Annotated in this window: 52 protein-coding genes, 5 pseudogenes and 1 other annotated feature (1 of these 58 running past the window's edge); of the genes and pseudogenes, 40 read left to right on the top strand and 17 right to left on the bottom strand. The window is 43.2% G+C overall.

The genetic code is table 11. The features are described 5' to 3' along the window. The 5 genes in view from larC to D1151_RS13345 are tightly spaced (at most 15 nt apart) and all read left to right on the top strand, a layout consistent with a single transcriptional unit that may run on beyond the window. Positions 1–100 carry the 3' end of a nickel pincer cofactor biosynthesis protein LarC gene (gene larC / locus D1151_RS13365; protein ID WP_161909226.1) on the top strand. 1,106 nt of this gene lie to the left of the window's left edge, so only the last 100 of its 1,206 coding nucleotides appear in the window; its start codon lies off the left edge, out of view; it ends in the stop codon at positions 98–100. Next, positions 100–1,080, top strand: coding sequence for an ABC transporter permease (locus D1151_RS13360; RefSeq protein WP_161909225.1), 981 nt, complete (start codon positions 100–102; stop codon positions 1,078–1,080). The genes larC and D1151_RS13360 overlap by 1 nt, the downstream gene beginning before the upstream one ends. Continuing rightward, complete coding sequence (locus D1151_RS13355; RefSeq protein ID WP_161909224.1) at positions 1,077–1,898, top strand: ABC transporter permease; 822 nt, start codon at positions 1,077–1,079, stop codon at positions 1,896–1,898. Before D1151_RS13360 ends, D1151_RS13355 begins: the two co-directional genes overlap by 4 nt. A gap of 15 nt (positions 1,899–1,913) precedes the next feature. After that, the gene (locus tag D1151_RS13350; protein ID WP_306770904.1) at positions 1,914–3,488 is read left to right on the top strand and encodes an ABC transporter substrate-binding protein; all 1,575 of its coding nucleotides are present in this window, start codon (positions 1,914–1,916) and stop codon (positions 3,486–3,488) included. 4 nt (positions 3,489–3,492) lie between these two features. Beyond that, positions 3,493–4,980 carry an ABC transporter ATP-binding protein gene (locus D1151_RS13345; protein ID WP_161909223.1) on the top strand — a complete coding sequence of 496 codons (1,488 nt, stop codon included), beginning with the start codon at positions 3,493–3,495 and terminating at the stop codon, positions 4,978–4,980. Between the two features lie 422 nt (positions 4,981–5,402). On the opposite strand, the pseudogene D1151_RS17380 reads toward D1151_RS13345, so the two are convergent. The 7 genes and pseudogenes from D1151_RS17380 to D1151_RS13310 form a co-directional block, all read right to left on the bottom strand. Next, a pseudogene (locus D1151_RS17380) lies at positions 5,403–6,005 on the bottom strand (transposase). Beyond that, complete coding sequence (locus D1151_RS16900) at positions 6,002–6,289, bottom strand: hypothetical protein (protein WP_243150975.1); 288 nt, start codon at positions 6,287–6,289, stop codon at positions 6,002–6,004. Before D1151_RS16900 ends, D1151_RS17380 begins: the two are co-directional and overlap by 4 nt. An 87-nt stretch (positions 6,290–6,376) precedes the next feature. Further along, positions 6,377–6,520: pseudogene (locus D1151_RS17375) on the bottom strand (transposase family protein); the annotation flags it as partial. A 213-nt stretch (positions 6,521–6,733) separates the two neighbouring features. Next, positions 6,734–6,880: pseudogene (locus D1151_RS17370) on the bottom strand (IS3 family transposase); the annotation flags it as partial. 106 nt (positions 6,881–6,986) lie between these two features. Further along, positions 6,987–7,142, bottom strand: coding sequence for a hypothetical protein (locus D1151_RS13320; RefSeq protein WP_161909221.1), 156 nt, complete (start codon positions 7,140–7,142; stop codon positions 6,987–6,989). 4 nt (positions 7,143–7,146) lie between these two features. Further along, a complete protein-coding gene (locus D1151_RS13315) occupies positions 7,147–7,404 on the bottom strand; it encodes a helix-turn-helix domain-containing protein (protein ID WP_160200622.1) in 258 nt (85 codons plus the stop codon). Positions 7,405–7,683: 279 nt separating this feature from the next. After that, a complete protein-coding gene (locus tag D1151_RS13310; RefSeq protein ID WP_161909220.1) occupies positions 7,684–9,846 on the bottom strand; it encodes a GH25 family lysozyme in 2,163 nt (720 codons plus the stop codon). A 115-nt stretch (positions 9,847–9,961) separates the two neighbouring features. Between D1151_RS13310 and D1151_RS13305 the strand changes: the two genes are divergently transcribed. Further along, a complete protein-coding gene (locus tag D1151_RS13305) occupies positions 9,962–10,846 on the top strand; it encodes a DUF5685 family protein (protein ID WP_161909219.1) in 885 nt (294 codons plus the stop codon). Next, the gene (locus D1151_RS13300; RefSeq protein WP_160200619.1) at positions 10,830–11,450 is read left to right on the top strand and encodes a J domain-containing protein; all 621 of its coding nucleotides are present in this window, start codon (positions 10,830–10,832) and stop codon (positions 11,448–11,450) included. The genes D1151_RS13305 and D1151_RS13300 overlap by 17 nt, the downstream gene beginning before the upstream one ends. A 312-nt stretch (positions 11,451–11,762) precedes the next feature. Here the strand turns inward: D1151_RS13300 and D1151_RS13295 are convergent, their stop codons facing one another. Then, positions 11,763–12,788, bottom strand: coding sequence for a 1-aminocyclopropane-1-carboxylate deaminase/D-cysteine desulfhydrase (locus D1151_RS13295; RefSeq protein WP_160200618.1), 1,026 nt, complete (start codon positions 12,786–12,788; stop codon positions 11,763–11,765). A 149-nt stretch (positions 12,789–12,937) separates the two neighbouring features. On the opposite strand from D1151_RS13295, the gene argH reads away from it, so the two are divergent. Beyond that, positions 12,938–14,320: an argininosuccinate lyase gene (gene argH / locus D1151_RS13290; protein ID WP_161909218.1), complete on the top strand. Its 1,383-nt coding sequence runs from the start codon at positions 12,938–12,940 to the stop codon at positions 14,318–14,320. Positions 14,321–14,396: 76 nt separating this feature from the next. Here the strand turns inward: argH and D1151_RS13285 are convergent, their stop codons facing one another. From D1151_RS13285 to D1151_RS13265, 5 genes are all read right to left on the bottom strand, one after another. Further along, positions 14,397–15,119 carry a hypothetical protein gene (locus tag D1151_RS13285; RefSeq protein WP_161909217.1) on the bottom strand — a complete coding sequence of 241 codons (723 nt, stop codon included), beginning with the start codon at positions 15,117–15,119 and terminating at the stop codon, positions 14,397–14,399. Between the two features lie 268 nt (positions 15,120–15,387). Beyond that, positions 15,388–16,170 carry a CorA family divalent cation transporter gene (locus D1151_RS13280; RefSeq protein ID WP_160200615.1) on the bottom strand — a complete coding sequence of 261 codons (783 nt, stop codon included), beginning with the start codon at positions 16,168–16,170 and terminating at the stop codon, positions 15,388–15,390. Positions 16,171–16,240: 70 nt separating this feature from the next. Beyond that, complete coding sequence (gene alr, locus D1151_RS13275) at positions 16,241–17,374, bottom strand: alanine racemase (protein WP_161909216.1); 1,134 nt, start codon at positions 17,372–17,374, stop codon at positions 16,241–16,243. 12 nt (positions 17,375–17,386) lie between these two features. After that, positions 17,387–18,229 (bottom strand): uroporphyrinogen decarboxylase family protein, encoded by an 843-nt coding sequence (locus tag D1151_RS13270; RefSeq protein ID WP_161909215.1) that lies wholly within the window; start codon positions 18,227–18,229, stop codon positions 17,387–17,389. A gap of 84 nt (positions 18,230–18,313) precedes the next feature. Beyond that, complete coding sequence (locus D1151_RS13265; RefSeq protein ID WP_161909214.1) at positions 18,314–19,405, bottom strand: alanine/ornithine racemase family PLP-dependent enzyme; 1,092 nt, start codon at positions 19,403–19,405, stop codon at positions 18,314–18,316. 343 nt (positions 19,406–19,748) lie between these two features. Between D1151_RS13265 and D1151_RS13260 the strand changes: the two genes are divergently transcribed. From D1151_RS13260 to D1151_RS13230, 7 genes are all read left to right on the top strand, one after another. Beyond that, positions 19,749–21,248, top strand: a complete 1,500-nt coding sequence (locus D1151_RS13260; protein WP_160200611.1) for a trimethylamine methyltransferase family protein — start codon at positions 19,749–19,751, stop codon at positions 21,246–21,248. A 121-nt stretch (positions 21,249–21,369) separates the two neighbouring features. After that, a complete protein-coding gene (gene nhaC / locus D1151_RS13255; protein WP_161909213.1) occupies positions 21,370–22,833 on the top strand; it encodes a Na+/H+ antiporter NhaC in 1,464 nt (487 codons plus the stop codon). A gap of 258 nt (positions 22,834–23,091) precedes the next feature. Beyond that, the gene (locus D1151_RS13250; RefSeq protein ID WP_161909212.1) at positions 23,092–23,457 is read left to right on the top strand and encodes a hypothetical protein; all 366 of its coding nucleotides are present in this window, start codon (positions 23,092–23,094) and stop codon (positions 23,455–23,457) included. A gap of 77 nt (positions 23,458–23,534) precedes the next feature. Beyond that, entirely contained in the window at positions 23,535–23,894 is a 360-nt protein-coding gene (locus tag D1151_RS13245; protein WP_161909211.1) for a hypothetical protein, read from the top strand. A 251-nt stretch (positions 23,895–24,145) separates the two neighbouring features. Continuing rightward, a complete protein-coding gene (locus D1151_RS13240) occupies positions 24,146–24,940 on the top strand; it encodes a transporter substrate-binding domain-containing protein (RefSeq protein WP_161909210.1) in 795 nt (264 codons plus the stop codon). A gap of 18 nt (positions 24,941–24,958) precedes the next feature. Further along, on the top strand, positions 24,959–25,618 hold the full coding sequence (locus tag D1151_RS13235) for an amino acid ABC transporter permease (protein WP_161909209.1): 660 nt from the start codon (positions 24,959–24,961) through the stop codon (positions 25,616–25,618). 12 nt (positions 25,619–25,630) lie between these two features. Further along, entirely contained in the window at positions 25,631–26,389 is a 759-nt protein-coding gene (locus D1151_RS13230) for an amino acid ABC transporter ATP-binding protein (RefSeq protein ID WP_161909208.1), read from the top strand. 390 nt (positions 26,390–26,779) lie between these two features. Here D1151_RS13230 and D1151_RS13225 read toward each other — a convergent pair whose 3' ends face one another. Continuing rightward, complete coding sequence (locus D1151_RS13225; protein WP_161909207.1) at positions 26,780–28,069, bottom strand: AraC family transcriptional regulator; 1,290 nt, start codon at positions 28,067–28,069, stop codon at positions 26,780–26,782. Positions 28,070–28,355: 286 nt separating this feature from the next. Here D1151_RS13225 and D1151_RS13220 point away from each other — a divergent pair, with 286 nt between their 5' ends. From D1151_RS13220 to D1151_RS13125, 18 genes and pseudogenes are all read left to right on the top strand, one after another. Continuing rightward, positions 28,356–29,003: a B12-binding domain-containing protein gene (locus D1151_RS13220; protein WP_160200605.1), complete on the top strand. Its 648-nt coding sequence runs from the start codon at positions 28,356–28,358 to the stop codon at positions 29,001–29,003. Positions 29,004–29,054: 51 nt separating this feature from the next. Next, a pseudogene (locus tag D1151_RS13215) lies at positions 29,055–30,539 on the top strand (trimethylamine methyltransferase family protein). Between the two features lie 23 nt (positions 30,540–30,562). Beyond that, a pseudogene (mtbB, locus tag D1151_RS13205) lies at positions 30,563–31,999 on the top strand ([dimethylamine--corrinoid protein] Co-methyltransferase). Positions 32,000–32,355: 356 nt separating this feature from the next. Next, on the top strand, positions 32,356–33,033 hold the full coding sequence (locus D1151_RS13195) for a B12-binding domain-containing protein (RefSeq protein ID WP_160200601.1): 678 nt from the start codon (positions 32,356–32,358) through the stop codon (positions 33,031–33,033). Between the two features lie 17 nt (positions 33,034–33,050). Then, complete coding sequence (locus D1151_RS13190; protein WP_160200600.1) at positions 33,051–34,418, top strand: uroporphyrinogen decarboxylase family protein; 1,368 nt, start codon at positions 33,051–33,053, stop codon at positions 34,416–34,418. A gap of 73 nt (positions 34,419–34,491) precedes the next feature. After that, on the top strand, positions 34,492–35,202 hold the full coding sequence (locus D1151_RS13185) for a hypothetical protein (protein WP_160200599.1): 711 nt from the start codon (positions 34,492–34,494) through the stop codon (positions 35,200–35,202). A gap of 12 nt (positions 35,203–35,214) precedes the next feature. Beyond that, the gene (locus D1151_RS13180) at positions 35,215–37,032 is read left to right on the top strand and encodes an ASKHA domain-containing protein (protein WP_161909205.1); all 1,818 of its coding nucleotides are present in this window, start codon (positions 35,215–35,217) and stop codon (positions 37,030–37,032) included. Positions 37,033–37,081: 49 nt separating this feature from the next. Beyond that, positions 37,082–38,104 carry a methylornithine synthase PylB gene (gene pylB / locus D1151_RS13175; protein ID WP_161909204.1) on the top strand — a complete coding sequence of 341 codons (1,023 nt, stop codon included), beginning with the start codon at positions 37,082–37,084 and terminating at the stop codon, positions 38,102–38,104. After that, a complete protein-coding gene (gene pylC, locus D1151_RS13170) occupies positions 38,101–39,219 on the top strand; it encodes a 3-methylornithine--L-lysine ligase PylC (RefSeq protein WP_161909203.1) in 1,119 nt (372 codons plus the stop codon). The genes pylB and pylC overlap by 4 nt, the downstream gene beginning before the upstream one ends. Before the next feature lie 88 nt (positions 39,220–39,307). Beyond that, entirely contained in the window at positions 39,308–40,150 is an 843-nt protein-coding gene (gene pylSc, locus D1151_RS13165; RefSeq protein WP_161909202.1) for a pyrrolysine--tRNA(Pyl) ligase large subunit, read from the top strand. A 27-nt stretch (positions 40,151–40,177) separates the two neighbouring features. Continuing rightward, positions 40,178–40,993 carry a 3-methylornithyl-N6-L-lysine dehydrogenase PylD gene (gene pylD / locus D1151_RS13160; RefSeq protein ID WP_161909201.1) on the top strand — a complete coding sequence of 272 codons (816 nt, stop codon included), beginning with the start codon at positions 40,178–40,180 and terminating at the stop codon, positions 40,991–40,993. Between the two features lie 611 nt (positions 40,994–41,604). Further along, entirely contained in the window at positions 41,605–42,522 is a 918-nt protein-coding gene (locus D1151_RS13155; RefSeq protein ID WP_161909200.1) for a GTP-binding protein, read from the top strand. Next, the gene (gene pylSn, locus D1151_RS13150; protein WP_160200592.1) at positions 42,522–42,848 is read left to right on the top strand and encodes a pyrrolysine--tRNA(Pyl) ligase small subunit; all 327 of its coding nucleotides are present in this window, start codon (positions 42,522–42,524) and stop codon (positions 42,846–42,848) included. Before D1151_RS13155 ends, pylSn begins: the two co-directional genes overlap by 1 nt. Before the next feature lie 9 nt (positions 42,849–42,857). Continuing rightward, positions 42,858–43,232 (top strand): PadR family transcriptional regulator, encoded by a 375-nt coding sequence (locus tag D1151_RS13145; RefSeq protein WP_160200591.1) that lies wholly within the window; start codon positions 42,858–42,860, stop codon positions 43,230–43,232. 73 nt (positions 43,233–43,305) lie between these two features. Further along, positions 43,306–44,304: a lysine exporter LysO family protein gene (locus D1151_RS13140; protein ID WP_161909199.1), complete on the top strand. Its 999-nt coding sequence runs from the start codon at positions 43,306–43,308 to the stop codon at positions 44,302–44,304. 35 nt (positions 44,305–44,339) lie between these two features. Further along, on the top strand, positions 44,340–45,164 hold the full coding sequence (locus D1151_RS13135; RefSeq protein ID WP_161909198.1) for a MoxR family ATPase: 825 nt from the start codon (positions 44,340–44,342) through the stop codon (positions 45,162–45,164). Beyond that, the gene (locus D1151_RS13130; protein ID WP_161909197.1) at positions 45,154–46,344 is read left to right on the top strand and encodes a VWA domain-containing protein; all 1,191 of its coding nucleotides are present in this window, start codon (positions 45,154–45,156) and stop codon (positions 46,342–46,344) included. The genes D1151_RS13135 and D1151_RS13130 overlap by 11 nt, the downstream gene beginning before the upstream one ends. Positions 46,345–46,427: 83 nt before the next feature. Next, positions 46,428–47,648 (top strand): ATP-binding protein, encoded by a 1,221-nt coding sequence (locus D1151_RS13125; protein ID WP_161909196.1) that lies wholly within the window; start codon positions 46,428–46,430, stop codon positions 47,646–47,648. Positions 47,649–47,717: 69 nt separating this feature from the next. Here D1151_RS13125 and D1151_RS13120 read toward each other — a convergent pair whose 3' ends face one another. Further along, a complete protein-coding gene (locus tag D1151_RS13120) occupies positions 47,718–49,091 on the bottom strand; it encodes an MFS transporter (protein ID WP_161909195.1) in 1,374 nt (457 codons plus the stop codon). A gap of 246 nt (positions 49,092–49,337) precedes the next feature. Then, positions 49,338–50,000 carry a transcriptional repressor LexA gene (gene lexA / locus D1151_RS13115; RefSeq protein WP_160200585.1) on the bottom strand — a complete coding sequence of 221 codons (663 nt, stop codon included), beginning with the start codon at positions 49,998–50,000 and terminating at the stop codon, positions 49,338–49,340. 188 nt (positions 50,001–50,188) lie between these two features. Here lexA and D1151_RS13110 point away from each other — a divergent pair, with 188 nt between their 5' ends. After that, positions 50,189–51,106 (top strand): AEC family transporter, encoded by a 918-nt coding sequence (locus tag D1151_RS13110; protein ID WP_161909194.1) that lies wholly within the window; start codon positions 50,189–50,191, stop codon positions 51,104–51,106. A gap of 3 nt (positions 51,107–51,109) precedes the next feature. On the opposite strand, the gene D1151_RS13105 is transcribed toward D1151_RS13110, so the two are convergent. Then, on the bottom strand, positions 51,110–52,474 hold the full coding sequence (locus D1151_RS13105) for a sigma-54-dependent Fis family transcriptional regulator (protein ID WP_161909193.1): 1,365 nt from the start codon (positions 52,472–52,474) through the stop codon (positions 51,110–51,112). Between the two features lie 178 nt (positions 52,475–52,652). Between D1151_RS13105 and D1151_RS13100 the strand changes: the two genes are divergently transcribed. From D1151_RS13100 to rplT, 6 genes are all read left to right on the top strand, one after another. Beyond that, positions 52,653–53,585: an MBL fold metallo-hydrolase gene (locus D1151_RS13100; RefSeq protein ID WP_161909192.1), complete on the top strand. Its 933-nt coding sequence runs from the start codon at positions 52,653–52,655 to the stop codon at positions 53,583–53,585. After that, positions 53,582–54,967, top strand: coding sequence for a YfcC family protein (locus D1151_RS13095; RefSeq protein ID WP_161909191.1), 1,386 nt, complete (start codon positions 53,582–53,584; stop codon positions 54,965–54,967). Before D1151_RS13100 ends, D1151_RS13095 begins: the two co-directional genes overlap by 4 nt. A 15-nt stretch (positions 54,968–54,982) precedes the next feature. After that, a complete protein-coding gene (locus D1151_RS13090; RefSeq protein WP_161909190.1) occupies positions 54,983–56,155 on the top strand; it encodes a M20/M25/M40 family metallo-hydrolase in 1,173 nt (390 codons plus the stop codon). Between the two features lie 76 nt (positions 56,156–56,231). Further along, positions 56,232–56,360 (top strand) — a sequence feature (ribosomal protein L20 leader region). 23 nt (positions 56,361–56,383) lie between these two features. After that, complete coding sequence (gene infC, locus D1151_RS13085) at positions 56,384–56,899, top strand: translation initiation factor IF-3 (RefSeq protein ID WP_330588343.1); 516 nt, start codon at positions 56,384–56,386, stop codon at positions 56,897–56,899. Between the two features lie 33 nt (positions 56,900–56,932). After that, on the top strand, positions 56,933–57,133 hold the full coding sequence (rpmI, locus tag D1151_RS13080) for a 50S ribosomal protein L35 (protein WP_160200578.1): 201 nt from the start codon (positions 56,933–56,935) through the stop codon (positions 57,131–57,133). Positions 57,134–57,152: 19 nt separating this feature from the next. After that, a complete protein-coding gene (gene rplT, locus D1151_RS13075; RefSeq protein ID WP_160200577.1) occupies positions 57,153–57,512 on the top strand; it encodes a 50S ribosomal protein L20 in 360 nt (119 codons plus the stop codon). Positions 57,513–57,671 lie beyond the last annotated feature (159 nt).

The raw sequence follows: 57,671 nt of genomic DNA, 5'->3' as shown, positions 1-57,671 counted from the left end.
CGGCTATGGAGTTACCAGAGAAAAGCCGGAGTTCGCACAGGTAGCGGAAATAGCGGAAGCGCAGGGTCTTTCTATCAGGGATATCAAAGAGAAAATCTAATGAGAAAAATATGTAAAAAATTAATGCAGCTTTTTATCATATTAGTGCTTCTATCTGTGGCGATCTTTGTGATTGCTCGTCTTTGTCCAGGTGATCCGCTTAAAGCCTACTACGGCGACGGGATAGAGCGTATGAGCACCATGCAGCAGGAAGCTGCCAGAGAGCGTCTGGGACTCAATGATTCCATGCTGACTCAGTATTTGCGGTGGGCTGAAAATTTTCTGGATGGTAATCTAGGGCTTTCTTATAAGTACAAACAGCCTGTGCAGGCAGTGATTGGAAATGTGTGGACAAACACCCTGATTCTTGGCGGTGTGTCTTACGGGCTAACCTTTGGATTTGCAATCTTATTGGGCATGTTCTGCGCACGCAGAGAGGGAAGTCTTTCCGACCGGCTCATCTGCAAAATTGGTGTCATTTCAGCCAATGTACCGTCCTTTTTTCTGGCGCTGGTATTGATTCTGCTCTTTGCGGTAACCTTGAAAATTCTGCCAGCAGGAGGCGCTTACTCCCTTGGAAACAGAGAAAATTTGACAGATCGCTTTTTACATCTGATTCTGCCGGTGACAGTTATGGTTTTAGAACATCTGTGGTATTATGCCTATATGGTGAGAAACAAGCTGCTCGCGGAAACCCGCAAGGACTACGTGCTCCTTTGCAAAGCCGAAGGCATTGACGCAAAGACTATTATGAGAAAACATTGCTTACGCAATATTATGCCATCTATGTTTGTCATCATGGCGATTTCCCTGCCTCATATTCTTGGGGGCACTTATGTGGTAGAAATGATTTTCGGATATCCGGGGCTTGGCATGCTCGGTTTTGAAGCTGCTATGTATCAGGATTATAATATGCTGATGGCGCTGACACTTCTGACTGGCGCTATCGTGGTCGTATTTAATATACTGGCGCAAATTCTGAGCGAATGGCTTGATCCGCGCATGGAGTACGAGAAAACATTTCGGGAGGTGAGGGCATGAGTCCTAAGAAAAAACTGCCAAAGGCAGCTTTCTGCACGCTTCTTGGGATTATTATCTGCTGCGGGTTGGCAGGCGTGCTATCGCCTTATTCCCCTGAAATGATGGACAGCAGTGCCGCAAGCGTAGCGCCGTGTATAGCCCATCCCTTTGGAACAGACCCCATGGGTAGAGACTTACTGACTCTGATTTTATACGGAGGACGAGCTTCTCTCCTAATCGGACTGATCAGTGGGTTGATTTCCACAGCTATTGCGGTGGTTTACGGGACAGTTAGCGGGCTGGCAGGTGAATGGATTAGTGATTTGCTCATGCGGTTTTCAGAACTTATCATGAGTCTGCCGCAGATTTTACTGATTCTTTTTCTGCAGGCTCTTTGGGGAAAAACCACAGTGCTTTCCCTGGCTGTTATCATCGGACTGACCGGCTGGATGCAAATCGCAAAGGTAGTTCGCAGCGAGGTCAGACAAATCCGGGGAAGTGATTATGTGCTGGCGGTCAAAACCATGGAGGGTGGATTCTGGTATATTTTATGGAGACATTTTTTACCTAATTTTATTTCTTCCATCATGTTCATGGTAGTGACCAATATCGGGCAGGCGATGATTACAGAGTCCACATTGAGCTTTCTGGGACTGGGGCTGCCGCTTACCATGGTGTCATGGGGAAGTCTTTTGTCCATGTCGCAGGAGGCGATGCTTTCCGGGAACTGGTGGATGGTGCTTCTGCCTGGCACGGTGCTCATTGTGACGCTAGTTTGTGTAACTGCGATTGGAGAATCAGTGAGAAAACAAAACAACAAACTTCACAGTAACTTATAGAAGAGGAAAATGAAGATGAAAAGAAAAATATTGACAACGATATTATGTATGATATTGGTAATTATAGTGGGAGTGGCGCTGGCAGGCTGCGGAGATAGCAGTGAAAATGGCAGCACCGCGTCTGCAATGGCGGCTGGTGAAAACACGCTGGTATATGGTAGTCAGGATTATACAGCCATCAATCCGGCACTTTATGAGCATGGCGAGATCAACCTGCTGCTGTTTGCTGGGTTAACTGCGCATGATGCGGAGAATAATGTAGTGCCTGGGCTGGCAAAGACGTGGGAGTTTGATGAGAAAACTCTTACCTATACGTTTCAACTTCGAGAAGGTCTGACCTTTCACGATGGACAGCCGCTGACTTCTGCTGATGTAAAATTTACACTAGATCTGATTCTGGATGAGAATAATCAGTCGGAAATTATTTCCAATTATACAGATATTCAGGAGATAAACTGTCCTGATGATCTGACCGTAGAAATAAAACTGAAGCAGATCAATGTGGCATTTCCTGATTACATGACTATTGGCATTCTGCCGAAGCACCTTTTGGAAGAGAGGGATCCGGCAACTGACAGTTTCAATCAGAATCCGGTGGGCGCAGGTCCTTATAAACTGGTTTCTTGGGATCAAGGACAGTCTATTACCATGGAACGGTTTGATCAGTATTACGGTGGAACACCAAAAATTGAACGGGTGATTTTCAAAATTGTTCCAGAGATTGACGCAAGAGCTATGCAGCTTCGCTCTGGAGAGATCGATATGGCAATGATTACGGCGAAGACTTCTGCCAGTGTAGCAAAGGAGAGCGGATATCGGATATATCAGATGAAAACCGCAGACTACAGAGCCATTGCATATAATTTTGCTAAGCCTGTATTTTCGGAAAATCCGGAACTTGCCGGCATTCTCAGTTATGCCATCGACAGAGACGCGATTGTTAAAAGCGTTCTTCTTGGCGAGGGGGAAGCGGCTTATTCACCGCTGCAAAAGGGCGCTTACAATAATGAAGAGATGGAGCGTTTCGACTATAATCCAAAGAAAGCAGAAACGCTTTTACAAGAAGCCGGCTGGACAAAAGGAGAAAGCGGCTATTATGAGAAAGATGGAGAAGAACTGGGATTTGTCATTTCAGCCATGGCGGATGATTCAGTGCGAGTTGATATGGCGAAAATGTGTGCAGCACAGCTTCGGTCAATCGGAATTAATGCAACAGCTGAGGCGAAAGCTTCTTTAGACTGGGCAAATCAGGACTGCTGTATCATCGGCTGGGGAAGTCCTTTTGATCCGGATGACCACACCTATAAAATCTTCTCTACCGGTGCTGGCGATAATTACACCGCTTATGGAAATACGGCAGTTGACAGGATTCTTGAAAAAGCAAGACATACAGAAGATGACAGCGCAAGAAAAGAGCTTTATATGGAATTTCAGGAGGAACTGACAAAGGCTATGCCGTACAGCTTCATCGCTTACGTGGATGCCTCCTATGCAGTACGTGAGAATGTAAAGGGAATCACAGAAAATACAGTGCTGGGTCATCACGGCGTAGGTGTGTTCTGGAATATAGCAGAGTGGGAAATTCAGTAAAACTATGGACAGTATTTTAAAAATAGAGAACTTCAAATTGTCCTTTCACGGTGCAGGCGGGAAAGTGGAGGCGGTAAAGGGGATTGATTTTGAAATTTTTCCCGGAGAAAAGGTGGCTCTGGTTGGTGAGTCGGGCTGCGGCAAAACGGCAACCTGTCGTGCAGTTATGATGCTGCATAGCCGTCATGCAGAAGTGGACAGCGGACATATTTATCTTTGCGGGCGAGATGTGACGCATATGACCGAAGCAGAATTGACAGATGTGCGCGGCCGCAGCGCCGCTATGGTCTTTCAAGATCCTATGTCTTCTCTGGATCCGGTGTTTTCCGTGGGCAGTCAGATTATGGAGCCGATTTTACGTCATGAGAAAATCAGCAAAAGCGAAGCGAAGGCGAGGGCGATTTCCCTGCTGAGGCGGGTGGGAATTGAGGATGCAGAAGTGCGTTTTCATCAGTATCCCCATCATTTTTCCGGCGGGATGCGTCAGCGAGTTGCTATTGCCATTGCCCTTGCTTGTAATCCGAAGCTGCTCATCTGTGATGAGCCGACGACGGCGCTGGATATAGATACCCAGGGGCAGATCATCAAGCTGCTGCGAGAAGTTAGCAGTGAGGCAGGCTGCAGCATACTTTTTGTGACCCATGATTTGGGACTGGCAAAGGAGATGGCGGATCGAATTATCGTCATGAAGGACGGTGTTATTGTGGAGAACTCTAAGACTGGGGCGATTTTTGAAAATCCGCAGCATGGGTATACGAAGCAGCTTCTGCACTATGCGCAGTATGGAAAGAGCGGCAGTCACTTTCATGGAAGAGTTAGAGAAGAAGCGTCTTTTGCGGCGGTGGATTCAGAGCCGCTAGTGAAAATTTGCGGACTTTCTCAATATTTTTCCCTTGGAAAAAAACGTGTACACAAGGTCTTTGAAGATTTTTCTCTTACCATTGAAAAAGGGGAAATCGTCGGCATTGTAGGACCTTCCGGCTGCGGAAAATCGACTCTTGCAAGATGTCTTGCGGGGATTCAAAAGCCGTCAGCCGGTACGATTACTTTTGCGCCGGATTGTAAAAAACAAATGATTTTTCAAGATAGTGCGTCGGCTTTTAATCCGCGTATGAGTCTTTTTCAGATTATTGCAGAGCCGCTGCAGATTTCCAGCAGAAAAAAGGAAGGGAAAGCGCTGGGCAGGGCGGAAGTGAAAGAGCAGGTAAAGGAGATGATGGAACTGGTTGGACTTTCTCCGGAACTTGCAGAAAGGCATCCCTACCATGTTTCCGGTGGACAGAGGCAGCGTGCGGCTATCGCAAGGGCACTGATTACAGATCCGGATTTTCTCATCGCAGACGAACCTATTACCTCTCTTGACGTTTCTCTGCAGGCACAGATTATTCATCTGCTCAAAGAGTTGTGCGAAAAGCGAAATCTGACGATGCTGATTATCGCCCACGATCTTCCTATGGTGGAACATATTAGCGATAGGATTGTGACCCTATAAAAGATAAAAAATATTATAAAGGTACTATTGGTTTTTATTAACAGGGTAGGCTTTGACTTTTTCATCAAAAAAAGTACAATATAACGTAAAGTAATTTTTGAAAAGGAGATTTATTACAATTGAAAAAAATTCTTTGGATACTTTATTCTACAAGTGTTATCGTTACTATTTCAATTATGTATAAAATTTTTAATCAATTATTCTTATCATTTTTACTGTTTATCTGCGCAATCATTTTAGCTTATTTTATAGAAAAAATTCAAAAAAATAAAGTAATTAACCAAAAGGGCGCTATAAACTTTTTATGGGCTTGACCTTTGTTGGAGTCTAAAATTAATGGGGGTTTTTAGAAAAAAAGCAGGTATAGAATCAAGCTGAATCATATAGGCTTGACTCTATACCTTTTCTTTTGCGGAATCATTTTAATATAGATTTAACAAATGAGCATAGAATTTAACTGTTAAGTTGGAATTCAAAGAATACAGAATTCTTCTTCTGAGTTTGTCAAAATTCTTGTATCCATTAGCATTTCTTTTAAGTAGTTTAATTCTGGAATTTACGGATTCTATCGGACCGTTTGATATGCGCCTGCCATCGTATGTGTCAAAACTGTTTATGATTTCCTGACGCCATTTTTTAATACTTCTGCCGATTGTATTAAATTCAGGAATATTGAATGTATACAAATCTTCCAGGAGACAATCCAGCTTTTATGGAGCATTTTCAGAAGTTGCATGCTGATATTTTGTATGGAGAAAAGATACATTGCGATAAACCGTAATGGTTTTCCAGGGAGGAATATCGACGTAATCTTTGTTCAGAAGCCAATGAAATTTCTTAAGAAGGTAATAATATTTGTCAGAAGAGGTAGGGTATGCTTTCATCACACGAATACGCACCTGATTGAAAGCACGAGTTACAAGATTCACCACATGGAAACTGTCTGCACAAAGTTTAGCATTTAGAGAGTAGATAGAGCATATATCTCTATCCCACATGTCCATCGATATATAGCGCACCTTCATACGAGTGTAGCGGTCAATATGAGAGAAATGTTCTGCCAGATGAAATTTTTTCTGTCCGACAGCAGGTTGTAAGTTTGTCGAGTCATAAAACCTACCAAGACACAGGCATATACTTTTTGTTGATCTTTCACGGCGTAGATTTCATCAATACAAAAAATTTGAGAAAAAGGGCTTCTCTTGATTCCAACGTGAGTATCGAAGATATGAAGCGCCATCGTAGTAGAAATCCCTGCGATTTTTGCAGTCATGTCAAAGGTAACTCTTGGTTTTTCTAAAGCTTTCATCACTCTAAGAGTGACAAGGTTTGAAAGTCTTCTTCCGGGAGCGACAAAGGGATTTGTTTCCGAAAATCCTTTTTCGCAATTAGAGCAGACATGCCTTCTTTTGTTGTATATTAAAGTGGTGTGCTTTTCCTTTAGGATAGGATGTTCGATTGTGCGTAGCTTGTAATCATGAATTCTGGAAGTAGAACTTTTGCAAGTTGGACATGAAACTTCCTTGCAGCGAAGTGTGATGAAGGTGAAAGATTCTTCGTTAACAGAGATAATTTCAATATCGGAGATATCCTTTTCTTCAAAATTGAAAAGGCTTATGATAGAATAGTCCCCTCATTAAGTTTAGAGCGTTTTTAATTTGCCCCCACCAAGCTGAAAGGCGTGTCTGCATCCCTAAAAAATTTATAGAGCTAAATTTTTTAGCTAGTCGGAAGTGTTTTCTGACTGGTGTTTTTATGCAGTCTGCAGATATAACTGATGTTTTTCCATTGGGCTTAAAACCCCCAAGTTTCTCTGCAAATACTTGTTGTTGTAATAATTAATGTAGTTTTCTATCATTCCAACCAGGCTCTCTCTATTAGTAAATCTTCTTACATAGTACCGTTCACGTTTTCAAACACCACAGAAGCCTTCCATTGGACCATTATCAATACACTTCGCTACTTTGGACTGTTTTGCTCCGTTTCTGTACGCTTTTTCTCTGTTCTTAAAAGCCGGTTTTCTGCACGTAGCTTCTCCAGTTTACGGATTTACGACGACCGCGACCATCACGAAGTCCTTCTATGCGATGCTCTTCATATTTGATGATATAGCTGTGGGCCTGCTGATAGGATAATTTTGTACTTTTCAGTGGTTTGTGCATAATTTCACTCGTGCGCAATACAATCCTGTGCGATTTCAATGCGTCCGTCAAATGTTGTTTTTGGTCCTTTTGCCATGATGGCAAAGCCTCCTGTTCCAGTTACCCTTAGAATCTCACCACCATTATACATCTTTATCCACTTTTGGAGTTTACTTTTTGAACGAATCTCATATTTTTTGCAGATTTCATCCTGTGAACCTTTCCCATCTAGATAGCACTTTACGGCTGTAATTTTCTCTTCTGCTGATATTTTTCTAGACATACTAATGCTTCTTTTCAGATAACAAGTTTTTACTTTTTTACTTGTCTACCTAGAAGGGAAGTATATCAAAGGAAATGAGACGGTCCCTTTCTCGCATTAGGAAAACCCCCATACTGTTTGTTTTTGCATGGGGGTTCGTTCCTGAACGATGGTATAAAATGTTAATTTAATGGCATTGAGATTAGGCTAGAGGGATATTCTTCCGATATCACTTTATTTGCCTTTGATGCCAACTCTTTTTTCTTTTCAGACAGAACTATAAAAAATATTTTTTTGTGCTTATTTGTAAATTCTGTTTGCCTGATTGGACCACTGGGTGTAGTATTTCTTTCCGTCAATAGTGCGGACACCGCGAATTCTGTAATAATAGCGAGTTCCTTTTTGTAGACTCTTGGTATTTTTGTAAGTACGTATTGAGCCGTTTGCAGTTTTGAAAAAAGGTGTATTGCTGTATGTATTGGATTTCGTTGCTCTATAAACCTCAAAATAGTCCACCTTATAGCCAAAAGACTTAGTCCAACTGATTCGGATAAATCCTTTGCCACGATCAGATTTTGCTGTGATAGTGGTTGCATTAACCCCTGTAATCAGTTTGGTGTTAGGGTCAACAGGCGCTTTGTAAACTCTGTTTGCCTGATTGGACCACTGGGTGTAGTATTTCTTTCCGTCAATAGTGCGGACACCGCGAATTCTGTAATAATAGCGAGTTCCGTCTTTTAAATCTTTGGTATTTTTGTAAGTTGTAATGGTTCCTGAGCTGGTTGTATAAAATGGCGTACTATCGTAGCTATTTGCAGTGGTGCTCCTGTAAACTTCATAATAGTCGATATTGCATCCAGTGGACTTTGTCCAGTTCAACCGAATGAAGCCGTCTTCTAATGTGGAGCTCACTTTGATGGTGGTATTCTCCACTTCGGAAGATGCCGCAGTTACTTTTATATTGACCTGTCTGGTTGCTTTTTTGTAGTTGTTGGTTTCCGCGCAGGTTACGGTAATGACCGCTGTACCGGTGCCTCCTTTTAGGGAAACTTTACCTGTATTGCTGACTGTAGCGATGGAAGTATCACTGGATTTGTAGGTCAGCTTTCCATCACTGTCACACTTGGTGTTGATGGTGAAGTCATCTCTGTCAGTGGTTCGGTTATAGGTGGTGTATCCGGTAAACTTTGGAGTCGCTTTTTTGATTTTAAAGGTCTTGGTTAAAGTGCCGTGATAATTTCTTTTTCCTGTAATTTTCACTGTTGCAGTACCTGCGTTCTTGTTGTTGGAATAAGAAACGGAGTAATCACAGGTTTTAAGTGTAGTGCCTTTGTACTGAACTTTTACAGTTGGCTTTTTTGCGCTTCCGTTGTAGGTTACATCGGCAATACTGCTCACAGTGCCGCCGTCTGCAATGTCGGTGGTGGTAATGGTAAACGGAACCATTTTTACGTTGGAATACTTACCGATACCTTCAATTCGCGCATAAGCAGTGCCAGCCAATACGTTTTTGATGTAATTGACTTTATAGTCGACTCCTTTCGTCAATTTTGTACCGTTATAGGTGACGGAGACTGAAGGGTATTTCCTGTATTTTGTATATTCGTAGGACGTTTTTCCGAGAGAAACGGAAGCGTTTTTTATGGATTTTGTACCGGACTTTGTTTTTTCGGCGCTATTATCATAGTACCAGAAGTTGCAGTCCACTCGGCCGCTGATACCGGTGATGCTTCCGCTGGAAGTGTACTGCCAATATTCGTAAGGTCTTTCGTAGCTATTGTCAGTGGAGTACTGTGCCAGCCATACCTTGAATTTATTGTCAATTAGATTCATGTTTATTTTGTTGCTGCTGGGACTTCCGTAGGGGGAGGTGATGGCGCGATAAGAGTAAAACATGGACTCATAGTCGGAGTTCTTTTTTATGTAGTTTAGAAAAGCAAGGGAGTTGGTCGCAGCCTTGTCCTTTCTGGTGGAAGAGGACCAGCTGTTATATGCACTGGTGAGTCTGCTGCCAGAAGGCATCTCAAAGTCATAAGCAACTGGTAAATCCAATTCTCTGCCGTCCAGCACATCCAGCACATACTTGGCTTCCTTCTGTGCTTCTGTCGGGGAAGTTGCTGTGGAATAGTAGTATACGCCGACCATGATATCGTTGGCACGGGCTTCTTTATAGTTGTATTCAAAATATGAGTCAGTGTTAGTGCGGTGAGGTGAGGCAAGATAAGAAAAGCCGACGCGAATGTAGGCGTAGTCGATACCTTGTCTTTTCACCTTGGCCCAGTCAATCTGCTGCTGATACTCGGATACATCAATGCCGTCGATGACCAGGGTGTTTCTGAATTTGGAAGCATGGGAATAACCGCCGGAATCCACTACGGCGCTGCTGGCAGAGGCGACTATGCAGGTGGCAAAGAGAGCGGCAATGGACAAAACCGCGGTTAATAGTAGTTTTTTTGTATTCATTTCATCTCTCCTAAAATTATAATTTTACTATGCCCTTCTATCTTAACAAATTTGTCCGAATTTGTCGACAGCATGAGTAGAATTTTCACATAGACTTCTTGAAAACTTCATGAAAATGGTTTATCATCAAGATATTATGTTGGGTTATGTTACCATAGAGAAAAATGAATTGAAGGTGCGGGATTATACCCTGTACCAGGGCTATTACTGCGGTATCTGTAAATCCATAGCCAGAAGAATTGGACAGATTCCAAGACTTGGGCTCAGCTATGACGCAGTATTTCTTGCACTGGTTTTGGCGGGCTTTGAAGATACAAAAGATACGCTGAAACTGGAGCATTGTATCACTCACCCCATAGAGAAAAAACCTGTGATTTACGATAATGCTGCTATTGACTATGGAGCGGACGTTATGGTAATTTTAACGTATCATAAATTTTTAGACGACTGGAAAGACGAAAAAAGTGTTGCAGGCTTTGCGGGAAAAACCGCTTTGCGCCATGCCTACAAGAAACTAGAAAAGCGTTATCAGAACCTTTGTACAAACGTTGAGAAAGCACTGACAAAGCTATCTTTGTTGGAGGAGGGAAAGTCAACCTCTGTAGACCAGACCGCGGAGGCTTTTTCTGATTTGATGGAAGTGCTGTTTACCGGATTTTTGGAGGGAAGTTCTCTATCCGCGAAAGAAGAGAAGCAGACCAGAGTGCTTGCCCAGCTGGGTCGTGCGCTGGGGCGGTGGATTTATATCATAGATGCATTGGATGACTATGAAAAGGATATGGAAAAAGGCTGCTATAATCCTCTGATTTACAGAAAAAATCACCTTGATGGCATGGACACTTTGCTATATCAATGTCTGGGGGAAATTGCGATGACATATGACTTACTGGAACTAAAGCAAAATACAGAGATTGTCGAAAATATTATTTTTATGGGACTGCGCGCACGCACAGACCAGATTCTTAGAGAAAGGATAGATACAGATGAGCAATCCATATGAAGTACTGGGCGTTTCACAGAACGCTTCAGATGAAGAAATCAAAGCGGCGTATAAAGCGCTTGTAAAAAAATATCATCCGGATAAATATCAGAACAATCCCCTTGCAGATTTAGCAGAGGAGAAGCTGCAGGAGATTAATGAGGCGTATGATGTGCTGATGAAGGGAAGAGCCGGCGGTGGCTCTGGTAGCTGGTCCGGCACATGGGCTTCAGATTCTGGCAGGGGGTATGCAGGTGGCTCAAATAGCCGTGCTTCTGGCAGCAGTGATTATTATGCAGTTCGCCAGGCCATTGACCGAGGTGATTTTATAGGAGCGGAACAAATGCTGATTCATGCACCTATGCGAGATGCTGAGTGGTTTTTCTTAAGTGGAGTGCTATCTTATCGGAAAGGCTGGATTGATGATGGAATCAGCAATCTGCGCCAGGCTATTGATATGGATCCAAATAATTTTGAATATCAGAGAGTTTATCAGCAGATGATAGCGCAGGGAAGTATGTATAAAAACCGTTCTGACGGGCAGGGATATAATCGGAGTGATGACTGCTGCGCAAATTGCTGCACATTTTATTGCCTTACGTCCTGGTGCTCACCTTGCTGGTAAAAAATGGAATTTTATTAAGCCTTAAGAGAACATTTACAGGGGTTATTTTCCAGTATTTTTAGCCATTTGTAACGGTAAGAATCTAAATTGCAGAGCTTTGAGGATCTCACCCCAAGAGACTGGTAGACAGTATATTTGTGTGCTATGATGAAGTCACCAATTTAGCAGACGAGAAATTGGCGCCAATCTATAATCGTCTCAACCGAATTGAAGAGCGTCTTGTTAGAATATAAACCTAAAAAGCTGACTTGCTGAAGAAGGCGCCTTGCGGCATACCTTTCCGGCAGATCAGCTTTTTCGTTTATTAGGCGATTAAATAATATGAATATAATCTTTCAGTTCTTTTTCCATCTCAACACGGTGGTGTGCAGTGTAAATACCAGGAATGCCACCGGTATGCAGCATGATGACATTTTCGCCATGCGCGATTGTGCCTTTTTTTATCATATCCAAAATGCCTGCAAAGGTTTTTCCTGTATAGCAAGGATCTAAGATTACGGCTTCTTTGCGCCCCATGTAATAAATGGCTTCGCGCACTTCCTTAACCGGGTTATTGTAAGCACCGCAGTCGTATTCAGTCGTGATATCAAAATCAGATTTGTTCATTTCCTTTGGCAGATTGAAAAGAGTTTTCATACGATCATAGTAATCAGCCGCCATGGCGTAGATATCTTTCTTTGGAGAAATGCTGATACCAGTTAGCCGAAGGGGCAATCCTTCGTTTTTGATGGCACAGGCAAGACCCATGTAAGTACCCATGCTACCTACAGTAGAAATCAGACGAACGTCAGAAAGCTGCATTTCTTCTACCTGTGCAGCCAGCTCTAAAGCACAGTCATAGTAACCTAACGCACCGATTTCGTTAGAGCCGCCAACCGGAATAAAGTAGACTTTTTCACCCTTTGCCTCCCACTCTTCTGTCACTTTTTTAACTGTTGCTGCCTCAAGCTCGTCTGCGGTATGTACGCCGTCGTCCTGCACCAGATAAACAGGACAGCCCATGATACCGTCAAGAAGAAGATTAGCTGATATTTCGCCTGGATAAGGGTCAACGGCTACGATGGCAGCTTTAAGACCGTATTTTGCAGCGACAGCAGCAGTTAGTCTGCCGTGATTGGTCTGTGCGCCGCCGACGGTCAGCAGCATAGTCGCATCCTGGTCCAATGCATTTTTTACCAGATATTCCAGCTTACGTAGCTTATTGCCGCCGGTACCGAAATTGGTCAAATCGTCTCTTTTCAGATAAAAATTGACGCCTAGTTCTTTTGAAATATTTTCGAGATAGGTTATCGGGGTTGGTGAATTGAGAAAATGTAATTTCTCACGTCCTAAAGTCATATAAAATCCTCCTGTTCATTTACTGAAAGATATTGTATCACATATTTGAAAGAAAAAACAGGGGGAAAAGCTTGTATATTTATGAATTATCTAGTATAATAATGAGGATTGAGCAACGATGTGTATAAGAAGTGAAGGAGGAATACAATTTGGCAAGCTTATGGTGTGGCAGATTTGAAAAGGAAATGGATGAAATTGTAAAGGTGTTCAATGCATCTATCGGATTTGATCAAAGAATGTATAACGAAGATATAGACGGCAGTATTGCGCATGTAACAATGCTTGCGGCGCAGGGGATTGTCACAAAAGAAGAGAGTGGGAAAATTATCGCAGGTCTTGAAACCATACGTGAAAAAATTAGAAGCGGTGAAATTATATTTAACGTAGAAGATGAAGATATTCATATGGGAATTGAAAGCCGGCTGATTGCTGAGATTGGCGATGTGGGTAAGAAACTGCACACAGCTAGAAGCAGAAATGACCAGTGCCAAGTCGATGGCAGAATGTATCTAAAGAAAGAAATTGGAGAGATTCTGGACAGACTCTATTATCTGGAAGAAGTAATTTTGGAAAAAGCTGAGAAATATGCGGATTGTTTGACCGTGGGATTTACCCATATTCAGCATGCGCAGCCAATTACCTTAGGATTTGTGTTCATGGCGTATTTCCAGATGTTTAAAAGAGATATCGAAAGGCTTCATGATACTTACCACAGAATGAACTTATGTCCTTTAGGAGCAGGTGCTCTTGCAGGGACGACTCTTCCCATTGACAGGCATAAAACCGCGAAGCTTTTGGGTTTTGCAGCGCCAACAGAAAATGCCATGGACAGTGTCAGCGATCGGGACTACAGTATTGAATTTTTAAGCGATGCGTCCATTTCCATGATGCATCTATCCAGATGGGCGGAAGAGTTTGTATGGTGGAACTCTCAGGAGTTCAGTTTTATTGATATCGATGACAGTTACTGTACAGGCAGCAGCATTATGCCGCAGAAAAAGAACCCGGATATGGCGGAATTGCTTCGCGGAAAAGTGGGCAGAGTCTATGGAGATTTGATGCAGCTTCTGACCGTGATGAAGGGGACACCTCTTGCCTATAACAAAGATTTTCAGGAGGATAAGGAAAGCCTCTTTGACGCGGTAGACACATGGAAGGCCAGCATTACCATCTTTGCTAATATGCTGGAAAAGACGGAGTTCAGGTTGGATCAGATTGAGGCGCAGATGGCAAAGGGGTTCCTAAACGCTACCGACATTGCGGAGCATTTTGTCAAGCAGGACATTCCGTTCAGAGAAGCCCACGAAATCGTAGGACGTATGGTGAAAGTCTGTGAGATTAATGGTTGCCAGCTTGAGGATTTAACCGATGAACAGCTCAGCGAAATCGACGGCAGAATTTCGAAGAAATCCCTTGGCGATATCAGTATTAAGGCCTGCGTCGACGCCAGAAGTTCTTTTGGTGGTACAGCGCCGTCAGAGGTCAGAAGACAGATTGCAGCGGGAAGGGCATTCCTTGAAAGTTTAAAATAAGTAGTAATAGATAAAAAAAGGTTTAAAAGAACGAGAATTTGGGAAATCTCGTTCTTTTGCACGTTTTGAGAGAGGATTACAACAGATATAGTTTTATAATGCGGTCAATATAATCGGCATTCAGACTGCCGTCAGCTTGATCAAAGGTAATAATCAGATTATCCCAAAGGTTAATGCCTGCATTGTGGTAGTCCTGCAGCTTAAAAAATATCTTGCGCACATATTCTTCATCGTCGATTTTTCCAAAATGTTCCCAGAGGAATATTTTTTTATCGTGGGGACGCTCTATGAGAAAATCAGGATAATATTTAAAACCGTTTACTGTGTATTCAACCTCATATTTGAAACGAAATTGGTAAGAGGTCAGTATGGAAGCAATAAGTGTCTCGGATTTAGAGCGGTAATAGACACCCTGATAAAGATGTTTTTTATCCTGCTTCCAGCCAGTATTCTGCTCAGCGGCAAAGTTGTGCCAGTCGTTCTCAAGAGGGATAATTGGCTGGTAAGTATTTAACAATTTTTTTAACAGGGGAATATCAATTTGTAGAGAGCGAAGTTGCTGCAGGAGTGCTTTTTTACTTTTGTATTGCTGGTATAATTCAGGGCTGTTTTTCAAACTGACAAGTGCAGTGCCGGTATCTATGTAATAGTATTCTTTTCCCTTGCTGCTTTTCTTTACTAGATTTCCCATAGGAAGGTCAGATAATTGATTTTTACAGTATTGCTGCTGCCTTTTTAGAAAATCAAGTTGTGCGGTAGCTGTATCGACGAAATTCATTTTTGAATCATCTCCTTTCATGTGCAGGTATGTCGTGTAATTGTCTTCCAGTTTTCAGCTTTTTAGAAGAAGGTTTTCAAAAGTACCCAAAAAGGTTTCTTTTTGCGAATGAAATCGGGATTTTGAAAACCGATTGGAGAAAATCTGAAAACTGGTAAAAAACGGTTTCAAACTGGAACGGACATACCGTAATTTAATCCGATTATACCATGAATAAAATGTAAAATGCAATAAAAATTTACAAAAAATAGAAATTAATATAAAAAATAGAATTAAATTGCCGGAATCATCAAAACCATTTCTTCTTTCGAAAGAAAATCAAAAGACCTACGACCAGTCCTAATGATAGAGAAACCACAAAAGGGTAGCCATAGGACCACTGATATTCGGGCAGAGAGAAGTTCATACCGTACCAAGCAGCAATCAGGGAAAGAGGAAGGAAAATTGACGTGACTACAGTGAAAACTTTCATGATGTTATTCTGCTCAATATCGATTTGGGACTGATAGGCCTCCCGCACCGATTCCAAATAAGTCTGCAGATGAAAGGTGAACTCCAAAAGACGGTCAAATTTTTTGTCAATATAGGCAAAGCTGGAATCTACCGCGCATAGCGCATCTGTGAGAAATTCCATCTGTTCATAATAGCGCTTAACCTTGATTAAATCCTTGCGGACTTTGACGATGTCGGAAATGCCATCCTTTCCTGGTGTGCTGTCCATGAGCAGCTTATCCTCAAGGGAAATGATCAGGTTTTCCAGAGATTCCAGCTTGTGTACATCGCTTGCAGTCATTTCCAGCAGAAATTCGTGAAGCTGCAAAACTCCGTCAAAAGGGGTATCTATGTTCTGTGCAAATTCACAAATTGCAGTGCTGTCGCTGGCAATGAGCAGATGATTTTTGTCCGCGAAGATGGTGACCTTCTTTCCATCCATCCAGTAGAAGGTCAGAAAATATGTCCGTTCTGAAAGTACTGTAAAAAAACTGCGGCTATCATCTAAACGGCGGATGATGTCATCATTCACATATTCTTTTAACGTTGAGACATCCTTTTCTTCTAAAATTTTAATCATCGTGCACCTCTTTCAGTATAAAAGACGGCAGAGTTTAGAATCTGCCGTCAATAGTATGTGCAACTTTTCTTTATTTATAAATCCTTGCGACTCTGTGACCCAGCGTGCCGTACAAAAACTCAAAGGTATTTTCGCAGAACTGTTCCATCTCCCACGTTGTAATCTGCTCATCGCCGTCGCGTCCCACCATGATTACTTTATCCCCGATCTCACAAGGAATACCTGTTACATCGATAAAAGCTTGATCCATACAGCAGCCAAGGAATCGTGTGCGGCGGCCATTTACCAGGACAGGTCCTTGTTTTCTCATCCAGGCAGGATAAAATCCATCGGCAAATCCTACTGAAAGTGTAGCAATTTTCATCGGTTCGCTGGCAATGAATGCACGACTGTAACCTACACTGTCGCCCGTATCAATCTGGTGTACGTTGGTAATATAAGTGCCGATTTCTACAGGTTCTGTAAGTCCCAGAGGCTCTCTGCCGTCTTCCATTGCCATGTGACCCAGAATCGAAGTGCAGGAACGGACATGGGTGCTGTAGTCTATAGCTTCCCTGTACCATGAAGTAGCAGCGGAATTGCAGCAATGCACGTACTGCAGCGAAAAGCCAGCCGCCTTTATTTGAGAAACCCCTTCCTGAAAGCGTGCAAACTGTTCCAAAGTGAAGGGATCATAATAATCGGCAGTGGAAGATACAAAGTGGGTATAAGCGCCGACTACTTCAATGTTGTCAAAAGATTTTACCAAATTCAAAAGATTTTCCAAATTTTGACCAGGTTTTACGCCGAGCCGGTTCATGCCGGTGTTAATTTTGATATGGACTTTGGTCTTTTTTCTTGCTTCGCCAGAAAGAGCATTGAGCCGGCGGGCAGTGACTTCTTCAAAGAGCGGAATCTGCAGGTCGTATTCGACTGCACCGTGGAGAAGATGCTGTGGGATGCCGCCAACGATGAGAATCTCGCAGGAAAGACCTGCATGTCTGAGCTCTACAGACTCGTGCATCGCTGAGTTTGCAATCAGTTTAGCACCGCAGCGCTCTACAAAAAGTTTTGCCATAGGTACAAGACCAAAACCGTAGCAGTTGCCTTTGACGACAGGGATAATATCCGTATCAGGACCGATATGTTTTTTTACAATCGTATAATTGTTCACAACAGTGTTCATATCTACTTTAAAGTAGGAGTTATAGTAGTTGTTTTCCATAAGGATGCCTCCTTATTCGTTCAGATGCAGATAATTGATATGGGAAACGGTAATATTGTCCGCTTTGCGGCAGCGCTGCCCCAGAATGCGAACCTTTCCCAAGGCAAATAAACATGCGTCCTTGTATGGCATCTTTTCGTCAATCTCAAACTTTCGCCACTGCGCTTTTTCAAAGCCGGTCAGAAGGAATGAAGTCTTGGGGCAGAGATGTACAACGCAGTCCGCCGGAAGGCTTTCATCCAGTTTTTTCAACAGCGGAACAGTGAAGTTTTCTGTGATTTGCTTTGCAAATTTTGGACCGAGTATATTCAGACTTCCCGGAGAATCGGTATAGTAGATGATGCGGCAGCCGGCATCGTAAGCCGCCAGCGCAAAATCTACAAGTCCATCAGAAACTTTCGTGAAGAACTGATCCATGACTTCCGGCTTTTTTCGCCAGCCCATAAGTATTTTCATTAGATCACTGACGCCGTTGATGATGGTAACTGGTCCGTGAAGCTCCACCGTTGCATTGCCGCCGGCTTCATTGATCGCTTTGACTGCTTTCAGGGTTTCGCTGATTCGTCTGCTGGTAATGTCCATAGGAGAAAGGTTTGCAAGCTCATCGATTTTTGTGACAATATCGGTGTCCTTGCGGGGGCCCAGTGGGGAATCGTCAAACTTAATTTTTGCGCCCATGCTTTCAGCCTCAAGAACTGGGTCAAAGGGCAGCACTGCATTTTCGCCTGCCAGGGTGGCGATTGCTTCTGCGCTAAAATATGCCTCAGGAAGAGAAAGTCCCTTTGCTGCAGCTTCTTCCTTTGACATGCCGCTGTACTCTGCGTATTTACAGCTGTAATCGATTAGTTTTGCCATTGCTTGTTACCTCCTTTATAAAAATCCCGGCAAACAAGGCTTTCTTGCCGGCCGGGGATTTTATGCGTCGTGGATAAGAATATTTTATACGAATACAATCTGTACGTTTTTACAGTTGGTCAGATATACGATAGAAGCGTAGTTGATGCCGAAGGATACGATATCACCAGGCTTCAGATCTCTTTCGGCATCTTCGATATCTAAGATAGTGTGGTCGGAGGAAGCGCCAATGACCTCAACACCTTTATCTTTCGGGAAGATTTCGTCGATACTGCCGTAATCAACCTTACCGATACCAAGAAGGGCTCTCTTTCTGATGCCTCTGTCAACATATTCAGGTGTGTGTCCAAAAGCATCAATAGAAATTTTGCCAACCGGGTGGGACGGTTTGTCCTTGACTTCGATGACTTCAGCTTTCAGCGTATAAGTGTCCTGGTGCATCCAGCTCATGTCATAACCGTAAAATACATCTAAATCTCTTGCGAGAAGAATACCTTCGCCGACTCTGAGCAGATTGATTCTCTTTGGCATGTCGTGATTGATAATTCTAGGCAGGCTTGTAGTAGCGCCACCGGAGATGTATTCCAGCTGTCTGCCGATTTTCGCTTCAATTCTCTCAGCGATAGCAACCAGTTCGTCCAGTTTGTCAGCTGTTGCTTCGATGGAGCCGTAGCAGCCCAGATTGGTGCCGACGCCACCTAGTTCCAGATTCTTAAGCTCATTTTCTACCATGACAGCAACATCAACCATTTCGTCCTTGTCCCAGAATCCTTCACGAAGGTCTCCAAGGTCAGCCATCAGAATGACTTTGTGTACCTTGTTCTGCTTTGCAGCTTCTTCGTTCAAAGCTTTCAGTACGGAGACCTCACTGTTTAAGCTGACATCGCAAAGTCTTACAACTTCTGGAAGTTCGCTGAGCATAGGAACACGCAGCAGCAGCATTGGAAGATCAATACCGCAGTCAATAGCGTCTTCAATCTGCTCCAGTCTGGAGGAAGCGATTAGCTTTGCACCGCCTTCAGCAAACATTTTAGCACATTCAGGAATACCTGTTGTTCCTTTGATAACGCCGGCAATGTCAATACCAAAAGGTTTGCACTTTTCAACGACTGCGGCTACATTTTCTTTTAGATACTGTAAGTTGATTTCAACTCTCGGATAAATTTGTTTTACCATGGTGTTCTCCTTTTTTATAAGCGCGTATCTTTATTTTCTACTTTAATGGACTCATTTTACCATGGGAGAAGCAGGGAAGTCCATATAGAAAGATTATTTCCTTTGGTATTTTTTTGAGGAAAAATTAAGTATAAGACAGGAAAATAGACTTTGTCTAATAATTGACAATGTGTGATAAATGTTGATAAATCAGGGAGGAAGGACATGCAGAAGCACTGTATAAAAAGGCTATATTGAAATGGCAATTTTTTTTCTAAAATATCTGAAAAAAGACCTAAAATGATATTCAGAAATTATGTATAATTTAATAGATAAACAAAGTATGAAAGGCGAAGGAAAAAGAATGAACAAATTTACATTTGACAACATGCCCCAGCTTAGAGTACTGAGCAACGAGCAGGTAAAAGAAATGCATGAAAAGGCATTATATGTGTTGGAAAATTTAGGAATCATTTTTGCTTATGACGAGGCACTTGATTTACTTGAGGGAGCAGGCTGCGAAGTAGACAGAACAACGCAGAAAGTTAAGTTCCCGAGAGAAGTAGTCGAGAATGCAATCAAATCTGCGCCGAGCACTTTTGATTTATATGACAGAAACGGCGAATTTTACTGCACATTCGGCGATGGCAAGACCCGTTTTAATCCGGGAAGCAGTGCCGGCAACGTACTGGAAAGCGACGGCGAGACTGTTAGACTATCCGGCGTAAAGGATCTGAAACTTTTGACGAAAGTTGCACAGAGCCTGCCGCACATCGACTTTGTATCTTCTTCCATCGTTTGTGAGGAGGCGCCGGGAGAGCTTGGATCTCAGTATCTGTATTACACCGAAATGCAGAATTCTATCAAACCGATTATCGGCGGTTCTACTGATGCAGAAGGCGTACCTAGAACCTTCAAGCTGTTAAAGGCTGTTTTAGGGTCGGAAGAAGCAGTTAGAACCAAACCGTATACACTTTTCGATATCTGCGTGACATCTCCGCTGAAGTGGTCCCATATCGGAGCAAGAAATATCATCGACTGTGTCAGAATGGATATCCCTATTAATCTGATTTCTGCACAGATTGCAGGCGCAACTGGTCCAATTACCCTGGCAGGCTGCATCCTGAACCACACCGTAGAAATTCTGGCAGGTCTGGTACTTGCACAGGTTACGAAACCGGGACATCCTGTTTCCTACGGCGGTGCACCTTGCATCTTCAACATGAAGACCATGTACACCCCGATGGAATCCATGGAATGCAGCATGGTAATGGCAGGCTATGCGCAGATGGGTCACTACTACGGACTTCCGGTACATACTTATGCTGCAATGTCTGACGCAAAGATTGTAGATTATCAGGCAGGCAGTGAATCTGCAAGATCCGGTCTCATGGCTATGATGGCAGGCGTATCCAACGTATCCGGTCCGGGCGGACTCAACGTAATCGCAGAAATGTCCATCGAAAAGCTGGTTATCGACAACGACTATATCGGTACATTGAAGCACTTGCAGAAAGGCATTCGCTTTGATGATGAAGCGCTGGCTGCAGATCTGCTTTTGGAAGTTGGTTCCGGCGGAAATTTCATGACTCAGAAACACACATTAAAGAATTATAAAAAGGAACAGAACTACAGCAATATCACCATGAACTATCAGGAAAGAGCTGCTTGGATCAAAGAAGGCAAGAAGTCCATCATGGACAAGGCGAGAGAGTATGTACAGGAAATCGACAAACAGACTATCTGCCCGCTGTCCGATGAACAGAGAAAAGCCCTCGATGCTGCTTTCATTGAAGTTTGTGCTGACGCTGGACTTTCCGAAGAGGTCGCAAAGGACCTGATTAAAAAGTATGATGAAGCTTAATCGCTAGTAGGGTAGACGTTTGAGTTTTTATCATAAAAGAAATTATACTTTACTTAAATTTTAAGAAAGGAAAAGCATGACTTAGAAGCCCCTATCTTCTATGTTGTGCAAAGGTGAACTTATGGGTAGACGAGTTCCTATGTGGCAAGTGTTACTTTGCGTAGTATTTACACTAGGCATCATTTGTTACTCTATCTTCTTCAGTTACGGCGAAGCGCATATGCCGATGATTCTGGCAGCTGCTTTCGTAGCGATTGTTGGCGCCCTCAATGGCTGGAAATGGAGTGTCATGGAAAAAGGTATGGTTCAGGGTATCAGCCGCTCTATGCAGGCAAACCTGATTCTGCTGACAGTAGGTATTTTGGTATCCACTTGGAAAGCAGGCGGTATCATTCCTTCCATGATTTACTATGGACTGAACATTATCAGCCCTGCAATCTTCCTAGTAACTGCAGCCCTGCTGTGTACGATTATTTCTTTCGTAATCGGATCTTCTTACACCACTGCAGGTACCATCGGTGTAGCAATGATTGGTATTGCAATCGGTCTTGGTATCAATCCGGCGCTGGCTGCAGGCGCAGTAGTATCCGGCGCATATACCGGTGACAAGATGTCTCCGATGTCCGATACTACTAACATGGCTCCGGCTGTATCCGGCTCCAACATTTTCGATCACATTAAGCACATGGTGTGGACAGTAGTTCCGTCCTATGTTATCGCTTTAGTTCTGTGGTTCATCTTAGGAAGAAGTGCAGCACCAAGTGGTGAAATCCAGATGGAAATGAAAGATATCCTCCAGGATGCAATCCAGAATGAATTTACAGTAAGTCCGTTCCTGATGCTGCCGGTTCTGTTCCTACTTGCAGCAGTAGTGCTTAAGATTCCTGCACTGCCTGCAATGTTTGTCGGCGTAGTAATGGGACTCTTCTGTATGGGAATAGTACAAGATATACCAGTTGTGGATTGGTTTAATATTATGCACTATGGTTATGAATCTATCAGTTCTGATATTCCACTAAGTGGGGAGTATACTGTTGCTAGTGTAGTTGGTGGCGGCGGATTTAACGGTATGCTGTGGACTGTATCTATCGTACTTTGCTCCATGTCCTTCGCAGGTGTACTGGAAGCAACCGGTATGCTGGGACAGCTGGTAGAGAAGATTCTGAAGGTGGCAAAGACCAACGGACTTCTGATTATGACTACCGTACTGACCTGTCTATTCATCAATATTCTTTGTGCGGATCAGTATCTGGCAATCATTCTGCCGGGCAGAATGTACAAGACTGCATTCGAAGACAGAAAACTGAAGAATAAAAACCTGTCCAGATGTCTGGAAGACTCCGGTACACTGACTTCACCGTTGATTCCTTGGAATGTATGTGGCGCAACCATGAAAGGTTTCTTAGGACAGCCGACAATCGCATATGCACCATATGCATTTGTTAACTACATCTGTCCAATCATTTCTATCATCTATGGCTTCACGGGCTTCACTATCGAAAAGATGACTGACGAAGAATACGAAAAGATGTTAGAGGCAAGAAGAGCAGAAGAAGAAGCTGCGCAGAGGGAACTAGAAGCTTAATCTTAGCTATTAGAGCTGATATAAATACTTCTTTCAAAAGAAGAGGAACCGACCAATTGGTCGGTTCCTCTTCTTTTGTTTTTTGTAACTTAAACTTACAAAAGATAATGATAAAAAGTATAATTGGATAAGAAGTAAAGTGCAAACAAATGACAAAATTTATTTAAAATATATTGACAAATAAAAAATATCATGATAATATGAAAATACAAAATATAGAGAAAATTCGGTACACGCTTAAGAAAGGAGAGCTGAACGATGAAGAAGAACAAGTTTTTAAGAACTAACCGGGTTATTGCATTGACACTAGCTCTAGTGATGGCTATGACAGTGAGTGTATTTGCGGCTATCAATGTTTCGACCGACAATGTGTCGCTTTTTATTGGAGGAGATAATCCAGCAGCATTTTCTCCAAGAAAAACTGTTACAGTGAGCGGAACCGCGTGGACGGCACATATGAAAGCTGGATATGCAGGGAAAGGCGTAACAGTGAAACAGAATCGCATGTCTAGTTTTACTATAACAGCCACATCAAGTGCTAAAGTGGGGGTTTATTATGCTGAGGTGTCTCAGAACGGCGAAAAGAAGGACATAAAAATAACTGTAAAGAATGCGCCGTATTAAAATATAAACGGATTAAAAAAGAATTTATAAGCTTTTGATTAACAAAGAAGCATGTATTTAAAGGGGAATATTAGAAAATGAAAAGAACAAGGAGAATAATAGGAATAGGACTAATCTTGTGCTTTCTGGTAGCAGTTCCGGTTATTGCAAATGCTGTGAGTATATCAGTTAGTCCAGATCGTCTAACGATAAAAGTTGACAAGTATGGTTTTGCAGAACATAAAACTGTGCGTGTTGATTGTGATGGTGCTTGGAATGTTCATTTAGATGATAAAAATGGACAACCTGTTACTGGGGTAGGTGTGACAGTGAGAAAAAGAGACGCAACGCATTTTATTATCACTGTGCAACCAACTGCAAATCGCTTTACGTACTTCGCTCATGTGACATCGGGTGGAAGTGGACCATATATTCCTATCACAATTAAGGACTATTGATAAACATTGAGAATTTTATATCATAGTGTAATCAGTAAATTTTAAAAAGAGTCATCATTGTATCTGAAGTTTTGATATGATGGTGATTCTTTAATTATTGTGAGAGTAGGGCTTGATAGATATTGACCTACGAGGATAATTACTTACAATATGAAATTTAAAAAAACGTCAAGTTTTGAAAAAAGTCCTTTACTACTTTATCAAAGTAGAGTATCATAGTAATGATACGTTTAAGAAAGGAAATTTACGACATGAAAAATTTTAAGAAAGTATTTATTTTAATGATGGCATTGGTGATGACTTTTGTCATGGCAGCATGCGGCGCAGACGATGCCCAGTCCGATATGGAGTATGTAAAGGAAAAGGGTACATTGGTTGTCGGTATTACTGAATATGAACCGATGGATTACAAAGACGAAAACGGCGACTGGATCGGCTTTGATGCAGATATGGCAAAAGCCTTTGCGGAGAGCCTGGGCGTAGATGTGGAATTCACTGTCATTGACTGGGACAACAAGATTGCTGAGATTAAAGGCAAGAGCATTGACGTGGTTTGGAACGGCATGACCCTTATAGACGAAGTAACTTCTGCCCTGGGCACTACCAATCCTTACTGCAAGAATGGTCAGGTAGTAGTTGTTAAGAAAGAGAAAGCAGATCAGATTCAGTCTGAAGAAGATTTGCAGGGTCTGACCTTTGCTGCAGAAGCAGGTTCTGCAGGAGAAAAGACGCTGAAAGGCATGGACTTTGAGGTGACTGCCGTGCAGACACAGGCTGACGCTCTCATGGAAGTATCTGCAGGCACATCTGATGCTTGCGTTATCGACCTGATTATGGCGGGCGCTATGATTGGCGAAGGCACCAGCTACGAAGATTTGACTTACACTGTACAGCTGAATAACGAAGAATATGGCGTGGCATTCCGTCCGGAATCCGACCTTGTGGAAGCTTTAAATCAGTTCTTTAAGGACAGCTATGCTGACGGCACTATGATGGAAATCGCTAAGAAGTACGGTGTACAGGAATCTATCATCGAACAGAAATAAAGGAAGTTTATAGAAATTATGATGCAGGAAGTAATGCTGGCGCTGTCCAGTGGATTTTTAGTCACAATTAAATTATTTGTGCTGACGCTGATTGGGTCGCTTCCTCTGGGACTTTTGATTGCTTTTACCTCTATGAGCAGAATCAGGGTAATCAAGGTGCTTTCCAGAACGGTTGTCTGGATTGTCAGAGGAACGCCGCTTTTGCTGCAGCTGATTGTAATTTATTACGGTCCGGGTCTGATGTTTGGAAATAACCTCTGGGGCGGCAGCAATGCAGGCAGATTCATTGCTGCGCTGGTTGCTTTCATCTTTAACTATGCCTGCTACTTTTCTGAGATTTACAGAGGCGGCATCGAAAGTATTTCCAAGGGACAGTACGAGGCAGGTCAGGTGCTTGGTCTTACCAAACGGCAGATTTTCTTCAAAATTGTGCTGCTGCAGGTAATCAAGAGAATCATACCGCCTATGGGGAACGAACTGATTAACCTTGTTAAAGATACTTCCCTGGCCCGCGTCATTGCGGTTTACGAGCTGATTTGGGCAGGACAGGCATTTATCAAGAGCAGCGGTATCATTTGGCCGCTTCTGATGACCGGTGTATTTTATCTGGTATTCAGCGGCATTCTGGTGCTGGCATTTAACGCTCTGGAAAAGAAACTGAGCTATTTTGAAAGTTAAGGAGGAAAGGATATGTCGATTTTAGAAGTCAAGAATCTGAAAAAGAGCTTTGGCAAAGTCAGTGTTCTCAAAGGCATCGATTTTTTTCTGGAAAAGGGCGAGGTTTTGGCAATTATCGGCTCTTCCGGCGGCGGAAAGACTACGCTGCTTCGCTGTTTGAACTTCCTTGAGTATGCAGATGAGGGAACTATTTCCGTTGGCGGAGAGGTGATTTATGAGGGCGGCGTGACCAATCGTTATAACGAAGCCGAAATCAGAAAGAACCGGCTTCACTTCGGTTTGGTATTTCAGTCTTTCAACCTGTTTCCGCAGTATAACGTGCTGCGCAACGTAACCTTGGCGCCGGAACTTTTGAAGATCAGCACGGCGGCAGACATTAAAGAACATGCGCTCAAAACCATTGAACGGGTCGGTTTGACCGATAAGCTGGAAAACTATCCTTGCCAGCTCTCTGGCGGACAGCAGCAGCGTGTGGCAATTGCTCGCGCTCTGGTGATGGATCCAGATATTTTGTGTTTCGACGAGCCGACGTCGGCGCTGGATCCGGAACTGACTGGCGAGGTACTGAAAGTAATCAAAGGACTCAAAGGCAGTGACAGCACTATGATTGTTGTTACCCACGAGATGGAGTTTGCCAGAAGCGTGGCGGATAAAGTCATCTTTATGGCGGATGGACTCATTGAAGAAATGGGCACGCCAGAGGAAGTCTTTGACCATCCAAAGTCTGCGCGCACCCGCGCGTTCCTGCAAAAGTCGCAGGAAAAAATTTAATACATATTTAAAATGAGCCGCCGGTGGTTATGCCGGCGGCTTTTGGACTTTTGCAGATGGGCGCCGTGGGGCGTCCGCGGAACTCTTTGTTGTGAGAGAACGTGCATATTTTTAGTGATTTTGCCGGTAATATGCACAATCGTGTGCATATTTTTGTAGGAAACACTTCTTATATGCATAATGACATCGCAAAAACGGAGAAAGCTGGCAAAGAAACAGAAAAATCGTCCTTTTCCAGCTTTAAATGTACATATTTTAAGGATTTTTTCAAAATATATGCAGAGCGCTGTGCATATTTTGGGGGATTTTTGCAAATATATGCATTTCCGCTAACTATGACCGCCCCATGCTCAGTTGCTCCGGTTGTAACTAGCTGTTAGTTGCCAGCCCTTAAATTTCTTCCACTATGCCGTGGGCGGCACGATAAGCTTTCGGTGTCATGCCCTTGGCTTTTTTAAATACTTTGGTGAAATAGCTCTGGTCATCAAAACCTGTGGACAAGGAAACATCGATAATGCTTAAATTGGTATTTGCCAAAAGATTGCATGCATGTTCTATCTTTAAGGTGTTAAGATAATCAGTAAAAGTAACCCCCATTTCTTGTTTGAACAGGGTGGAAAAGTAAGAGGAGTTGACATGGAGATTGGTCTCGATGTCCTTTAGGGAAATTTTCTCCTTGTAGTTTTTGTTGATGAACTGCAGTGCTTTGGTTACTATCTGGGAACGTCCATTATAAATAGAAGTCAGCATGTTCTTTGTAATCATCTCGATTAGAGACTCTGATACAGAAAGCAGCTCATTGTAGCTGTCAGTTTCGCTGAGTCTGTTGATGATGTCAAGGTCGGTGTCGATGACCTGATTGAGATTGCTGTCGCTTTCGCTGGCGATTCGGATAATGATGGCAAAGAGCCAGAGAACTTTTGCCTTGATTCCTTCCATATTGCCCGCTTCCAAAATGGAGAAGGTGCTGAGCAGTTTGGCTACATTTTCTTTTGCGGCAGCAACCTGTCCGTTGCTGACATTGTCGATTAGGACTTTTTCTAAGTCGTAAGGGTATTCTACAGTGAGATGCTCTTTTTTATAGTGTTGAATGTCGATATTAATCTTATTCTGCTCACTGTATTGGTTGCGCAGTGCACTGTAATCGTCGCTGCCAGATACTGATGTGATGATACAATTGTAAAACAGCAGTGCAATTTGTGAAATCTGACTAGGATGATATACTTTCATCTTGCCTGCGAACATCTTTGCCATAGCGGCAGCCTGCTCGTCCAGCGCATTGAGGTTGGCGAAGCTAGATGCAGTGCTGTTTCGGAGTTCCCCCATGATAACAGGACCTGCAACGAAATAACCGGCGAATACTTCGTCGATAATCAGTGAAATTGCGATGTTAGCAAGACCGGCTTTGCAAAGAAAGATATAGGGTTCTCCGAGACGAGAGGCAAATTGTCCGGCGGAAGCTAGGTTCTTTCGACACGGACTGTCTTCTTTTTTATAAATACTGAAGATATTACAAATTTTATCTTCAGTTTTGAATTCTTTTATAATTTGGTCGTGGTTGTTAAAATAGGTAACAGGTATGTCTGTAATATCTGAAAAAGCTTCTAAAGAAGTATTCAAGTACTCTGACAAAGTTTCTGCATTGGGTGTGTCAAGGCTTGGAATTACAAAGTTTTTCATAACAAATACACTCCCTTTCGTCGGTTTCACATTATGTAAAAAATATACAATTTTTTATAAAAATTTTCATTCACATTATAGCACAGGCAGAAAGTAAAAACAATTCCAATTTATATAAGGCGGCAAAGAAATATAAAAATATTACTTTTTTGAGGGTGACAAAAATAGTACTAAAATTTCTAAAAAGTTCTATATACCGCACTCGTTTAAAACCTGTACAATGAGAGTATAAAAAGCATAGTCTTTATTATTTTAGTTTTTAATTAATAATTTGGAGGTAACAAGAATGAGCAAAGAAGCAATCATGGAAAAAGCAAAGCAGTCAATCGTTGAAGCTGACGAAGATATCGCTATGGAAGCCCTGGCTGAAGCTGAAGCTGAAGGTGTAGATCTGGTTGAATTACTGAGCGACGGATATTCCGCAGGTATGAAGGAATTAGGCGACCTGTTCGGAATGGGAGAAATCTTCCTGCCAGAACTGATTTTTGCAACAGAAGTTATGAAGGCAGTAAGTGCTGAAATCGAAGGAAAAATGGACATGTCCGAAGTTAAATCCGCTGGTACTTTAGTAATCGGTACTGTAGAAGGAGACGTACACGACATCGGTAAAGGTATCGTTGCATCCCTGGTTAAGACCAACGGTGTAGAAGTGATTGACCTGGGAAGAGAAGTTCCTGCACAGAACTTTGTTGATGCTGCAATCGAGCACAACGCTGAATTTGTAGGAAGCTCTGCTCTTTTAACTACTACAATGACAGTACAGAAGGACATCGAAGATGCGCTGAAAGAAGCTGGCATCAGAGATAAAGTTAAGACTATGGTAGGTGGCGCTCCTGTAACCAATCGTTGGGCAGAAAAAATCGGTGCTGACGCTTATTGCGAAGACGCTTCCGATACAGTAAACTTCATCATGGACTGGATTGCAAAACTGTAAGCCGGACAACCGTAACTGATAGTAACTGAATAAATATTGGAGGTAAGTGAGATGGGTAAATTTATCCACGAAACTGACATCACAGGATATAACATTTTATCCAATGATGATTTAGACGCACTTCACGAAGCGACCCTCCAGCTGATGGAAGACTACGGCCTTCAGATGCATGGAAAAGAAGCGTTAGACATCTTAGCCGGCGCTGGCTGTGAAGTTGATTACGAAAACGACAGAGTAAAATTCCCTAGAAATCTGGTAAACGATGCAATCGAAAAGTGTCCTGCAGAGTTCACTCTTTGCGGTAGAACTCCTGACAAAGATACTTTGATCGGTGGTAAGAAAGTTGCATATAAGAACTTTGGTACAGGCGTATTCATCTTTGACCCTTACACAGGAGAACTGAGAGAATCCACCAAAGAAGACCTGGGGAATGTAGCAAGATTTATTGACGCGATTCCAGAAATCGACGTATTCTCTATCGCTGTAACCGCAGGTGATGTAAACCAGAAGGTTCGTTCCCTGCACGAAGCAGAAGTTGTATTCAACAACCTGACCAAGAACTTTGCACACGACCTTGAGGGTGTAAAGAATACACAGAGATTTATCGATATGGCTGCTGCCATTCAGGGCGGTTATGATAAGCTGAGAGAAAGACCGATCGTTGCGATGGGTGCTTGCCCAAACAGCCCGCTGGAAATCAATGAAAATGAAACCAGCATTATCATTCTGTCCGCTAGACACGGTCTGCCAATCGATATTCTGTCCATGGGACTTTGTGGTGCTACCACACCGGCAACTCTTGCAGGCACTCTGGTTTGCACCAACGCAGAAATCCTGGGAGGTATCGTACTTGCACAGATTGTAAATCCAGGAAACAAGATTCTCTACGGATCTTCTACTACAATCATGGATATGAAGACTGCACAGTCACCTGTAGGTGCACCTGAGCACGCAATGTGTTCCGCAGCTGTAGGTCAGCTGGGTCACTACTATGGAATTCCTACCAATGTAGGCGGTACATAGGCTGACGGCAAGTGCTTTGACGTACAGTTAGGACATGAAAAGACCATGACTAACATGCTGCCTGCACTGACAGGAAGTAACGTCATCTATGGTATGGGTATGATGGAAATGGGTATGACCATGAGCTATGAACAGCTGTTGACCGACGCAGAAATCGTAAGAATGACGAGAAGAATTCTGCAGGGAATTCCTGTAAACCAGGATACAATGGCGCTTGACGTAATTAAAGCAGTAGGACCTGCTAACAATTACTTAGCACATAAGCATACCAGAAAGTACATGAGACAGGAACTGTCTACGACACAGTACATCGACCGTACACAGAGAGAAACCTGGGAAAAGAAAGGCGCTATGACGATGACCGAAGCGACCAGAGCTAAGGCAATCGACATCTTAGAAAATTATAAGCCAGAACCACTTCCAGAAGATGTTAAGAAGAGGATTCATGACATCGTAGTTGAAGGGGAAGAAGAAGCTGAAGAATTAGCTAAGTTTGAAGCGAAGAAACACTAATCCCGTTTAAGATTTTTTTTCAAATGAATATCACAGGAAAGGAAGGATTCGATATGGCTGAAGAAAAGAAATACTTTACCCGTATGGGTGACGGTTCCGTCGTATATATGACAGAAGCCGAAATCCGTGCGGACATGGCTGAAGGTATTGCAGATGCTGTAAAGAGAGGCAAAATTGACCCTCTTACTGATGAAGAAGTCGAGCATCTTTACGATATCATCACAATGCCGGGCAGCATCGTTGGTGTAGAACCTGGAAAACAGATTGTATTGACCAATGACTCCGGTGCTTACAAATTGAACATCAAGAGCCAGATTCCTATCGTAAAAGATAACGAAGTTCTCATTTACGAAAGATGTCTGGGTGTTGACTCTGTAGACGTTGGTAACTCCGACTACAACTACAAGACTGCAAAAGGTGTTGCACAGCGTGAAGCTGGTGCGCTGAAGCAGGCTTTGAACATCAGTACTATGCCGTTGTTCTACGGTGCTATGACTAACCTTGGTTTCTACACGAAACCAGATGGTCCTGTAGAAAACTGGGCAGAACTGTTGCCGCTGGGACAGATCAAAGAAGCAATGGCTGCGCAGGAAGATGCAATTCCGCACGCAGTAAAAGATATCGTATACGTTGCAAAACAGATGTACGATGTTGGTGCTGATGGTATCAACTTAGATACTTCCGGAGCTGCTGGCGACGCAGACTTCTTAGCTGCTCTGCAGGCTTGCGAAGAGATTAAAAAACAGTTCCCAGATATGGGCGTTGAAATCGGTATGGCGGGCGAATTCGTACTGGGTATGCACGGCAAACTGAAATACGACGGAAAGAGACTGGCTGGTCTTTATCCGCATGACCAGGTTAAACTGGTAGAAAAAGCTGGCGCAAGCATCTTTGGTGCAGTAGTAAACACCAACTGCAACAAGACTTTCCCTTGGAACATTGCAAGAGTTTGCACATTCATCAAAGCTTGTACTGCTGTTGCAAACATTCCGGTACACGCAAACGTTGGTATGGGTGTATGCGGCGTTCCAATGGTAGAAAATATGCCTTCTGATATGATTTCCAGAGCCGACAAAGCCTTAGTAGAAATAGGCAAAGTCGACGGGTTCTAGGTAGGCGTAGGTGACCCTGTAGGAGCTGAAGCTACACACTCAATTTGTGCTGGTATGGGCGGCGTTCGTACTGCCGGAGATCTGGTATTACGTATGCAGCTTGCTGAAAAGATGAAAATCGACGAAGCCAAAGCGTATGTAGCTGAAAAACTCGGCGTATCTCTCGATGAATTACATGACATCGTGACTATGACCGATAAGAGAACTGACCTTGGTCTTGGTCTGACACACGTTGAGCCTTGCGCAGAAGAAAACAACGGTATGGCAGCTAAGTTCAGAATCGCAGAAGTTCTTGACATCAAGATCAACTCCGTTGAAAGATTCAAAGAAAGAGCCGGCATTAAATAATCAGAAGTTTCTTTGATCGAACAGTCTGCAAGGAGTAGGCTGGACGCAAAACAACAGTCTGATTGAGTGGACGACTCAAATTACAAAAAATATAAAATGGAATAGGTTTGCAAGGAGTAAGCCTATTCCATATTATTAAACTTGAAATTACTGAATTTTAGAATAGTTCAAATTCAGTAACCTGTTGCAATATGATAAGATATGTGAAGATAAAACGCAGCTGCTAAAATAATCAGCAGAAAACAGAGAATAATCTTACGAAAATTCTATAGCAAATTCTAAATTTGTGTGATAGAATAAGAAAGACTATAAATTTGTTATTTTTCTATTCACACGTATGTAAAGGAGGCGCATATTTGGATAAGCAGGATTTATTCAGAAGAGCGAAAGATGCCATTGTTGATGCTGATGAGGCAAAAGCTCTGCGTATTATCGAGGAGGCAAAGAACGCAGAATTTGATCTCCTGGATTTACTGCTGTCTGGGTTTGGTGCCGGCAATGACGAGATAGGTTCACTATTTGATAGAGGTGCTCTGTCTCTGCCTGAATTGATCTACGCGGCAGAAGTGATGAAGAGTGTGACAAACACAATTCTAAATTTATTAAATGAAAATGAAAGACCGGTTCCTGAGAAAAGAGGAAGAATCTTACTGGCTACCGTAGCGGGTGATGTACATGATATAGGCAAAGGTATCGTGGCTTCCACCTTGCGGACAGCGGGATTTGAGGTAATCGATCTTGGGTGTGAAGTTCCCGTTGAGACGATTATTGAAGAGGCCAGACGATATAAAGCAGATATTATAGGCACCAGTGCGCTGCTCACCTCTACTATGACAGAGCAGAAGAAGCTGGAGAAGCTTCTGATGGAAACCGGCGAAAAAGAAAGCTTTATTACCATGGTTGGAGGAGCGCCGTGCACACCGCGCTGGGCTAAGAAAATTGGTGCCAGCGGCTACAGTGAAGATGCCATTGAAGCGGTTAAGGTAGCACTTCAGCTTATGAAAGAAAAAGAAGAGCAAGAAAAGAATTCGTAAATGTGGAGGAAAATAAAATGGGCAAAGAACTTATTTTTCAGGCGCTGAGACATGAAGAAACCAAGGAACTTCCTTGGGTGCCTTTTGCAGGTGTGCACGTTGGTAAACTGAAGGGCTACACTGCAGAAGAAGTTTTAAGAGATGAAGACAAATTGGTAGAATGCTTGATTGAAGCAAACAAATTATATACACCGGATGGACTTCCTGTCATCTTCGATCTGCAGGTTGAAGCAGAAATTCTGGGATGTGACCTGATGTGGGCTGAGAACAATCCGCCTTCAGTAAAGAGCCATCCGCTGGCAGCAGAAAAGACTATCCCTTGCAAATGCAAGATTCCTACAGAAAATGACGGCAGACTTCCTATGATTCTGTCTGCTATGAGAAGAGTCAAAGAAGCAATTGGTGAAGATACTGCTCTGTATGGTCTGATTTGCGGACCATTCACTTTAGCATCTCACCTGCGTGGAACTGATATCTTTATGGATATGGTAGGTGACTCCAACTACGTAAAGGAACTGGTAAACTATTGTGCTGAGGTTTCCATCGCTATGGCTAAGATGTACATCGATGCTGGTATGGATGTTATCGCAGTCGTTGACCCGCTGGTATCCCAGGTATCCCCTAAGCACATCGAAAAGATGCTGTCTGATGGATTCAAAGCAGTATTTGACTATGTAAGATCCAGAGGTGCTTACTCTGCATTCTTCGTATGTGGTAATGCTACTAAGCAGATCGAAGTAATGTGCAAGATGAACCCGGATGGCGTTTCTGTTGACGAAAACGTTAACTTGGCAGAAGCTAAGAAAGTTACTGACCAGTACAACGTTACTATTGGTGGTAACATTCCTCTTACTACTACCATGCTGCACGGTAATCAGGAAGACAACATGAAGGGTGTTATTGACCTGATTGACTCCATTGATAACCATAAGAACCTGATTATTGCTCCGGGATGCGACATGCCTTATGATACACCGATTGAAAATACAATCGCTTGCGCACAGGCAGTGAAGAATCCTGACAGCACCAGAGAATTAATTAAAAACTACGAAACTGTCATCGATGATTCCAACATCGAAATTCCTGACTATGAAAACCTGGATAAGGTTCTCATCGAGTTGTTCCTGCTCGACCCTGAACAGTGCGCAGCCTGCACCTACATGCTGGCTTCCGTAGAAGATAACTGGGATGATCTGAAGGATATGGCAGAATACAGAGTATACAAATACTTCATCAAAGATGATATCGCAAGAACCAGAAAGATGGGCATTGCAAATCTGCCGACTATGTGCATTAACGGTGAGCAGAAATATATTTCCATCATCCCTTCCAAGGATGAATTAGTTGCATCTGTAAAAGAAGCACAGGCTAAATTAAAGAAATAAATCACTTTGAATGATTGGTAAGGTGGTAGGCCGGTGGTCTATCACCTTATTATTTTGTTCAGCGAGGCAAGGTATGAAAAATCAAAAAATATCTATAGAAGAGGCGAAAGCGTATCCTCTGGCAGAGAAGCGCTTTATCAGAACTTGCGGTTTTAATCTGGAAACCGAAAAGCATCAGCGCATGATGAAGATGGGCATGGATGTGAGAAACAAGGGGATAGACGGCATCAAAATCGATGCCCTGGTGTCGTATTATGGCAGTGAAGTTTATCACGACAGCAAGGTGCAAATAGGAGATACGCAAATCTACTGCAACTATTTCGAACAGATTCCCAAAGAGTGGGTAGAGGGTGTTTACTTCTATATGCTCACCGTTGGTGAATGTCTTTTTTCCAGTGAAGAAAATATAATGGATTTTTTATATGCTGATATTTGGGGAACGAATTATGTAGACGCTGGCGTTGAAATCTTGAAAACAAGACTTCTAGAGGATTTGAAGCAGAGGTTTCCAAAGCGAGATCTGTATTTATCCGATGAGTTTGGTCCGGGATATTTCGGTATGCCGGTCATAGAATCCAAGAAATTTTTTAATATATTGGACGGGGCTTCTATCGGGGTTTGGGTGAAGGACAGCGGACTGATGATTCCGCAGAAAACCTGTGCGGGCTTATATTTGGTGCTGAACAGGCAGGGCGTAAAGGCAGAACCGGAGTGTATGCAGTGTAGGGGCAATGCTTCTGGATGTCAATTTTGTGCAGTTAGAGCGGAAGCTGAGACGAATTAGAGGGAGGTAGCTATGAAAATTACTTTTTTACCACAGAACATAACTTGGGAAGCAGAAGCTGGCGAAACCATTTTGCAGGCAGCGGTGAAAGCCGGCGTAAATATAGACGGAAACTGTGCAGGTATGGGAACCTGCGGAAAGTGCAAAGTAAAGATTATTGAAGGCGATAGACAGACCGTAAATGACCATCACCACAAACTGTCTGAAAATGAAATTGAGGCAGGGTGGAGACTGGCATGCTGTCATCCCGTATCTGAGGGCATGATCATCGAAATGCCGGAGTCTGAAACTACAGCTTCCAGAAAGAAAAAGCTGATTCATCTGCCGGAAGGCTTTGAAAAAGTGCCGCAGGTAGAAAAAATCTGTGTGGAAGTGCAGGCGTCTGACATCAACGATCAGAGAAGCGATGCGGAGAGAATGATTGAAGCGCTGGGCTTTGAAAACCTCAGCTGTACTTTTTCTGTAACGAAAAAAATCCCGGAAGTGCTTAAAGCTGGCAATCTGGTTACAGCAACTCTTCGCGGCGATGAAATGATTGATTTGGAAGCTGGAGACACCACTTCTGAAAATTACGGCGTTGCAGTGGATATTGGTACGACTACAGCAGTTGTTATGCTTTGGAATGTACAGACAGGTGAGATGATGGATGTTTCTGCATCTACTAACCCGCAGGGGGCATACGGCGCTGATGTTATTTCCAGAATCACGTTTGTAATGGAAAAAGAAGGCAATCTGGATGTGATCCACGATGTTATTATCGATTGTATCAATAAGGCGGTGGAAGGCTTTGCTGCGGAGCACCACTTTAACCCTGCAAATATATATCAGTACGTGGTAGTAGGCAATACGACAATGAGCCATATTTTCCTCGGTGTAAATCCTGCCCAGCTGGCGGTATCGCCGTTTACACCAGTATTTACTGAAGGTCTCTCTGCAAGATGCGAAGAGCTGGCGCTGACAGGGCATAAAGATGCGCAGGTGCACGTGGCTGGCAATATTGCAGGTCATGTGGGCTCCGATATTACAGCGGGCATTATCACAAACGATTTGATGGACTGCGATAAAGGACACCTTTTTATCGATATCGGCACCAACGGTGAAATCGTACTGACCGGAAACGGAAGAGCGGTAGCTTGCTCCACAGCGGCAGGACCTGCTTTTGAGGGAAGTTCCATCAAACAGGGTATGCGTGCTGCAAGAGGCGCCATTGAGAGAGTGGACATTCTAAAGGATCGTGTAGAGATTGCGGTTATTGGCGATGCAGAGCCAATCGGTATTTGCGGATCCGGCATTATCGATGCTGTAGGTGAGCTGATTCGTACCGGTATCGTGGATAAATCAGGCAGACTTCTTGGAAGAGAAAAGCTGGCAAAGAAGGGCATTTCAGAAAATATCCTGAAACATATAAAAGAGGACGACAAGTCCAATGATTTTGTGTTATACTTTAGTAAAGACGGCAAAAGTGATGTAGTTATCACACAGAAGGACGTCAGAGAAGTGCAGCTTGCAAAGGCGGCTATTTCTGCTGGCATTACGATCATGATGAAAGAAATCGGGATTACCAAAGATACTCTTGAAAAAATCAGTATCGCAGGTGCTTTCGGCAACTACATCAGAAACACCAGTGCAATCAATATCGGTCTGCTACCGAAAATTGCAGAGGAAAAGATTTACTCTCTTGGAAATTCCGCAGGTATCGGCGCTTCCATGATTCTCCTTTCAGAAAGAAGCAAAGAAGAAGCAGAGGTGGCGGCAAGAAGAATCGAGCATATCGAGCTTGCGGCAAGAAGCGATTTTCAGGATCAGTATATGATGGCAATGATGTTTTAATGTCTGCTTGTGAGAAAGGATTGACAAAAAAGACGAGACGGAGGAAATCATGTTAGATTTTAGCAGAAAAGATTATTCCAAAGAAGAACTGCTGCGTATCATGGCTTCAGATGACCCTGAGATTTTACAGGCTTTATTCAGCCAGGCGCGGAAAATCCGAAAGGAAGTGCAGGGTAATAAAATCTTTGCATATGGATTTGTGTATTTTACGACCTATTGCAGAAATAACTGCAACTTCTGTTATTACAGAAATTCTAACAAAATCGAGAGATACAGAAAGAATAAAGACGAGGTTCTTGCTATTTCAAAGTCCTTGATTGACTCCGGCGTCAATCTCATTGATTTGACCATGGGAGAGGATCCGCAATATCATGCTGAGGACTTTGAAACTGTCTGTCAGATTATTAAAGAGATAAAAGAGGTTTATGATACGCCGGTGATGATTTCACCGGGTGTCGTAAATCACAATATTATTGATAAATTTGCAGAAGCAGGAGCGGATTTTTATGCGCTTTATCAGGAAACCCACAACAGAGAACTTTATGCGAAGATGAGAGTTGGACAGGATTACGATGCCCGTATGAATGCGAAACTTTACGCAAAGGAGAAGGGGATTTACATCGAAGAAGGTCTTCTTGCAGGTATTGGCGAAACGAGCGAGGATATCGTGGATTCTCTTTTGACGATGGGTGAAATCGGCGCGAGACAGGTGCGCGTCATGAGCTTTATTCCCCAAGAGGGAAGTCCGATGGAAGACTGCAAGACTCCGGATCGAATTGAGGAGCTGAAGATCATCGCTCTGATGAGACTTTTGTATCCGAGTGCCCTGATTCCGGCGTCTTTGGATGTGGATGGCATAAAAGGCTTAAAGGATCGGATCAATGCAGGTGCTAATTTGATTACTTCCATTATTCCTCCTAAATCCGGCTTTATGGGGGTTGCCCATAGTACTATGGATGTAGATGAAGGCGGTAGAACTGTGGAAGAAGCAGCTTCTATTCTGGATGAAATGGGACTGCGAATTGCAAGCAAAGAAGAATACGAAGCATTCCTTCGGCAGGTGCGCCCATGAAGGTCGCAATTATCGGAGGAAAGCTGCAGGGAACAGAGGCGGTATATCTGGCCTCTGCCTGTGGCTTTGAGAGCATTTTAATCGATAGTAATCCAAATGTTCCCGCTGCCGGTCTTGCAGACCGTTTTGTCTGTGGGGATATCACGGCCAGTGATGAGGCTGTGATTGCTGCCATGATGGAAGCGGACTTTGTGCTGCCTGCCAACGAAAACGACCGAGTTCTTGAAGCAGTTTGCAGAATTTGCGAGGAGAAGGGGCTGCCCCTTGCCTTTGACAAAGCAGCCTATGAAATTACCAAATCCAAAAAAAAGTCTGACAGGCTGTTTTTGGAAAACGGCATCCCGGCGCCTCGCTATTATCCGGACGGGAAAGCGCCATACATCATGAAGCCTTCAGGGGAAAGTGGTTCGGCAGGCGTGACTTATGCCCGCAGCAAAGAGGAGGTAGAGACGTTTTTAGCAAAATGCACGAATCCTGAAAACTGGATTGTACAGGAGTATTTGGAAGGACCGTCCTATTCTATTGAAGTCATCGGTATTCCGGGCAATTACAGAACCTATGCGGTGACGCAGATTCATATGGATCAGTTCTACGACTGTTGCAAAGTGACCTGTCCGTGTCCAATTACAAAGGAGCAGGAAGCGAAATTTTCTATACTGGGTAAAAAACTGGCGCAGCTTGTCAAGTTGCACGGCATCATGGATGTGGAAGTCATTGACGACGGCGAGGATTTTAAGGTGCTGGAGATCGATGCCAGAATTCCGAGTCAGACTCCCATTGCTGTGCTGTACGCATCGGGAATAAACGAACTATCGGAACTTGCAGACATCATCGTAAAAGGCGAATTTATGACGCCGCAGTGCGATCTGGGAAGATTCAGTGTCTATGAGCATTATCGCCGTGAGAAAGATGCAGTTGTGCAGGAAGGTGAACATATGATGAGCGATGCCGGACCGCTGGAGAAACGAATAGACTTTTGCGGCAGCAAAGTGAGCCTTCTTGACGAAAAAGAAAACGGAGATTTCTGCGGCATTTTTGTAAACTGGGCTGATTCAAAGGAGAAATTGGAAGCACAGAGAGAACAAATTTTGAGAAATCTAAAAACCTTACCATAAAATTAAAAAATATTGTTAACAAAACAATATTGGTTATGATACAATACTGGTAGAATGAATTTGAAAAAGTTGCAGAGGAGTGCTGATTATGGAGAAATTTACCGTAACACAGGCAGAAAGAATCGGAGAACTCAACGGCAGCAAAGAACTGATTGAAGCTGAGTTTGAAACAAAGGCGGAGCGTGATCAGGCTTTTCGCAAGGCTGAGAAAGAGTTGGTTCGTGAGAGTCGTGCCAAGATTAAGTCGCTCCTCGATGAGAAGCATATCACACAGAATATTCTAGTTGGCAGAAGTCTGGAAGACTGGCTGATGGGTGAAGGTTTTACCAAGGTGGTGACGCCTACCATTATCACCAGGGATATGCTTGCGAAGATGACGATTGATGAGTTTCACCATCTGTCAGAGCAGGTGTTTTGGCTGGACAAGAAGAGATGTCTCAGACCTATGCTTGCACCAAACCTGTATGTAGTGATGAGAGAACTTCATCGGATTACGGGAGAGCCTGTTAAGATTTTTGAGCGTGGCTCCTGTTTCAGAAAGGAATCTCAGGGAGCTCAGCACATGAACGAGTTTACCATGCTCAACTGTGTGGAGCTTGCCGCCATTCCAGAAGGCGGTCAGCTTGAGGAAATGAAGCGCTTGGCAAGATGTGCCATGGAAGCACTTCAGGTTCCGGAGGATGAATACGAGTTTGTTGTAGAGGAATCCACCGTTTACGGACATACTCTTGATATTGAGATTAACGGCATGGAAGTCGCTTCCGGCTCCTACGGTCCGCATTTTCTCGATGCGCAGTGGGGGGTATTCGATACTTGGGTAGGTATCGGGTTTGGAATTGAACGTCTTACCATGGCATTAAATAAGAGCAAAACCATCAAACGTTATGGCGGAAGTATCGCTTTTATCGACGGTCAGCCGCTGAATGTATAATTTTGAGATAGATAAGAGGAATTTCTGATGACAAGACTTAGAACAGAATGGATTACTTACATGCTGGATGGCATGGAGGAATATAACAGGGATTTAGCTGCTAAGACAGGCATGGATCTTGCTGCACTTATGGCGGATACTTTCTGTGTCAGCAAGTTCGATTTAGCTGCGGCACAAAAGAACATAAAAGTTGCTGTAGTTCCAATCACCCAAGGTGAAGGGATTATCGGAAGTTTCAGCGAGTCTGTGGCAGCCATTGTGAGATCCATGGGATTTTGCGCAGACGTAATGCCTAATACCGATGTAGACGGAATTTACGATGCAACTCTCGGTGGCTATGACGTACTGTTCTTTGCTGATGATATCCGATACTTAGCATTGAATATCCGTTCTGGAAAGGCGTCTGACAATAATTATGCTACAGCGCTTGGGTTTGTTAAGGCTCTGCTTGCAATGATGAAAAGACAAGGTGAGAATATTGCTGAGGCAAAGATTCTGCAGATTGGCTACGGTATCGTAGGAAGAGAATCTGCAGCAATTTTAAAAGCAATGGGCATAGATTTTGACTTATATGACAAGAATCCTGCTGCGATTACTGATTTTGAAGGAAAGACTATTTCTACAAAGGAAGAAATCAAGGATTATCAATATATTTTGGATTTTACCAATGAAGGTGAATGGCTGCACAGAGAAGATCTGCGTGCGGATGTCATTTACGCAAGTCCGGGTGTGCCATATTCCATGGATGAAGAGACAGCTGCAGCTTTTGAAGCGCAGTCTGTTCACGACAATCTGGAAATCGGCACAGCAATTATGCTCGGAGAAAGTTTGTTTGGTAAATAAAACTGATGTGGGGTGCGGATCGTATGGATCACATGGACTCTAAATCCATGCAGCCGGGTGAGACTCCCGGGCACCTCGCCATTATGACCTAACCCGGTTTGCTGTAAGGCAAACCGTTGGCAGGTCTCACATCAGGCTTTCCCAAGAGTGCGAGCACTGAAAGTGCGAAGCATGATTGGAAGAAAGCTACGGTGAAAGCCGATTTTCATAAGGTTGTGCAAAATACGCTGGAGCCATTTGAAATGCAAAACTTTGAATGTAAGGGTTGTGCAAAATGAACAAGATTAGTTTAAAATGCACAACGCAACGAATCAAGGTTGTGCCAAAATGAGTGAAAACACCTAGCAATGCAAAACTTTATACACTGGGAATGGCGTAAAACGGACTAAATGTGCCTAATTGCAAAGGCCAGCAGGGATAGGGTTGTGCAAAATGAATATAATTAATCCGAAATGCAAAACTTTGAAAGCTGGAATTGTGCAAAATGTACGAGATAAGCTGAAAATGCACAACACGGCAGCGCAGGATTGCGCAAACTAAGTGAAAATCATCAAATATGCAAAACTGTTGCCGAGGAAAAGCGGCATTCTAACATAGAAGGAGAGTAAACCATGATTCAGATTGTACTGCTCAGTGGATTTTTAGGTGCAGGCAAGACCACGCTGATGCAGCGATTGTTAGACACCTATCAGGAACATAAAATCGGCGTCATTATTAATGAATTTGGAGAAATTAACATCGACGCAAAGCTTGTAAGCAGAGATGGTATTGATATTGCGGAACTGTCAAATGGTTCTATTTTCTGTGCTTGCATTAAAGACAAGTTTGTAGATGGGTTGATTGAGATGTCGAAAACCGACATTGAATATCTTTTCATTGAGGCGTCCGGTCTTGCAGATCCTTCCAACATGGGCGACATCGTTGATGGAATTAAGAAGGATACCAACGATAATTACCTGATTAAAGGAAATATCTGTGTAGCTGACTCCTGCAACTTTTTGGAACTGGTAGAAGTGCTGCCAGCGCTGGAGAGACAGGTGAAGCATGCCAATGCAGTGATTGTCAATAAAATGGATTTGATTGATGACGAAACTTTTAAAGAAATTGCTGAAAAAATTGCTGAAATCAATGAGAGCACTAAGATTTATGCGGCAACCCACTGCGACGTAGATATTAAAGATATTGTAGATAACTTTGCGCCGAGCCTGGTGAGAAGCGAAGATACAACCAACACTTATGAGAGCAGACCGCAGACTTTTATCGTCAAGGCAGATCAGCCTGTGGAAAAAGAAAAACTCATCGCTTTTATCAAGTCTATTTCTGACAGCAGCTATAGAATCAAGGGGTTCTGTCAGACCATCGAAGAAGGCACGGTGGAAGTCAGCGGTGTGGTCAATAACTTGATTATTACACCGTGGAAGACTGAGGAAAAAACAGAAATCGTCGTAATTTCATCGGTAGGGATTAAGATGATGAGTCTGATTACAGAGAACGCAAAGAATATTCTGGAAGGAAGGTTCTATATTTAATGGCAGAGGCAAAGAAGAGGTACTATCGAAAAAACGTAGAACTCTTTGTTTTACTCAATAAGATGAAGCTATGGCCGGCGAGAAGCGGTCAGCTTCATGGAATTAGAGAGATTGATCTTGCGGGAAAGTACATTACCATTACGACCCATTGCGGAAAAAGCATGCGGCTTTACAATTCTCGTAATTCCAGGGCTGCAAGGTGGCTGAGGAATAAATGGGCACTGAAGCCGTGTAAGCAGTGTAAAGTTCCTGAGTGGAAGCTGGAAAAGTATTCTAAGACCATGTTTGATTCTCATTATGGAAGCGATTTAGTGCATAAAGAATAGGAGATTTTCATGTATATTGATATGGACTGCCCTTGTCAGGGCAAGAATTTGGATAAGTTATTACAACCATTGATCCTTTGCATTTTACTGCAGGGTGGCGATATGCACGGCTTTGCAATCCTGAAAGAAATCGGGAAGATTCCAAGGTTCGCAGACAAAGTACCTGATGCGACAGGTGTGTACAGATATTTGAAAAAAATGGAAAGCTCCGGACTTTTGACTTCCAAATGGGAGCTTGAGGATTTGGACGATGCGGGAAAACCTAAACGAATTTTCAGCATCACACCCGAGGGAAAGGGTTGTCTTGCCAACTGGGCGCAGGCGCTTTCTGATTATGAAAGCTATATTCATCAGCTGATTGAAATGATTCACCATTCGATTTAAGTGCATATAAAAAATTGAAAACGGAGCGCAATGCTCCGATTTTCGCTATATGAGTAAAAATAGGAGGCATTTTATGGCATACGTTTTACTGTATCTGGCATGTATGATTGTTTGTTATTTTGTTGCCAGCAAATTGCGCAATCACAGAGAAATCCTCAGTAAGATTATTAATGTGGTAACTTTAGCCAGCGTTTTTATGCTGGTTTTGATGATGGGGATGCGCATGGGCTCTAATGAAGAGATTATTGCCAGTCTTGGCACCATTGGACTGCAGGCTTTCATCTTTACTATTGTAGTTGTAATCGGCGGTGTTTTTTCAGTCATGGCGGCTAGAAAGCTGCTGGGAATTGATAAGTTCGGCAGATTAAAAGCGCAGGCAAAAGGTCAGACTAATGATGAAATCGCAGAGAGTGAAGCAGAAGCGGATACAGAAGAAGGCGGTGGTTCAGCGGCTTTGATGACCTGGCTGATTATCATTGCTGTGGTGCTGGGACTTTTGTTCGGTTACTTCTATCTTCGTGTCAATGTAGCAGATATTGATGGCTTTAATGATAAAGTGGGTAATGTAATGACTTTAGGGCTTTGCATTATGATAGGAAGCATTGGATTTGATATGGGGCTTTCGGGAACAGTCATTGCGCAGGTGAAGCATATTGGATTTCGGGTGCTGATATTTCCGGCGGCGGTTATCGTTGGAACGGCTGTTTCTTCTGTGATTGTAAGCTTTTTTTTGCCGCTTTCGGTTCGTGAGTGTATTGCAATCGGTTTTGGATTTGGCTGGTATACCTTTGCACCGGTGGCGATTTCCAGTGCAGGTTACGTTATGGCGGGAGCAGTGTCCTTTATGCACAATGTCTTTAGGGAAACCTTTGGCATTATTCTGCTTCCGATTCTAGCAAAGAAAATCGGCTATATTGAGGCGTGCAGTCTGCCCGGTGTGGCAGCGGGGGATATGGGCTTATCGCTGGTGGAGAAGGCCTTGCGACCTGATATCGTAGTGTATTCCTTTGCTATCGGCATGTCGGAAAGCATTTTGATTCCGCTGCTGGTTACGATGGCGATCGGTGCATAAGGTAATTTGTAAATATATGTAGGAGTAAGAAATAGATGAAAGAAAGAAAAAGATTTACGGGAAGTGAAGATTATGTCGCTTCAAAAGAGTTGATGAATGCAGTCAATGTGGCTATTGCACTGGAGAAGCCTTTGCTGATTAAGGGAGAACCGGGAACTGGAAAAACCATGTTGGCAGAAGCAATCGCAAAAGCGCTGGAAATGAAATTAATCATATGGGGTATTAAGTCCACCACCAAGGCACAGGAAGGGCTTTATGTCTACGATACTGTGCAGCGTCTATATGACAGCCAGTTTGGCGAGGGAGACGTGTCCGACATCAAACAGTATATTAAGCTGGGCAAACTAGGCGAAGCCTTTACGGCGAACGAACAAGTGGTGCTTCTCATCGATGAAATCGATAAGGCGGATTTGGAGTTTCCAAACGATTTGCTCTGGGAACTTGATAAAATGGAATTCTACATCAATGAGACAAAGGAAACGATTAAAACGAAACACCGGCCTATTGTCATTATTACCTCCAATGCGGAAAAAGAATTGCCTGACGCATTTTTGCGCCGGTGCATTTTTCATTATATCGATTTTCCAGATAGCGAAAAGATGGAAGAAATTATCAAGGTTCACTTTGGTGACATGAACAAGAAACTGGTGCATGCTGCTATGGAAGCCTTTTATGCAATTAGAGACATGCGGCAGATTCAGAAGAAGCCGAGCACATCAGAGCTGCTCGACTGGGTGCAGGCACTTTCTATCAGCGGCGCTTCTGTAGATGAAATCAGAGAACGGATTCCTTATATCGGCGTGCTTTTGAAGAAAAATCAGGACATCGATGTAGTTAAAGGATACAGACATGTTTATTAAGTTCTTTTATTTACTTCGAGACAGAGGGCTGAACGTATCCTTGGATGAATGGCTGTGTCTCGTCGAGGCTTTGGACAAGGGGCTTGCTATGAACTCTTTGCTGGAATTTTATTATCTGTGCCGCAATGTACTGATAAAAAATGAGGCAGACTACGACAAATTTGATCTGGCATTTGCAGAGTATTTCCAAGGAGTAGAGACAGTAGAGGAAATCCCGGATGAACTTTGGCAGTGGCTGCATACAGAGGAGCGGGAGCGGGATATTCTGGACAGACCTGACTGGGCAAAGGAATATGATTTCGACAAACTGATGGAAATGTTTCGGGAAAGACTGGCTGAGCAGACGGAGAAACACGATGGCGGAAATTACTGGATTGGAACCGGCGGTACCTCTGCCATGGGGCATGGCGGCTACAATCCGTCAGGCATTCGTGTAGGCGGTTACAGCCGCCATCGAACAGCGGTGCAGGTTGCTGGAGACAGAAACTTCCGCGATTTCCGGCAGGATCAGTCGCTGGATACCAGACAGTTTCAGATGGCATTTCGAAAACTGCGTCAGTTTTCAACCAGAGTGGATATGGCAAAGACGGAACTTGATGTAGAAGGAACCATTGATGCAACCTGCAATAATGCGGGGATGCTGAAATTGGTCTATGAGAAGCCTCGAAAAAATACTGTAAAACTACTGCTGCTTATGGACTCTGACGGCTCTATGTCGCCTTATACCAATCTTTGCAATCAGCTGTTTCAGGCAGTGCATCAGTCGACCCATCTGAAAGACTTGAAAATCTACTATTTTCATAACTGTATCTACGATTATCTTTATACAAGTCCAAGGTGTCAGCATGGAGAGTGGGTAGAAACTGACTGGGTTTTCAGTAATCTGGACAGTGAATATAAAGTGATTTTGGTAGGTGATGCCGCTATGTCACCTTATGAGCTCATCGCAAAGGGCGGCAATAACGACTGGAGTCTGTATAATGAAGAGCCGGGGATTCTCTGGCTGCAGAAATTTCCGAAGCGATATAAGAAGTGTATTTGGCTGAATCCAATCAAAGAACAGCGGTGGGAGCATGCTTATGGAAGTAGGACGATTCAAATGGTTCGTCAGGTTTTTCCTATGTTTGAGCTGACTTTAGATGGGCTGGATAAAGGGATACAGAGACTGCTGGTGAGATAAAAACCAAATAAAAAGATTCCCATTTGGGAATATAATTTGAAAAAAGAATAAAATATGCTATATTTAGAAAAGGAGGTGCGGCTATGGTAAAAAGAGAAGTATATTTGGAGCAGCTGTTTTCATGGAAAGATGAACAGGTTATTAAGGTAGTAACGGGCATTCACAGGTGCGGAAAATCCACACTGCTGAAGCAGTATCAGGCAGAATTGACTGCCCAGGGTGTATCGCAGGAGCAAATTGTTTCTGTGAACTTTGAAGAATTAGAATATGAGCACCTTCTTGACTATCAGGCATTATATCAATACTTGAAAGAACGTCTATGTGCTGATAAAATCACGTATATTTTTCTAGATGAAATTCAGAAAGTACCTTCTTTTGAAAAAGTGGTAGACAGCCTTTATGTAAAAGAGAACACAGATATCTATATTACTGGTTCTAACGCATATATGCTTTCTGGTGATTTGGCAACATTGCTGACCGGGCGCTATGTAGAAATATCTATGTTGCCTTTTTCTTTTCGAGAATATGTTGAGGTTACAGGGCTTTCTGATGAGCATGCTTTTTCAGAATATATGAAAACCGGAGGCTTGCCTTATGTTGTTGCCATGAATCGCACCGATGAAAAAGTAGAAACATATTTAGAAGGCATTTATAATACTGTAATTATTAGAGATATTGAAGAGCGGCAGAGCCGCAAAGAAAAGTATTGCGGCATTCGCAAAATTACTGATATCGTATTGCTGAAAAGTATTGCGCAGTATCTTGCAAGTGTAATCGGCAGTCCGCTTTCTATTAAGAAAATAACAGATTATCTGATATCTTCCGGACGCAAAGTATCGCCCAATACAGTGAGTGATTACGTGGAGGCTTTAACGGAGTCGTTTATTTTCTACCCTGCAGAACGGTTTGACATAGTAGGTAAGCAGCTTTTAAAGGTCAATAAAAAGATGTACATGGTAGATTTGGGATTGAGAAACCATATTTTACCGAGAAAAAGATATGATATAGGCTTTTCCATAGAAAATATCGTATTCTTTGAACTGCTCCGAAGAGGATATAAAGTGACCATCGGGAAGAATGGGATGATGGAAGTTGACTTTGTAGCTCAAAAACAGGGTGTCATAACGTACTATCAGGTTACAGCGGATATGACAGCGGAGGTAACTTTTGAGCGGGAAATGAGAGCACTTAGGAGTATTCCTGATCATTATGAAAAGATAGTTCTCACGCTGGATCGTTTTTCTACGGGAAATTATGAGGGGATTAAAGTCGTCAATGTGCTGGACTGGCTTTTGGAAAAATAAGAAAAAAGGCATTATGCAAAGTGAAATAGTTTTACCTGCATAGTGCCTTTTTTATGAGATTTTGCACAATTATTCTTTAGTTACGCAGACCGCCAGGATAAGTCCTACTGCAGCAAAGGCTGTAGCAAGGAAGCCCACAGCGGGGAATCCCTGTGCTTCAGAAGCAAAGAGTCCGAAAACACCTGAAAAGAGGGAGGAACCGATACAGCCCGCAATCTGAAAGCCTGTACTCATTACGGTGACACCATGAGGATTCTCCTGCGGAGAAAGTTTTGCCAGAGCAAAGGACTGTACAGGACCGATGATCAGTGCACTACCGCAGATAACAGGAATGTACAAAATTGCCAGCAGAATCGAAGATTCTGTGTGAACCAGAGAGAGTGCAGCGGTGCAAACTCCGATACAGAGGAAACCCAGCGGCAGCAGTACTTTTCCGCCTTTTTTATCATAAATCTGTCCTGCAATCGGTGCAATCACACAAGATAAACAAATAGCAGGGAACAGCACCATTGACGCATTGAACGGTGACATACCTATGCCGCTTTGCATAAACAATGGTATTACAATGTTCATTGCGAAGATAACCAGCAGGGAAATCATGTTGATGATAACGCCGATGGAGAATGCTTTGATTTTAAGCGGACTTAACTGAATAAGCGGCTCAGTCAGAGTTCCCTGTCTTTTAACAAAGAAAATCAGGAAGATAATGCCGATAATTGCAGCTAAAAGAGCGATGGTCACATTACCTGCTAAAACAGTAGAAATACCGTAAAGTATACCGATCAGTGCCAGACTGATGAAAATGACCGACAAGACGTCCAGCTTTGGATGGGTTAGTTTTGCGATATTCGGCAGAAGTACTGCGCCGCAAAGGAAGCAAAGCAGAGCTAAGCCGCCGAAGACCCATAATAGCACATGCCAGTCAAAGAATTCTAACAGTGCGCCTGCAACGATGACACTGCTGGAAGGTCCCAGTGTTGTCATGGCTCCCATAATACCCATGAAAGTACCCAGTTTTTCTTTTGGAGCGACTTCCAGCGTGATATTCATGCCGATTGGAATCAGCATACCTGTACCCAGAGCCTGGACGATACGTCCAATGAGAAGAACTGAAAAATTGCTGCTGACAGCGCCAATAACACTGCCGACAATGAGAAGACCTACGGTAAATAAGTACAGTTTTTTAGTCGGAATGCTTTTATATGCAAAAGCAGAGACCGGAACCATGATTGCAGCGCCGAGCATATATGCGGCTGCCAACCATTGTACAGTGCCGACACTGACATGAAAATCTTCCATGACAGCAGAAAATGATACATTTAAGAACGTTTCGTTAAACGTTGCGAGAAAAGCAGAAAAGGCAGCAACAAAGATAATTAGTTGATACTTGGTTGTTTTTTCTTTGGCGCCAGATTGCGTCTTTGGGTTGTGTGTTTCAACCATTTCAAAACTCCTTTCGATTTTGACAAGAATAAACACACAAAACTAAACGCTTTTCAAAACTTCGGAAAGGCGCAGCGTGAGACAATAAAAAACACACGCTTAGCCTGTACCGTAATCAGATTTACGAGCGCTTGCTCTACGTGTGTCGTTTGCCATTTATATAATTGATAATATTATTTTAACAGATTTTAAAAACCGGGTCAAGTGTGGAAAAAATTGTAAATTCTTCCTGCGATATGATTGGGTTTAACTAAAATATCGGAAGACACCTTTGACCTTGCCAAGAACCTTGACGTCCTGCACGATAATAGGACTCATAGTGTCATTCTCCGGCTGCAGTCTGATGTGACCGTTTTCTTTGTAGAAGGTTTTGACTGTGGCTTCGCTTTCGAAGCCGTCAATCATAGCGACTACGATTTCGCCGTTTCTGGCAGTGCTTTGCTGTTCAACGAGAATCAGGTCGCCATCCATAATGCCTACATTAATCATACTCTCGCCGCAAACTCTGAGCATGAAATTGGAACCGCCTGCATACTGGGCAGGAATCGGAAAGGTTTCTTCTATATTCTGTTCTGCAAGGATCGGTGTACCTGCAGCAACTCTGCCGACTACAGGAACATCGATAATATCTTCGCGATGAAAGTCCTCTGCATAAGATGGTGCAGTGGAAGTCGAAGATTCTGATACCTCTTTCTCCATGTCGACAACCATAAGCGCTCTCGGTTTGGACGGGTCCTTCTTCAGATAACCCTGCTTGACAAGGCTTGCGATGTCCTTGTGAGCGGTAGAGGTGGACTTGATATTCAGAGCACTGCAGATTTCTCTGACCGTAGGAGGGTAGCCCTTGGTTCTGATCTCATCCTTCATAAAATCTAAAATCTTCTGTTCGCGTTCTTTAAGCTGATTCATAATACCCTCCGTTTATTTGCTTAATTGAAATTCTTTGTTCGTATTATATCATAAAACGAACAAAAAGTAAACATTTGTTCACGATTATTTAAAAATGATTTTGCAATTATGCAGAATAGATGATAAAATAAAAAAGCTGGCATTTGCTGCCGATACATTTTATCAGGAAATATATAAAGGAAAATTTTATGATTATCGTTACTCTTTGCAAATTACTGCTAGCGCTTACAGTTGGCTACTATTTGAACAAGAAAGACATATTTACAAAGGACGTGAATCAGAAGCTTTGCACTTTTGTCATTGATGTCTGTCTGCCGCTGGTGATTCTTACTTCTCTCAGTGAGGCGGACGGCGCCATGGGCAAAGAACTTTTGATTCGATTTGTTCTGGTCGGCGGTGTTTTTTACTGTTTGCTTCCGTTTATTGCAAAGGGAATCAATGTGCTGACAAGAATTCCAAAGGAAGACAGACCTGTCTATGAACAGTTTTATATCTTTGGAAATACGATGTATATGGGATATCCTGTGACAGCGTCTCTTTACGGCAGTGGCTGTATTTTTCAACTGAGTATTTTTCATCTGGGATTTGACATTTTATACTATACTTATGCTAGATGGCAGATTTGCAAAGGCGCTGGTACGACAAAGGGAAAACTCTCTGTGCGGGAACTTTTGAACCCCGGTACAGTCGCTTCTCTTTTGGCGCTTGCTATGTTCTTTGGCGGTGTGAAGCTGCCCGACGGTGCAGCGGAGGTTTGCAATTTCATTGGAGAAATGGCATCTCCGCTTTCTATGGTGGTCATTGGCGCAGGCATTGGTACCTATTCTATCAAAAGTGTTTTTTCCTGTGATAGGAAGCTGTATTTGGTTGCTGCCATTCGTCTCTTACTCTTTCCCGCGGTGGTTTACGTTGTGATGACTTTCCTTGGTTTTGATGGAGTCCTTCGAGGCGCTGCGGTCATTTCTCTGGGGATGCCTGTTGCGGCTATGGTTTCTATGGGATGTACGGAACAGGGCTATAAGGAAAAATTAGCATCTGCCGGCGTAATTCTGTCGACTCTGCTCTCTCTGCCGATGATTCCGGTACTTTTGACGCTGCTGGGATAAAAGTTATTTCAATCCCAGGCTGGTTAGCTTATAGTTGAGAGCCTGTTTTGTCATTCCAAGGGCTTTGGCTGCTTCGGTTTTTGTTGTATAATTGGACAGTGTTTTTTGCAGAAGCTGACGCTCAAAGGTCGCCAGCTGTGCTTGATAAGTAGAGGAATCTTCATCGCCAGGTACAGTGTCTTTTTTTGCAAGGCGCTGTATATAGGCAGGCAGATCATCTACAGTGATGAAAGTACTGTCTGCGATGGCAAAGGCTCCCTCCAGCATATTTCGCAGTTCACGGACATTGCCGGGCCAATCGTGCAGATGGAAAAGACGTATCGCTTCTTCAGTAAGGTCGCAGATATTCCGGTTGAATTTTTTATTAAATTGATCAATATAGAATGCCGTCAGGTGGTCAACATCACCCTGACGGTCTTTTAATTGTGGAAGTTTGAAGGAGATGATGTTGAGTCTGTAGAATAGGTCGCTTCGCAGATGTCCCGCCTCAATTGCGGCAAAGGGCTCCTCGTTGATGGCAGCGATGATACGAACATCGACATGAATCGGCTGGTGACCGCCAAGGTGAAGCACCGATTTTTCTTCGATGGCTTTTAATAGTTTTGCCTGCAGCGCAATATCCAGGGAGTTGATTTCGTCGAGAAACAGCGTGCCCTGATCTGCAAGCTCGATGAGTCCTTTGCGTGTAACGGCGCCGGTATAACTGCCTTTTTCTGTACCGAACAATGTGCTTTCCAGAAGATTGGCAGGGATTGCGGAACAGTTCAGGGAGATAAAGGGCATGGGTGCACGGTTGCTGGAGTAGTGCAAAGCTTGTGCAATCAGTTCCTTGCCGGTACCGGTGCTGCCTTCAATCAGCACTGAGGAATCTATGTTGCGCACTTTTATAATCTTCTGTTTTAGTTTTTCCATATCCGGGTCGATGGTAATAATATCATCGATCGTGTAGTTTTCAGCGCCATTGCTTCGCCTGCTGGAAAAATCCTGCACGCTGATATATTCGTTCTTGTATTCGTTGCCGATAAATTTAAGCGCAAGCGCAGCGCCAATGAGTTTTTTCTTATGATATAGCGGAAATACGCTGCTATAGCCTTTTACGTGGTCGCCTTTATAGGTGATGCCGTTTTCTTCATAGCCAATGATCGGCTGACCGGTCTTTACAACACTGTATACTTCGCTATTTTCTTCGCTGGCAGATGGGAAAATTTCAAAGAGATGTTTGCCGATGATTTCGTCGGCAGTAAAACTGTAAGTATCTGGATTGGTGATTTCACAATATCTGCAGATACAATCTGTATCAAAAATGGTAAGCTCATCGAAAAAATTCTGCATTTGAAAGACAGAACGAGCGATTTCTTCATAACGCATATCAGCAACCTCCGATTCGATTAAGAGTAAAAAAATATATTACTATTATAAAGAAAATTGATACGAAAGTAAACGGATATCTCAAGATTATGGCTGAAAATACTAACTTTTTGTTTGGCACGGAATTTGCGCTATATTACAGTAACGATATCGTAAACCAGCGAAAGGAGATCATAGCATGGAGTGGAAAGATATGCCCAGAAGGACGTATTACAAGAAATACGAGAGAATGGATGTGAAAAATGATGGGGACTGGTATGAGGTTTATCGTCTTCCTAAGAATGTGTATGCGATTGCAGAACCGCGACATTTTCAGGAAGTGAATTTCTTTCTGATTGTAGGAACAGACAGGGCGGTTTTATTTGATACCGGTATGGGAATCGTCCCTGTAAAGCCGCTGATTGATGAGCTATATCAAGGGGAAATTATTGCGGTGAACAGTCATTTTCATTTCGATCATATTGGAAGCAATCATATTTTTGAACCAGTTTACAGTTATGTGGATTCCTATGTGCCTGGGATTGCCAGAGGAGGACTGACCTGCGCAGATGTAGGCGCGCAGATGGATGAAGATATGTTTAAAGGCGGCTATCCGCAAGGCTTTGCACCGGATCAATATGTCGTGCTGCCGTATCAGGTAAAAGCTGTCAGGGAGGGGCATATTTTTGATTTAGGAAATCGCAAACTGCGCGTTCTGCATACACCAGGGCACAGTTTCGACTCCCTTATGCTGTATGATGAAGATAATAAAATTCTTTTTACAGGAGATACGTTCTATATGGGTGCATTGTACGCACACTTTAATTGTGAGCAGTTTGGCTGTTCGGACATATCTATGTATTGGCAGACGATGGATAGACTCAGCAGAGAGATTCCAGAAGATGTGCAGCTTTACTGTTCCCATAACGATTTTATTGCACCGGCAGCAAAGCTCACAGAGACTGCAGAAGTGCTCCGCACGGTGATAGAAAAGGAATCTATACCGGATGGAGAAAAAGGTGTCAGCAAAGGTCATCAGTATCTGGAGGAAGAAAGCATTTTGTGTGAGAAGAAGGGCGATGGATTTTCTGTCGTATATACCAATGAAAAGGTAAAGGAGAAAAAGAAATGAACGAGAAAAAGAAATCTAAGATGCCTCACGTGTACATTTTATTGATTGGAATTGTTTTTGTTTGTGCGGTATTATCTTATATTATTCCGGCGGGTGCTTATGATATGATTACTCTTGAAAACGGAAAGGAAGTGCTGAATCCGGAAACTTATCACAGAATTGATCAGACACCTGTATCGTTAATACAGTTTCTGACTGCAATTCCAAGGGGATTACAAAGCAGCGCATCCATTATCTTTCTGATTTTTATTGTGGGCGGGAGTTTCAATGTGCTGACTGAGACCGGAGCTGTGGAGTCAGGCCTTGGCAAGCTGGCAAAAGTAGCTGCCAGAAAAGAAATTTTATTGATTCCTATCGTGATGATTGTATTTTCTCTGGGTTCTGCTTTTGTGGGAATGGCAGAAGAGTTGATTCTGTTTGTTCCAATTATGGTTGGACTGGCAAAAGCACTGGGCTTTGACTCTATTACAGGTATGGTGATGGTTATGTCGGCGACCAGCGCCGGTTTTGCAGGTGCTGTAACAAATCCTTTTACGGTCTGTGTGGCACAGGACATTGCAGGGGTTCCGCTTTTCTCCGGATCTTCGTTTAGAATCGCAGTTTTTGTTGTAATGGTTGGAATTTCAATCATTTGTACGATGCGGTATGCGATGAAAGTAAAGAAGAATCCGCAGCTGTCGTCCATGTATGAACAGGATCGTCTGGAAATGGACAATGATGCAATGGCGAAGTTAAAAGAATTTGGAGGAAAGCAAAAACTGATTTTGCTTGCGTTTATTGGGTCTCTGATTCTGCTGGTTGTTGGCGTCACCAAATGGGGCTGGTATCTGGACGAAATTTCCGGACTCTTTTTCGGCATGGGAATTGTCGTTGCTGTCATTGAAGGCATGGGTTTTAACAACTATGCAAAGGCGCTGGGGAAAGGCATGGCGGATATCGCAGCCGGCGCACTGGTTGTGGGCTTTGCCAGTGCTGTTATGGTTACACTGACCGATGGAAATATCATGCACACAATTCTATATTATGTTGCAGGCGCAATGGAAGGGCTGCCGGCGGCAGTCAGTGCAGCATGTATGTTCCTGTTCCAAACTTGTCTGAATTTCCTGATTCCATCTGGAAGCGGTCAGGCAGCCGTTTCCATTCCGATTCTGGCGCCGCTGGGTGATATGGTGGGAGTATCCAGACAGTCGGTTGTTCTTGCATATCAGATGGGCGATGGTTTATCTAACATTATTATTCCAACAGGCGGAATCATGATGGCGGCTCTGTCTCTTGCAAAAATTCCTTACGAAAAGTGGGCAAAATGGATTTTGCCGGTTTTCCTCTTGCAAGTTTTAGCGGGAGTGATTATCATGGTAATTGCAGGCGTCATCGGGTATTAAATAGGAGGAATCGATATGTGGTCAGAGAAAACACATAAAAAGCTGCTCCATGAAGGTCTTGCGGCTTTTGAAGAGGAAGCGTATGCTCTCAGTGATTGTATGGCGGCAAATCCAGAGCTTGGATCGGCGGAGTTTGAATCTTCAAAGAATATCGTAGCATTGCTTGAAAAGTATGGAATAGAGGTGGAATATCCTTTTGCCGGCATGGCGACAGCATTTAAAGCGTCTATCAATCCTGGAGGCAAGAAAAAAGCGGTCTTTCTGGCAGAGTACGATGCCTTGCCGGAAATAGGACACGGCTGCGGTCATTGTGCATCGGGAGCAGCAAGTGTTCTGGCGATTCTGGCAGTCAATGCAGTGAAGGCGCAGCTAGGGGATGTGCAAATTGATATCATCGGTACGCCGGACGAAGAATGGGGCGGCGGCAAAGTAATTATGCAAAGACAGGGCATCTTTGACCAATATGATTTTGCGGCAATGGTGCACATGATGGGCGAAAATCAGTCTGCGGTGCAGTTTTACGCCTTGGACGGCATGGAGTTTGTGTTTAAAGGTGCGCCGGCGCATGCGGCGGCATGTCCGGAGAAAGGAAGGAATGCGCTGAATGCAGTGCGTCTGTTATTTGAAAGTACAGATATGATGAGACAGCATGTCATTAAAGAGGCGATTATTTCAGGCTATATTTCCGATGGAGGAAAGGCAGCGAACATCATACCTGACGAGACCCGAGCGGTTTTTATCACTAGAGCGCCCAGAAGACATCAGCTCAACGATATTACAAGCTGGGTGAAAGATTGCGCAAAGGCGGCAGCAATGGCAACACGCACAGAAGTGGAGATTTTGCCGGCAGGCGAAGACTATGACGATTATTTTACGGGACCTCTAAAGGAAGAAGTGATGGATACCTGTTTTCATAGTTTGGGACTTGAAGTAGTCAGACCGGAAAATCAGGGCAATGGTTCTTCTGATATCGGGAATGTGGCGACCGCTTGCGCAGCATTCCACCCATGTATGGGCATTGGGAAAGGACTGGTACCACATACCTATGAATTTGCAAAAGCAATGACGACGCCAGCTGTCCATGAGGCTATTTTAAACAGTGCAAAGTTTTTGTTGGAATTGACCTATAGGCTGTTTACAGATGAGGAACTTTTGGATAAAATCAAGAAAGAGCATTTTTCGCTATAAGGAAAATTTCTTGAAAGTCGTTGGAAATTCAAAAACTTTCCTTGACACAGGAGCGGAAATATGATAACCTATTTCAGTAATGAAGAAGAAGTTATCCGCTTCTCACCTTTCAGACAGTCAGTTTGCTGGGTTAATAATTTTGAAACATGCGCGTTTTAGCGTGTTTTGAGGCGGGTACATTAAGTGCCCGCTTTCTTGTTTGTGTAGAAACCACAGGAGGTGCGAACCATTAGTAAGGAGAACAAGATCAACGAAGAAATTCGTGACAAAGAACTGCGTGTCATCGATGAAACCGGTCAGATGCTCGGTATTATGAGCAGAGACGAGGCGCTTGCTTTGGCAGATGAGAAGAAGCTTGACCTGGTCAATATTTCACCTAACGCCAAGCCGCCGGTATGTAAGATTCTCGATTATGGAAAGTACAGATACGAAATCCAGAAGAGAGAAAAAGAAGCCAAGAAAAAGCAGAAGAACATGCAGGTAAAGGAAATCAGACTGAGTACCTTTATCGAAGATCATGACATTCAGGTGAAGGCTAAGACCGCTTGCAAATTCCTGCAGGATGGGGACAAAGTCAAGGTGAGTCTCAGATTTAGAGGAAGAGAAAAAGACTATACTGCAAAAGGTCGCGAAGTTATGGATAAGTTCGCAGAATGCTGCAGCGAAGTCAGCACCATTGATAAGAAGCCGACATTTGAAGGCAGAAGCCTTACCATGTTCCTGGCACCGAAAACTGATAAGTAAAACTTTGTATTAACATAGGAGGAAAAAATCATCATGGCAAAGAATAAGATGAAGTCCCACAGAGGCGCATGCAAAAGACTGAAATTAACCGGAACCGGTAAAATCAAGAGAAACAAGGCATACAAGAGCCATATTCTTACTAAGAAGACTCCAAAGAGAAAGATGGGTCTCAGAAAATCCACAATTTTAACCAGTGCTGACACTAAGAGAATGTTAAGATCAATGGCAAAATAGTTTTAGGAGGTAATGAATCATGGCAAGAGTAAAGAAAGGCGTAAACGCCCACAAGAGACATAAGAAAATTTTAAAATTAGCAAAGGGTTACTATGGACAGAAGAGCAAGGTCTTCAGAGCAGCTAACCCTGCAGTAATGAGAGCGCTGAGATCTGCTTACGTTGGCAGAAAGTTAAAGAAGAGACAGTACAGACAGATGTGGATCGCAAGAATCAACGCTGCTGCAAGAATGAACGGCATGTCCTACAGCAGACTAATGGACGGTCTTAAGAAGAGCGGTATCGAAATCAACAGAAAGATGCTGTCTGAACTGGCTATCCACGACGCAGCTGCATTTGCACAGCTTTGCGAAACTGCAAAGAAGAACTGCGGAAAATAAATCATAAGCATATCGAAAGTCGTTTTACCATTTGGTGAAACGGCTTTTTGGCTGAAAAACGCATACTGTGACAGCGAAAGTAAACGGGAAAATCTTACTTGTGATTTTCCCGTTTTTCACGTATACTATAGGTACGAAGGAAAAGAGGTGAGTCGAAGA

Origin of the sequence: Emergencia sp. 1XD21-10 (assembly GCF_009936045.1) — a bacterium.
In the GTDB taxonomy this organism is placed as follows: domain Bacteria; phylum Bacillota; class Clostridia; order Peptostreptococcales; family Anaerovoracaceae; genus Senimuribacter; species Senimuribacter intestinalis.
Note: the sequence above shows the minus strand (reverse complement) of the source record. Positions and strands in the feature narration are given on the sequence as shown.

Coding starts and splice junctions, on each gene's coding strand:
- D1151_RS13360 (WP_161909225.1), top strand. CDS start 100: ATGAGAAAAATATGTAAAAAATTAATGCAGCTTTTTATCATATTAGTG.
- D1151_RS13355 (WP_161909224.1), top strand. CDS start 1,077: ATGAGTCCTAAGAAAAAACTGCCAAAGGCAGCTTTCTGCACGCTTCTT.
- D1151_RS13350 (WP_306770904.1), top strand. CDS start 1,914: ATGAAAAGAAAAATATTGACAACGATATTATGTATGATATTGGTAATT.
- D1151_RS13345 (WP_161909223.1), top strand. CDS start 3,493: ATGGACAGTATTTTAAAAATAGAGAACTTCAAATTGTCCTTTCACGGT.
- D1151_RS16900 (WP_243150975.1), bottom strand. CDS start 6,289: ATGAAAGCTTTAGAAAAACCAAGAGTTACCTTTGACATGACTGCAAAA.
- D1151_RS13320 (WP_161909221.1), bottom strand. CDS start 7,142: ATGCACAAACCACTGAAAAGTACAAAATTATCCTATCAGCAGGCCCAC.
- D1151_RS13315 (WP_160200622.1), bottom strand. CDS start 7,404: ATGTCTAGAAAAATATCAGCAGAAGAGAAAATTACAGCCGTAAAGTGC.
- D1151_RS13310 (WP_161909220.1), bottom strand. CDS start 9,846: ATGAATACAAAAAAACTACTATTAACCGCGGTTTTGTCCATTGCCGCT.
- D1151_RS13305 (WP_161909219.1), top strand. CDS start 9,962: ATGGTTTATCATCAAGATATTATGTTGGGTTATGTTACCATAGAGAAA.
- D1151_RS13300 (WP_160200619.1), top strand. CDS start 10,830: ATGAGCAATCCATATGAAGTACTGGGCGTTTCACAGAACGCTTCAGAT.
- D1151_RS13295 (WP_160200618.1), bottom strand. CDS start 12,788: ATGACTTTAGGACGTGAGAAATTACATTTTCTCAATTCACCAACCCCG.
- D1151_RS13285 (WP_161909217.1), bottom strand. CDS start 15,119: ATGAAAGGAGATGATTCAAAAATGAATTTCGTCGATACAGCTACCGCA.
- D1151_RS13280 (WP_160200615.1), bottom strand. CDS start 16,170: ATGATTAAAATTTTAGAAGAAAAGGATGTCTCAACGTTAAAAGAATAT.
- alr (WP_161909216.1), bottom strand. CDS start 17,374: ATGGAAAACAACTACTATAACTCCTACTTTAAAGTAGATATGAACACT.
- D1151_RS13270 (WP_161909215.1), bottom strand. CDS start 18,229: ATGGCAAAACTAATCGATTACAGCTGTAAATACGCAGAGTACAGCGGC.
- D1151_RS13265 (WP_161909214.1), bottom strand. CDS start 19,405: ATGGTAAAACAAATTTATCCGAGAGTTGAAATCAACTTACAGTATCTA.
- D1151_RS13260 (WP_160200611.1), top strand. CDS start 19,749: ATGAACAAATTTACATTTGACAACATGCCCCAGCTTAGAGTACTGAGC.
- nhaC (WP_161909213.1), top strand. CDS start 21,370: ATGGGTAGACGAGTTCCTATGTGGCAAGTGTTACTTTGCGTAGTATTT.
- D1151_RS13250 (WP_161909212.1), top strand. CDS start 23,092: ATGAAGAAGAACAAGTTTTTAAGAACTAACCGGGTTATTGCATTGACA.
- D1151_RS13245 (WP_161909211.1), top strand. CDS start 23,535: ATGAAAAGAACAAGGAGAATAATAGGAATAGGACTAATCTTGTGCTTT.
- D1151_RS13240 (WP_161909210.1), top strand. CDS start 24,146: ATGAAAAATTTTAAGAAAGTATTTATTTTAATGATGGCATTGGTGATG.
- D1151_RS13235 (WP_161909209.1), top strand. CDS start 24,959: ATGATGCAGGAAGTAATGCTGGCGCTGTCCAGTGGATTTTTAGTCACA.
- D1151_RS13230 (WP_161909208.1), top strand. CDS start 25,631: ATGTCGATTTTAGAAGTCAAGAATCTGAAAAAGAGCTTTGGCAAAGTC.
- D1151_RS13225 (WP_161909207.1), bottom strand. CDS start 28,069: ATGAAAAACTTTGTAATTCCAAGCCTTGACACACCCAATGCAGAAACT.
- D1151_RS13220 (WP_160200605.1), top strand. CDS start 28,356: ATGAGCAAAGAAGCAATCATGGAAAAAGCAAAGCAGTCAATCGTTGAA.
- D1151_RS13190 (WP_160200600.1), top strand. CDS start 33,051: ATGGGCAAAGAACTTATTTTTCAGGCGCTGAGACATGAAGAAACCAAG.
- D1151_RS13185 (WP_160200599.1), top strand. CDS start 34,492: ATGAAAAATCAAAAAATATCTATAGAAGAGGCGAAAGCGTATCCTCTG.
- D1151_RS13180 (WP_161909205.1), top strand. CDS start 35,215: ATGAAAATTACTTTTTTACCACAGAACATAACTTGGGAAGCAGAAGCT.
- pylB (WP_161909204.1), top strand. CDS start 37,082: ATGTTAGATTTTAGCAGAAAAGATTATTCCAAAGAAGAACTGCTGCGT.
- pylC (WP_161909203.1), top strand. CDS start 38,101: ATGAAGGTCGCAATTATCGGAGGAAAGCTGCAGGGAACAGAGGCGGTA.
- pylSc (WP_161909202.1), top strand. CDS start 39,308: ATGGAGAAATTTACCGTAACACAGGCAGAAAGAATCGGAGAACTCAAC.
- pylD (WP_161909201.1), top strand. CDS start 40,178: ATGACAAGACTTAGAACAGAATGGATTACTTACATGCTGGATGGCATG.
- D1151_RS13155 (WP_161909200.1), top strand. CDS start 41,605: ATGATTCAGATTGTACTGCTCAGTGGATTTTTAGGTGCAGGCAAGACC.
- pylSn (WP_160200592.1), top strand. CDS start 42,522: ATGGCAGAGGCAAAGAAGAGGTACTATCGAAAAAACGTAGAACTCTTT.
- D1151_RS13145 (WP_160200591.1), top strand. CDS start 42,858: ATGTATATTGATATGGACTGCCCTTGTCAGGGCAAGAATTTGGATAAG.
- D1151_RS13140 (WP_161909199.1), top strand. CDS start 43,306: ATGGCATACGTTTTACTGTATCTGGCATGTATGATTGTTTGTTATTTT.
- D1151_RS13135 (WP_161909198.1), top strand. CDS start 44,340: ATGAAAGAAAGAAAAAGATTTACGGGAAGTGAAGATTATGTCGCTTCA.
- D1151_RS13130 (WP_161909197.1), top strand. CDS start 45,154: ATGTTTATTAAGTTCTTTTATTTACTTCGAGACAGAGGGCTGAACGTA.
- D1151_RS13125 (WP_161909196.1), top strand. CDS start 46,428: ATGGTAAAAAGAGAAGTATATTTGGAGCAGCTGTTTTCATGGAAAGAT.
- D1151_RS13120 (WP_161909195.1), bottom strand. CDS start 49,091: ATGGTTGAAACACACAACCCAAAGACGCAATCTGGCGCCAAAGAAAAA.
- lexA (WP_160200585.1), bottom strand. CDS start 50,000: ATGAATCAGCTTAAAGAACGCGAACAGAAGATTTTAGATTTTATGAAG.
- D1151_RS13110 (WP_161909194.1), top strand. CDS start 50,189: ATGATTATCGTTACTCTTTGCAAATTACTGCTAGCGCTTACAGTTGGC.
- D1151_RS13105 (WP_161909193.1), bottom strand. CDS start 52,474: ATGCGTTATGAAGAAATCGCTCGTTCTGTCTTTCAAATGCAGAATTTT.
- D1151_RS13100 (WP_161909192.1), top strand. CDS start 52,653: ATGGAGTGGAAAGATATGCCCAGAAGGACGTATTACAAGAAATACGAG.
- D1151_RS13095 (WP_161909191.1), top strand. CDS start 53,582: ATGAACGAGAAAAAGAAATCTAAGATGCCTCACGTGTACATTTTATTG.
- D1151_RS13090 (WP_161909190.1), top strand. CDS start 54,983: ATGTGGTCAGAGAAAACACATAAAAAGCTGCTCCATGAAGGTCTTGCG.
- rpmI (WP_160200578.1), top strand. CDS start 56,933: ATGGCAAAGAATAAGATGAAGTCCCACAGAGGCGCATGCAAAAGACTG.
- rplT (WP_160200577.1), top strand. CDS start 57,153: ATGGCAAGAGTAAAGAAAGGCGTAAACGCCCACAAGAGACATAAGAAA.